This window comes from Roseburia sp. AF12-17LB, from assembly GCF_003479605.1.
Classification (GTDB): Bacteria; Bacillota; Clostridia; order Lachnospirales; family Lachnospiraceae; genus Roseburia_C; species Roseburia_C amylophila.
On the sequence record NZ_QUHR01000006.1, the window covers coordinates 57,672 to 115,342 of the forward strand.

At 41.6% G+C, this 57,671-nt stretch carries 54 protein-coding genes, 1 other RNA gene and 2 pseudogenes (2 of these 57 cut by a window edge); 54 read left to right on the forward strand and 3 right to left on the reverse strand.

Translation table 11 applies throughout. The features are described from left to right. The 39 genes and pseudogenes from DWV68_RS08735 to DWV68_RS15085 all read left to right on the forward strand — a co-directional run. Positions 1-31, forward strand: the final stretch of a protein-coding gene (locus DWV68_RS08735; RefSeq protein WP_118173241.1) for an aldo/keto reductase. The gene continues 1,148 nt to the left of window position 1, outside the view; 31 of the gene's 1,179 nt are visible here — the last part of the coding sequence; its start codon lies off the left edge, out of view; the stop codon is at positions 29-31. 159 nt (positions 32-190) lie between these two features. Next, the gene (locus DWV68_RS08740; RefSeq protein ID WP_022244023.1) at positions 191-1,198 is read left to right on the forward strand and encodes a deoxyguanosinetriphosphate triphosphohydrolase; all 1,008 of its coding nucleotides are present in this window, start codon (positions 191-193) and stop codon (positions 1,196-1,198) included. Positions 1,199-1,201: 3 nt separating this feature from the next. Next, positions 1,202-2,983, forward strand: a complete 1,782-nt coding sequence (dnaG, locus tag DWV68_RS08745) for a DNA primase (protein WP_118665562.1) — start codon at positions 1,202-1,204, stop codon at positions 2,981-2,983. Between the two features lie 136 nt (positions 2,984-3,119). After that, on the forward strand, positions 3,120-4,232 hold the full coding sequence (gene rpoD, locus DWV68_RS08750; RefSeq protein ID WP_117698098.1) for an RNA polymerase sigma factor RpoD: 1,113 nt from the start codon (positions 3,120-3,122) through the stop codon (positions 4,230-4,232). Between the two features lie 3 nt (positions 4,233-4,235). Further along, entirely contained in the window at positions 4,236-5,030 is a 795-nt protein-coding gene (locus tag DWV68_RS08755; protein ID WP_118665564.1) for a tRNA (adenine(22)-N(1))-methyltransferase, read from the forward strand. Beyond that, positions 5,027-5,812: a Nif3-like dinuclear metal center hexameric protein gene (locus DWV68_RS08760; RefSeq protein WP_117841992.1), complete on the forward strand. Its 786-nt coding sequence runs from the start codon at positions 5,027-5,029 to the stop codon at positions 5,810-5,812. Before DWV68_RS08755 ends, DWV68_RS08760 begins: the two co-directional genes overlap by 4 nt. A gap of 28 nt (positions 5,813-5,840) precedes the next feature. Beyond that, the gene (locus tag DWV68_RS08765) at positions 5,841-7,535 is read left to right on the forward strand and encodes a nucleoside kinase (protein ID WP_117947422.1); all 1,695 of its coding nucleotides are present in this window, start codon (positions 5,841-5,843) and stop codon (positions 7,533-7,535) included. A gap of 221 nt (positions 7,536-7,756) precedes the next feature. Further along, positions 7,757-9,451 (forward strand): GspE/PulE family protein, encoded by a 1,695-nt coding sequence (locus DWV68_RS08770; protein ID WP_117841990.1) that lies wholly within the window; start codon positions 7,757-7,759, stop codon positions 9,449-9,451. Positions 9,452-9,471: 20 nt separating this feature from the next. Continuing rightward, positions 9,472-10,530: a type IV pilus twitching motility protein PilT gene (locus DWV68_RS08775; RefSeq protein WP_117841989.1), complete on the forward strand. Its 1,059-nt coding sequence runs from the start codon at positions 9,472-9,474 to the stop codon at positions 10,528-10,530. A gap of 118 nt (positions 10,531-10,648) precedes the next feature. Continuing rightward, complete coding sequence (locus DWV68_RS08780) at positions 10,649-11,863, forward strand: type II secretion system F family protein (protein WP_118639575.1); 1,215 nt, start codon at positions 10,649-10,651, stop codon at positions 11,861-11,863. A gap of 77 nt (positions 11,864-11,940) precedes the next feature. After that, positions 11,941-12,405 (forward strand): type II secretion system protein, encoded by a 465-nt coding sequence (locus DWV68_RS08785; protein WP_117947419.1) that lies wholly within the window; start codon positions 11,941-11,943, stop codon positions 12,403-12,405. A gap of 31 nt (positions 12,406-12,436) precedes the next feature. Beyond that, positions 12,437-13,195: a prepilin peptidase gene (locus DWV68_RS08790; protein ID WP_330414786.1), complete on the forward strand. Its 759-nt coding sequence runs from the start codon at positions 12,437-12,439 to the stop codon at positions 13,193-13,195. 77 nt (positions 13,196-13,272) lie between these two features. Then, complete coding sequence (pilM, locus tag DWV68_RS08795) at positions 13,273-14,976, forward strand: pilus assembly protein PilM (protein ID WP_118057221.1); 1,704 nt, start codon at positions 13,273-13,275, stop codon at positions 14,974-14,976. Beyond that, positions 14,969-15,754 (forward strand): hypothetical protein, encoded by a 786-nt coding sequence (locus tag DWV68_RS08800; RefSeq protein WP_118665566.1) that lies wholly within the window; start codon positions 14,969-14,971, stop codon positions 15,752-15,754. Before pilM ends, DWV68_RS08800 begins: the two co-directional genes overlap by 8 nt. 55 nt (positions 15,755-15,809) lie before the next feature. Then, positions 15,810-16,913: a type II secretion system protein gene (locus DWV68_RS08805; protein WP_118665568.1), complete on the forward strand. Its 1,104-nt coding sequence runs from the start codon at positions 15,810-15,812 to the stop codon at positions 16,911-16,913. A 12-nt stretch (positions 16,914-16,925) separates the two neighbouring features. After that, positions 16,926-19,142, forward strand: coding sequence for a hypothetical protein (locus tag DWV68_RS08810; RefSeq protein ID WP_117947416.1), 2,217 nt, complete (start codon positions 16,926-16,928; stop codon positions 19,140-19,142). Between the two features lie 7 nt (positions 19,143-19,149). Continuing rightward, entirely contained in the window at positions 19,150-19,740 is a 591-nt protein-coding gene (locus tag DWV68_RS08815) for a pilus assembly FimT family protein (protein ID WP_117947415.1), read from the forward strand. Positions 19,741-19,767: 27 nt separating this feature from the next. Next, positions 19,768-21,924, forward strand: a complete 2,157-nt coding sequence (locus DWV68_RS08820) for a type II secretion system protein (protein ID WP_117698084.1) — start codon at positions 19,768-19,770, stop codon at positions 21,922-21,924. A gap of 30 nt (positions 21,925-21,954) precedes the next feature. Then, on the forward strand, positions 21,955-26,697 hold the full coding sequence (locus DWV68_RS08825; protein ID WP_118665570.1) for a DUF5057 domain-containing protein: 4,743 nt from the start codon (positions 21,955-21,957) through the stop codon (positions 26,695-26,697). 126 nt (positions 26,698-26,823) lie between these two features. Beyond that, an RNA gene (rnpB, locus tag DWV68_RS08830) (RNase P RNA component class A) lies at positions 26,824-27,167 on the forward strand. A 199-nt stretch (positions 27,168-27,366) separates the two neighbouring features. After that, complete coding sequence (locus tag DWV68_RS08835) at positions 27,367-27,762, forward strand: hypothetical protein (RefSeq protein ID WP_117698086.1); 396 nt, start codon at positions 27,367-27,369, stop codon at positions 27,760-27,762. A gap of 25 nt (positions 27,763-27,787) precedes the next feature. Next, a complete protein-coding gene (locus DWV68_RS08840) occupies positions 27,788-28,714 on the forward strand; it encodes a DUF5685 family protein (protein ID WP_118665572.1) in 927 nt (308 codons plus the stop codon). A 15-nt stretch (positions 28,715-28,729) separates the two neighbouring features. Next, positions 28,730-29,389, forward strand: a complete 660-nt coding sequence (locus DWV68_RS08845; RefSeq protein WP_118665574.1) for a J domain-containing protein — start codon at positions 28,730-28,732, stop codon at positions 29,387-29,389. A gap of 89 nt (positions 29,390-29,478) precedes the next feature. Further along, entirely contained in the window at positions 29,479-30,018 is a 540-nt protein-coding gene (locus tag DWV68_RS08850; protein ID WP_022244044.1) for a hydrolase, read from the forward strand. A 12-nt stretch (positions 30,019-30,030) separates the two neighbouring features. Next, entirely contained in the window at positions 30,031-30,543 is a 513-nt protein-coding gene (locus DWV68_RS08855) for a YqeG family HAD IIIA-type phosphatase (protein WP_118665576.1), read from the forward strand. Next, complete coding sequence (rpiB, locus tag DWV68_RS08860) at positions 30,540-30,980, forward strand: ribose 5-phosphate isomerase B (protein WP_022244046.1); 441 nt, start codon at positions 30,540-30,542, stop codon at positions 30,978-30,980. The genes DWV68_RS08855 and rpiB overlap by 4 nt, the downstream gene beginning before the upstream one ends. Positions 30,981-31,138: 158 nt before the next feature. Further along, positions 31,139-31,696: an elongation factor P gene (gene efp, locus DWV68_RS08865; RefSeq protein ID WP_022244047.1), complete on the forward strand. Its 558-nt coding sequence runs from the start codon at positions 31,139-31,141 to the stop codon at positions 31,694-31,696. Between the two features lie 83 nt (positions 31,697-31,779). After that, the gene (locus DWV68_RS08870; protein WP_243089507.1) at positions 31,780-33,678 is read left to right on the forward strand and encodes an LTA synthase family protein; all 1,899 of its coding nucleotides are present in this window, start codon (positions 31,780-31,782) and stop codon (positions 33,676-33,678) included. Positions 33,679-33,680: 2 nt separating this feature from the next. Continuing rightward, complete coding sequence (locus DWV68_RS08875) at positions 33,681-36,164, forward strand: YfhO family protein (RefSeq protein ID WP_118665578.1); 2,484 nt, start codon at positions 33,681-33,683, stop codon at positions 36,162-36,164. After that, positions 36,161-36,898 (forward strand): YdcF family protein, encoded by a 738-nt coding sequence (locus DWV68_RS08880; protein WP_118665580.1) that lies wholly within the window; start codon positions 36,161-36,163, stop codon positions 36,896-36,898. Before DWV68_RS08875 ends, DWV68_RS08880 begins: the two co-directional genes overlap by 4 nt. Positions 36,899-37,049: 151 nt before the next feature. Beyond that, positions 37,050-38,090, forward strand: a complete 1,041-nt coding sequence (locus tag DWV68_RS08885; protein ID WP_118173230.1) for a zinc ribbon domain-containing protein — start codon at positions 37,050-37,052, stop codon at positions 38,088-38,090. Between the two features lie 130 nt (positions 38,091-38,220). Beyond that, on the forward strand, positions 38,221-39,084 hold the full coding sequence (locus DWV68_RS08890; RefSeq protein ID WP_243089509.1) for a C39 family peptidase: 864 nt from the start codon (positions 38,221-38,223) through the stop codon (positions 39,082-39,084). 414 nt (positions 39,085-39,498) lie between these two features. Then, positions 39,499-39,672: a hypothetical protein gene (locus tag DWV68_RS08895; RefSeq protein ID WP_022244059.1), complete on the forward strand. Its 174-nt coding sequence runs from the start codon at positions 39,499-39,501 to the stop codon at positions 39,670-39,672. Between the two features lie 86 nt (positions 39,673-39,758). Then, positions 39,759-40,832: an alpha/beta hydrolase family protein gene (locus tag DWV68_RS08900; protein ID WP_197420841.1), complete on the forward strand. Its 1,074-nt coding sequence runs from the start codon at positions 39,759-39,761 to the stop codon at positions 40,830-40,832. A gap of 641 nt (positions 40,833-41,473) precedes the next feature. Next, positions 41,474-41,704, forward strand: a complete 231-nt coding sequence (locus DWV68_RS08905) for a hypothetical protein (RefSeq protein ID WP_147404533.1) — start codon at positions 41,474-41,476, stop codon at positions 41,702-41,704. 223 nt (positions 41,705-41,927) lie between these two features. Then, positions 41,928-43,181, forward strand: coding sequence for an ATP-binding protein (locus tag DWV68_RS08910; protein ID WP_118665586.1), 1,254 nt, complete (start codon positions 41,928-41,930; stop codon positions 43,179-43,181). A gap of 18 nt (positions 43,182-43,199) precedes the next feature. Continuing rightward, the gene (locus DWV68_RS14425) at positions 43,200-43,364 is read left to right on the forward strand and encodes a hypothetical protein (protein ID WP_156454682.1); all 165 of its coding nucleotides are present in this window, start codon (positions 43,200-43,202) and stop codon (positions 43,362-43,364) included. Positions 43,365-43,594: 230 nt separating this feature from the next. Beyond that, positions 43,595-44,962, forward strand: coding sequence for an MATE family efflux transporter (locus tag DWV68_RS08915; protein ID WP_118665588.1), 1,368 nt, complete (start codon positions 43,595-43,597; stop codon positions 44,960-44,962). A gap of 13 nt (positions 44,963-44,975) precedes the next feature. Continuing rightward, positions 44,976-45,068, forward strand: a pseudogene (locus tag DWV68_RS15085) (cytidylate kinase family protein); the annotation flags it as partial. Between the two features lie 585 nt (positions 45,069-45,653). Here DWV68_RS15085 and DWV68_RS15175 read toward each other — a convergent pair. Beyond that, entirely contained in the window at positions 45,654-45,806 is a 153-nt protein-coding gene (locus DWV68_RS15175) for a DUF6774 domain-containing protein (RefSeq protein WP_416390273.1), read from the reverse strand. Position 45,807: 1 nt separating this feature from the next. Here DWV68_RS15175 and DWV68_RS08930 point away from each other — a divergent pair, with 1 nt between their 5' ends. From DWV68_RS08930 to DWV68_RS08950, 5 genes are all read left to right on the forward strand, one after another. After that, a complete protein-coding gene (locus DWV68_RS08930; protein WP_330415590.1) occupies positions 45,808-47,016 on the forward strand; it encodes an ROK family transcriptional regulator in 1,209 nt (402 codons plus the stop codon). A 252-nt stretch (positions 47,017-47,268) separates the two neighbouring features. Continuing rightward, complete coding sequence (locus DWV68_RS08935; RefSeq protein ID WP_117841974.1) at positions 47,269-48,297, forward strand: zinc-dependent alcohol dehydrogenase; 1,029 nt, start codon at positions 47,269-47,271, stop codon at positions 48,295-48,297. Positions 48,298-48,306: 9 nt separating this feature from the next. Continuing rightward, a complete protein-coding gene (locus tag DWV68_RS08940) occupies positions 48,307-48,699 on the forward strand; it encodes a VOC family protein (RefSeq protein WP_117841973.1) in 393 nt (130 codons plus the stop codon). Between the two features lie 18 nt (positions 48,700-48,717). Then, positions 48,718-50,082, forward strand: coding sequence for an MFS transporter (locus DWV68_RS08945; RefSeq protein WP_117841972.1), 1,365 nt, complete (start codon positions 48,718-48,720; stop codon positions 50,080-50,082). Beyond that, positions 50,066-51,028, forward strand: coding sequence for a carbohydrate kinase family protein (locus DWV68_RS08950; protein WP_117841971.1), 963 nt, complete (start codon positions 50,066-50,068; stop codon positions 51,026-51,028). Before DWV68_RS08945 ends, DWV68_RS08950 begins: the two co-directional genes overlap by 17 nt. A gap of 143 nt (positions 51,029-51,171) precedes the next feature. On the opposite strand, the pseudogene DWV68_RS08955 reads toward DWV68_RS08950, so the two are convergent. Further along, positions 51,172-51,297 (reverse strand): annotated as a pseudogene (locus DWV68_RS08955) (DUF6061 family protein); the annotation flags it as partial. Positions 51,298-51,756: 459 nt separating this feature from the next. Here DWV68_RS08955 and DWV68_RS08965 point away from each other — a divergent pair. From DWV68_RS08965 to DWV68_RS14735, 7 genes are all read left to right on the forward strand, one after another. Next, the gene (locus DWV68_RS08965) at positions 51,757-52,194 is read left to right on the forward strand and encodes a radical SAM mobile pair system MarR family transcriptional regulator (protein WP_004853467.1); all 438 of its coding nucleotides are present in this window, start codon (positions 51,757-51,759) and stop codon (positions 52,192-52,194) included. Further along, complete coding sequence (locus tag DWV68_RS08970; RefSeq protein WP_118087559.1) at positions 52,191-52,880, forward strand: radical SAM mobile pair protein A; 690 nt, start codon at positions 52,191-52,193, stop codon at positions 52,878-52,880. The genes DWV68_RS08965 and DWV68_RS08970 overlap by 4 nt, the downstream gene beginning before the upstream one ends. Next, the gene (locus DWV68_RS08975; protein ID WP_118665590.1) at positions 52,868-53,776 is read left to right on the forward strand and encodes a radical SAM mobile pair protein B; all 909 of its coding nucleotides are present in this window, start codon (positions 52,868-52,870) and stop codon (positions 53,774-53,776) included. Before DWV68_RS08970 ends, DWV68_RS08975 begins: the two co-directional genes overlap by 13 nt. 206 nt (positions 53,777-53,982) lie before the next feature. Beyond that, positions 53,983-54,624, forward strand: a complete 642-nt coding sequence (locus DWV68_RS08980) for a nitroreductase family protein (protein WP_117698757.1) — start codon at positions 53,983-53,985, stop codon at positions 54,622-54,624. Then, on the forward strand, positions 54,621-54,749 hold the full coding sequence (locus DWV68_RS14880; protein WP_279222410.1) for a hypothetical protein: 129 nt from the start codon (positions 54,621-54,623) through the stop codon (positions 54,747-54,749). Before DWV68_RS08980 ends, DWV68_RS14880 begins: the two co-directional genes overlap by 4 nt. Beyond that, positions 54,749-54,856, forward strand: a complete 108-nt coding sequence (locus DWV68_RS15180; protein ID WP_442970104.1) for a DUF3303 domain-containing protein — start codon at positions 54,749-54,751, stop codon at positions 54,854-54,856. The genes DWV68_RS14880 and DWV68_RS15180 overlap by 1 nt, the downstream gene beginning before the upstream one ends. A gap of 102 nt (positions 54,857-54,958) precedes the next feature. Then, positions 54,959-55,096, forward strand: coding sequence for a hypothetical protein (locus DWV68_RS14735; protein WP_243089512.1), 138 nt, complete (start codon positions 54,959-54,961; stop codon positions 55,094-55,096). Between the two features lie 262 nt (positions 55,097-55,358). Here the strand turns inward: DWV68_RS14735 and DWV68_RS14325 are convergent, their stop codons facing one another. Beyond that, on the reverse strand, positions 55,359-55,541 hold the full coding sequence (locus tag DWV68_RS14325; RefSeq protein ID WP_117698752.1) for a DUF6774 domain-containing protein: 183 nt from the start codon (positions 55,539-55,541) through the stop codon (positions 55,359-55,361). Between the two features lie 115 nt (positions 55,542-55,656). Here DWV68_RS14325 and DWV68_RS08995 point away from each other — a divergent pair, with 115 nt between their 5' ends. The 3 genes from DWV68_RS08995 to polA all read left to right on the forward strand — a co-directional run. Continuing rightward, positions 55,657-56,160, forward strand: coding sequence for a cysteine hydrolase family protein (locus tag DWV68_RS08995; RefSeq protein WP_118057237.1), 504 nt, complete (start codon positions 55,657-55,659; stop codon positions 56,158-56,160). Positions 56,161-56,250: 90 nt separating this feature from the next. Next, a complete protein-coding gene (locus DWV68_RS09000; RefSeq protein ID WP_117698750.1) occupies positions 56,251-56,718 on the forward strand; it encodes an acyl-CoA thioesterase in 468 nt (155 codons plus the stop codon). Positions 56,719-56,724: 6 nt separating this feature from the next. Continuing rightward, positions 56,725-57,671: the beginning of a DNA polymerase I gene (gene polA, locus DWV68_RS09005; protein ID WP_118665592.1), read on the forward strand. 1,690 nt of this gene lie beyond the right edge of the window; only the first 947 of its 2,637 coding nucleotides appear in the window; it begins with the start codon at positions 56,725-56,727; its stop codon lies beyond the right edge, outside the window.

The following is a 57,671-nucleotide window of genomic DNA, read 5'->3' on the forward strand; positions in this document are numbered from 1 at the left end:
GGCGATTTCGAAGCGCATTGGAAAGTATTAGAAAAAATATTATGAAATTTTGTAAAAAATAAAGGAAATTTGAAGGTGGACACAGAATTATAATAGCAGAGGTCGAATGACGTCCTCATAATGGTAAAGATGATGGCAGTGCATTTACATCATGAAATGGTGATGTGACAGGAAGGGAGAAGATAAGGATATGACAATTCGGGAACGGATGGAGCGCATGGAGCATGAGATGTTAAGCCCTTATGCAGCATTAAGCGAGAATTCCAAAGGACGGGATTATCCGGAGGCACCTTGTGATATACGTCCCGTATACCAGAGAGACAGAGACCGTATTCTCCACTGTAAGGCATTCCGCCGTCTGAAGAATAAGACGCAGGTGTTCTTAACACCGAAGGGTGACCATTATCGTACCCGTATGTCGCATACCTTAGAGGTATCACAGAATGCCAGAACCATTGCAAAGGCACTGCGGCTGAATGAAGATCTGGTGGAAGCCATTGCATTAGGGCATGATTTGGGACATACGCCATTTGGTCATGCCGGAGAGCGGGTGTTAAATGAACTTTGCTCCGGTGGTTTTAAACATAATAAACAGAGCGTACGTATCGTAGAAAAATTGGAAAAAGGCGGACAGGGACTGAATCTGACCTGGGAAGTGCGGGATGGCATTTTAAATCATCAGACCAGTACGATGCCGCATACACTGGAAGGCAAAATCGTCCGTTTCTCCGATAAAATCGCCTATATTCATCATGATATCGATGATGCGGTGCGTGGAAAGATAATGGTGGAAGAAGATATTCCAATTGAGATACGGAAGGTATTGGGAAAGAATTCGGCAGACCGGCTGGATACACTGATTCATGATATTATTACCAACAGCATGGATAAGCCGGATATCATTATGTCCGATGAAATTTTCCAGGCAATGCAGGATTTACGGAAGTTCATGTTTGTAAGCGTATATACCAATTCCATTGCCAAAGGAGAAGAGACAAAGGCAGAAGGATTACTCAGCAAACTGTTTACATATTATATGGAACATCCGATGACGATGCCGGCACAGTATACCGATATGATCGCGGAAGGTGAAGAGGAAGAACGGGTAGTATGTGATTATATCGCAGGAATGACCGATCAGTATGCAATTGCCAAATTCTCAGAATATTTTGTACCGAAGGCTTGGCAGGTGAATTAAGGAATGGCATATTATTCAGATGAATTAATAGAAGAAGTACGTTCCAGAAATGATATTGTAGATGTGATTTCCGGATATGTACGGTTGACAAAAAAAGGCAGCACGTATTTTGGACTGTGCCCCTTCCATAATGAAAAGACAGGTTCTTTTTCCGTATCACCGAATAAGCAGATGTATTACTGCTTTGGATGCGGAGCAGGCGGAAATGTATTTACCTTTCTGATGCAGTATGAGAACTTTTCATTCCCGGAAGCGATGGAGGCATTGGCAGAGCGTGCCGGAATCGAACTGCCGAAGCAGGAAATGAGTGCCCAGGCAAAGAAAGAAGCAGACAAACGCCAGATTCTGTTAGAGATTAACAAGGCAGCCGGCAAATATTATTATATGCTGCTGCGGAGCGAACACGGAAAACAGGCGTATGAATATTTTAAAAAGAGAGAATTATCGGATGCCACCATGCAGAAGTTTGGGCTTGGCTATTCGGATAAATACAGTGATGATTTGTACCGCTATTTAAGAAAGCTTGGATATGATGATGCAATCTTAAAGGAATCCGGTCTTGTGTCCATTGACGAAGTCCGGGGCGGACATGATAAATTCTGGAATCGTGCCATGTTTCCGATTATGGATGTGCATAATAAAGTAATCGGATTTGGTGGACGAGTCATGGGGGATGGCGAACCGAAGTATCTGAATTCGCCGGAGACCAAAATCTTTGATAAGAGCCGGAATCTGTATGCATTGAACTTTGCAAGACAGACCAAGAAACCGCAGATGCTCTTATGTGAAGGCTATATGGATGTAATTGCGCTGCATCAGGCAGGCTTTGACAATGCAGTGGCATCCTTAGGAACCGCGTTTACCAGTGGACATGCCAGTCTGCTGAAACGATATACGAAGGAGGTTTATCTTACCTTCGACAGCGACGGTGCTGGAATTAAGGCGGCACTTCGTGCAATCCCGATTTTAAAAGAAGTAGGGCTGACAGCCAAAGTCATCAACATGAAGCCGTACAAAGACCCGGATGAATTCATCAAGGCACTTGGAGCGGAAGAATATCAGAAGCGGATTGATGCGGCAGAAAACAGCTTTATGTTTGAAATCAGGATTTTAGAGCAGAAATATGATATGAAGGACCCGGAAGGAAAGACCGCATTCCAGACAGAAGTGGCAAAGAAACTGCTTGATTTTACCACGGAACTGGAGCGGAACAATTATATGGAAGCCGTGGCGGATAAATATCATATGAGCTTTGAAGCACTCCGGAATCTGGTAAACCAGCTGGGCACCCAGGGAGGACTTGTAAAAGAGCGGACACCGCTTAAGAGTGGGCTGAATGAGAAGAAGCATAAGAAAGAGGACGGCATGAAGCAGTCCCAGAAATTGCTTTTGACCTGGCTCATAGAATATGATAATCTGTACGATAAAATCAAAGATATCATTACACCGGAGGATTTTACGGAAGACATTTTCCGTAAGGTAGCAGAGCTTCTCTACGAGCAGAAGAAGTCGGGTACTGTCAATCCGGCACAGATTATCAGTTTATTTGCAGAAGAAGAGGAACAGCGGGAAGTAGCAGAGCTCTTCCATGCGAGAATCCATGAAGTAGATTCTGCTGCAGAGCGGGATAAGGCGTTAAAAGAGACGATTCTGCGGGTGAAGGATAACAGCATCTCCTGCCGTTCGGCACACTTAGAACCTACGGATATACAGGGCTTGCAACAGATTGTGGCAGATAAGAGAACCTTGCAGAATATGGAGAAAATGCATATTTCTATAGATTGAGGACAAAATACTATTTAGTCCCGTTTATATGACGAATCATGAGAGGATGAACAAGAAAATGGATGAAAAGATGGAAAAGACTACGAAAAAGACAACAAAAGCTGCAAAAAGTGCTCCGGCAGCAAAAGACGAAAAGATGAGCATTGAGGAGAAAAAAGCAAAATTGCAGGAAAAACTCCAGGAACTCCTTGCACTGGCAAAGAAGAAAAAGAACAGCCTTGAGTATCAGGAAATCAGCGAGTTCTTCAAGGACATGGAACTGGATGCAGATGAGTTTGAGAAAATCTTAGACTTCCTTGAGACCAATAACATTGATGTGCTTCGAATCATGGATGATGACGATATCGATGACGATATCATCTTAGATGACGAAGACGAGGTAGAGGTAGAAAAGATTGATTTATCGGTACCGGACGGCGTATCCATTGAGGACCCGGTTCGTATGTATTTAAAGGAAATCGGTAAAGTGCCTCTTTTAAGTGCAGAGGAAGAAATCGAACTGGCAAAGAGGATGGAATTAGGTGATCAGGAAGCAAAGAAACGTCTGGCAGAAGCCAACCTTCGTCTGGTGGTAAGTATTGCAAAACGTTATGTAGGACGTGGTATGTTATTCTTAGACCTGATTCAGGAAGGTAACTTAGGTCTGATTAAAGCCGTTGAGAAATTCGATTACCGGAAAGGCTATAAGTTCTCTACCTATGCAACATGGTGGATTCGTCAGGCAATCACAAGAGCCATTGCAGACCAGGCAAGAACCATCCGTATCCCGGTTCATATGGTTGAGACCATCAACAAGCTGATCCGCGTTTCAAGACAGTTACTGCAGGAGTTGGGACGTGAACCGACCCCAGAAGAGATTGCAGCAGAAATGAATATGCCGGTAGACCGTGTACGTGAAATCTTAAAGATTTCCCAGGAGCCGGTTTCTTTAGAGACCCCGATTGGTGAAGAGGAAGATTCCCATTTAGGAGACTTCATTCAGGATGATAATGTACCGGTACCTGCTGATGCAGCAGCATTTACCCTGTTAAAAGAGCAGTTGGAGGAAGTGCTTGGAACACTGACCGAGCGGGAGCAGAAGGTATTAACCCTTCGTTTTGGTCTGGAAGATGGACGTGCCCGTACACTGGAAGAAGTTGGAAAAGAATTCAATGTAACCAGGGAGCGTATCCGTCAGATTGAAGCAAAGGCACTCCGTAAACTGCGTCATCCAAGCAGAAGCCGCAAATTAAAGGACTATCTGGAGTAATATATGAATAAACTTTCAAAAAGAATGCAGGCAGTTGCAGCATTGGTTCAGAATACCACCTGCCTTGCAGATGTAGGATGTGACCATGGTTATGTTCCGATTTATCTGATTCAGTCAGAACGTATTGGGCATGCCATTGCAATGGATGTGAACCGGGGTCCGCTTCTTCGGGCAGAGGAGCATATCCGGGAAGTTCATTTAGAAGATTACATAGAAACCAGATTGTCCGATGGACTTACAGCGTTGGCTCCATCCGAAGCCGATGGTGTGGTAATCGCCGGAATGGGTGGAGCGTTGACGAAACGGATTCTTACAGAACATCCGGAAGTCTGGAAGAAGATGAATAATCTTGTGTTACAGCCACAGTCTGAAATAGAAGAGGTACGCCGTTATATTTATGCGGAAGGCTTTCACATTGAAGAAGAAGATATGGTGGAAGAAGAAGGCAAATATTACGTGATGTTAAGATGTGTACCGGGAAAAGCAGCACCGTTGACGGATGTTGCTTTTCGTTATGGTGAATATTTATTACAGACGAAAAACGAAATATTAAAACAATATTTAATAAAACAGAGACAGCAGTTCTCGGAAATCTTAAAGAAACTTGAAATCCAGAAGCTTATGCCGGAGCAAACTGTATTGCAGAAACCAGAATTGCTGCAACAATCTGCAACGCAACAGGATGAATTGCAGCAGAAAGAAGATGGCAGTACAAGACGCTTTGAACGGCAGAAAGAACTGGAAGAGAAACTTGCAATGATAGAAGAAGCAGAGCGTATCATGGGAGAAAATATATGAAGTGTGAACAGATACGGGAAATATTAGAGACACTTGCTCCTGTAGCAATGGCCTGTGAATGGGATAATCCGGGATTTCAGGTCTGCAGATGGGAGAAAGAGATAAACAGTATCTATCTGGCGGTGGATGCAACCGATGAAGTAATTGCGGAAGCAAAAGAACTTAAGGCTGATATGATACTGACGCATCATCCGTTAATCTTTGGTGGAATCAAAAATGTTCTTACCAGTGATTTTATCGGCAGAAGAATTTATGGACTGGCACAGCAGGATATGGTTTACTGTGCGATGCATACGAATTTTGATATCTGCGTCATGGCGGACCTTGCAGCAGATTACCTGGAACTAATGGAGACAGAACCATTGGAAGTAACCGGGGAGTGGCAGGGAAAATCCTGTGGTATCGGCAAAGTGGGAATGCTGCCAGAGGAGATAAGTCTAGGGGATTGCGGCAGGATTGTAAAAAGCCGGTTTCAGACAGAAGCGGTAAAAGTATTTGGTGATACCAGCCGCATGGTACAGCGTGCAGCAATTTGCCCCGGCTCCGGAAAAAGTGAAGTGGATGAAGCGATTGCAAAGGGTGCCCAGGTGTTGATAACGGGAGATATTGACCACCATACGGGAATCGACGCAGCAGCCCGAGGCTTAAGTATCTTAGATGCAGGACATTATGGATTGGAGCATATTTTTGTAACCTATATGGCAGAATATTTCAAGGAAAAATTACCGGAACTGAACATATACAGCCAGAAGTTACAATCTCCGTTTTCCTATATTGTATAAATAGTAATCAAAGAAATGGGGGACTACTATGGGAGAAATTAAATGTAGAATTAATATTCATGGAAATGTAAGGGAGTATGTGCCGGAAACCACATACAAGCAGCTTGCCAAGGAATATCAGAAACAGTTTTCGGATGATATTGTCCTGGTGCTGGTGAACAACCGCCTGCGGGAGCTGCGTGAGAAGGTAGAATCGGGAAATCTTACCTTTATTACAACAGCAGACAAGGATGGAAGGAAAGCATACCGGAGAAGTACGGCGTTACTGATGCAGAAGGCAGTGCATAATCTTTATGGGGAAGAAAAGATTACGGTCCGCATCATGCATTCCATTGCCCAGGGATATTATTGTGAACTGAAGCGGAATGAGGAAAAGAACGGAGCATCAGAGCAGGCAGAATGGGTAGCTGTCGATGAACAGATGTTAAGGAATTTAAAGCAGGAGATGCAGCGTCTGGTAGAAGCCGATTTTCTGATTGAAAAGCACAGTCTGCCGACGGCAGATGCAGTAGAACTCTTCCGGAGACTGGGAATGACCGATAAAGAAAGACTGTTCCGCTACCGGAGAAGCTCAAGAGTCAATATTTATGAGCTGGATCATTACAAAGATTATTTCTATGGATATATGGTACCGTCTACCGGTTATCTGAAATATTTTGACCTGACATTATATAAAGAAGGTTTTATGCTGCTCTTTCCGGGAAAAGATACCAGGACGGTGGATGTTTTTGTCCCATCGGATAAACTGTACCTGACACTGGAAGAAGCGTCAGAGTGGGGACATACCATGGGAGTAGGAACCATAGGAGCTTTGAATGATGCAGTTTCTGCTGGCAGAATACAGGAAATTATTCTGATACAGGAAGCTCTGATGGAACAGAAAATAGGACAGCTGGCAGAGCAGATTAAAGAGGGACATCATAAGAAATTCATTATGATAGCAGGTCCATCCTCTTCTGGAAAGACAACGTTTTCCCACAGGCTGTCCATACAGCTTGCCGCCCATGGCATGAAACCGCATCCGGTTCCGCTGGATGATTTTTATGTAGACCGGGATAAGACACCGAAAGATGCAGATGGAAAACTGGATTTCGAATGCCTGGAGGCATTGGATATTGACCGTTTTAATAATGATATGACAAGTCTTTTAAATGGAGATGCAACGGAACTGCCGGTATTTAATTTTAAAACCGGAAAACGGGAAGCAAAAGGCAGAATGATGCAGCTTGGAGAGGAAGATGTACTTGTTATTGAAGGCATCCATGGACTGAATGACAGGCTTTCCTACTCTCTGCCGCAGGAAAGCAAATTCCGTATTTATATCAGTGCGCTGACCCAGCTGGATATTGATGAACATAACTGCCTGCCGACGACAGATGGCAGACTGATACGGAGAATTGTAAGGGATGCAAGAACCAGGGCTACATCAGCGAGGGAGACCATTGCCATGTGGGATTCGGTAAGGCGGGGAGAAGAAAAGAATATCTTCCCATTTCAGGAAGGTGCCGATGTAATGTTTAATTCAGCTTTAATTTATGAACTTGCTGTGCTGAAACAGTATGCAGAGCCATTGCTGTTTGCAATTGAACGGGACTGCCCGGAATATCTTGAAGCGAAGCGGCTGCTGAAGTTCTTAGATTATTTCCTTCCGGTACCGGCGGATAATATCAATAACAATTCGATTATCCGTGAGTTTATCGGTGGAAGCTGTTTTAATGTCTGATATAGAAGCAATATGAGGGATAGACCGTGTTTCTTGTGCAAAAGAGATAGTTGTCTATCCCTGAATTTTACTTAAAACATAAAAAATAGACAAAATATAACGAAAAAAACGGATAGAAAAAGAAATTTTGTTGAAAAGCATGTAAAGAATGGCTATAATAAAATAATGATGATTTTTGTCACATCATGATATGTGAAGAATGATTTGGAGAGTGGCAGAGAATGGAAAGCAGACAGAAGAAACGTCTGGGGGATATGCTGATTGAGGAACAGATTATTACAGATGAGCAGCTCTCAGATGCATTAGAGAAGAAAAAGGGGACTACAAAGCGGCTGGGTGAGGTTCTGGTAGAGCTGGGTTATACCAATGAGACGGATATTGCCAAGGCACTGTCAAGCCAGCTTGGACTGGAAATAGTCTCGCTTAGTGGAATACAGATAGAAGAAAATGTGCTAAAGCTGGTGGACGTGGCAGTTCTGAGAAAATATGTCATGGTACCAATTGGCTTTTCACCGAATAATATGAATGAAGTCCGTGTGGCAATGGCCGACCCGATGGATATGCGTGGAATTGATGATTTTTCTATTATTACTAATCTGCAGGTCGCACCGGTAATTGCCACAACCCATGATATTATGCTTACCCTTGACCGTTTCTATGGAAGCAGTGAAGCAAGGAAGGTGGCTGAGGCATATGCACTGGAGCGCCGGCAGGAAGAGCAGAGGGAACAGGAGAAGGAGAATGATGAAGATATTGCAAATTCCCCGATTGTCCTTCTGGTAAATGCCATGATTGAGCAGGCAGCAAGACAGCGTGCCAGTGATATACATATAGAAGCATTGGAAAGCCGTGTAAGAATCCGCTACAGGATTGATGGTGTGTTATATGAGAAGGCGAGCTACGACATCCGGCTTCTGAATGCAATTACAGCACGTATCAAGATTATTGGCGGCATGGATATATCAGAAAAAAGAAAACCACAGGATGGACGAATTACCCTTGTGGTAGATCGTGTGGAATATGATATCCGTGTATCAATCCTGCCAACGGTTTATGGAGAGAAGTGTGTACTTCGTCTTGCACAGAAGAAAGCACTGACCAAGGATAAGAGGGAACTTGGATTTACCCCGGGGGAGCTGGAAAGCTTTGATCGTATGTTAAAGCATCCGAATGGAATCCTTTTGGTAACAGGACCAACCGGAAGTGGTAAATCAACGACGCTTTACACAGCACTTTCTGAACTGAATACAGAGGATATTAATATTATCACAGTAGAAGACCCGGTAGAGGCGAATCTGGACGGCGTCAATCAGGTACAGGTAAATGCCAAAGCGGATATGACCTTTGCATCTGCACTGCGTTCAATCCTGCGACAGGATCCGGATATTATCATGATTGGAGAGATCCGGGACGAAGAAACTGCAGAGATTGCGGTACAGGCTTCTATTACTGGACATTTGGTAGTAAGTACCCTGCATACCAACAGTGCGGCAGGAACCATTACCCGAATGTTAAATATGGGCGTAGAGGGATACCTCCTTGCGGATTCCGTAATTGGTGTAATTGCCCAGCGTCTGGTGCGGAGACTCTGTCCGAACTGTAAACAGCCGCATAAGCCGACAGAATACGAACGCAAGCTTCTGAATCTGGATGATTTGGATGAGACGATGATTTTTGAAGCAAAGGGCTGCCCGATGTGTGCCAATACAGGATATAAGGGCAGAATCGGTGTCTATGAGATGATGGAAATCAGCACGGAAATGAAAGACGCTATAGCAAAAGATGCTTCCACTGCCGAAATCAAACATCTGGCAGTAGAAAATGGAATGGAAACTCTTGCAGCGGGAGCCAGACGTAAAGTTTTAGAAGGAATTACTTCTGTGTCAGAGCTGGTGGGAGTATCTGCTGAGGATTAAGGAGAACTGGGGATTTTACAATGAACAGAATAGAAATGTTTTTGCGGGAAGGAAATGAAAAAGGGGCATCCGATATCCATCTTGCACCGGGAAGCCCGGTGATGTTCCGGATTGATGGAGAACTGGTTCCCGCATCAGATGAGAAGATAAAACCATTTGAAATAGAAGAAATGATAGAACCGCTGTTGACGGAAGAGCAGAAGGCAGAGCTGAAGGAAAATGGAGAACTGGATTTTGCGTATTCTATCGCAGGCTTTCACAGGGTGCGTTTTAATGTGTTCCGTCAGAGAGGTACTTATGCGGTAGCACTCCGTATACTCTCGTTTGAGATACCGGAAGCAAAGCGGCTTGGTATTCCACCATCTGTGGTTGACCTGACCAACCGCAAGCGTGGGCTGGTATTGGTAACAGGACCGACCGGAAGTGGTAAATCTACCACACTGGCGTCTTTGATACATATTATTTCTGAAACATATGCTAAGACAATTATTACACTGGAAGACCCGATTGAGTATTTGCATCCTCACAGCAAGTCAATTGTATTGCAGAGGGAAATCGGTTATGACAGTAAGAGTTATGCGTCAGCACTTCGCGCCGCATTGCGTGAAGACCCGGATGTAATTCTGGTGGGGGAGATGCGTGACCTGGAAACAATCAGTATTGCGATTACGGCGGCAGAAACCGGACATCTGGTATTTTCAACCCTGCATACCAACAGTGCAGCAGCAACCATTGACCGTGTCATTGACGTGTTTCCACCGCATCAGCAGCAGCAGACCAGGATACAGCTGTCAGGTGTTATTGAAGGAATTATCGCCCAGCAGCTTCTTCCAAAGGAAGGCGGCGGACGTGTGGCGGCTTACGAGGTCATGCTTGCCACTCCGGCAATCCGTAACCTGATACGTGAAGGAAAGAGCTTCCAGATACAGTCTATGATACAGACCAGCAAGAAGCTTGGCATGCAGGCAATGGATGATGCCATTTATGACCTTTATATGCAGAATAAGATATCCGCAGAAGATGCCGTAAGCTTCGCACAGGAGCCGGCAGTTATGCAGCAGAAGGTAACGCTATTCTAAACTGCGGAGCATCTGCAGGGAACTGTTAACAGCAGCTTCCGTGGATACCGTAGAATGAGAAAAATGGTTAACAAATTTGAAATTTAACCGATAAATATACTGTAAGGGGGATGAGAAGGTGCCCAGTTATTCATATATAGCAGTGGATGCCATGGGAAAAGAGAAGAAGGCAACCATTGATGCAGAAAATCAGGACAAGGCAGCAGCCCGGCTTAAGAAAAACGGACTTACTTTAATATCCATAAAGGAAGTCGGAATGTTGGAAAAGGATATTAAATTAAGCTTTGGGCGGAAAGTAAAACCAAGGGATTTAAGCGTGTTCTGCCGGCAGTTTGTCAGTATGATAGAAGCCGGGGTTACGGTAATTGATGCCCTTGGAATGTTAGAGGAACAGACGGAAAATAAGAGGCTTTCCGCTGCACTTCATGAAGTACGTACCGAAGTGGAAAAAGGACAGACACTATCCGAAGCTATGGGACATCAGGGAGAGATTTTCCCGGAAATGCTAGTGAATATGGTGGCGGCAGGAGAGACCTCCGGTAATATCGAGCTTTCCTTCAGCCGTATGGCAGTGCAGTTTGATAAGACGGCAAAACTGTCCGGCTTAATGAAAAAATCACTGGCTTATCCGGTGGTACTGCTGATTGTGGCAGTATTAATCGTCATTCTGATGGTAGTAAAGGTAATACCGGGATATGCAGCAACCTTTGAGCAGGCAGGCATGCAGCTGCCGGGCATCACCCGGGCAATGATGAGCATGAGCCATGTAATTACAAAATTCTGGTATCTTTTCGTGGGAGGAATCCTGCTGATTGTGCTTGGTATCCGGGAATGGCGCAAGACAGAGAGCGGAAAGCTGTTCTTTGGCAAAATAGCCATGAAGCTTCCAATGTTTGGTAAGTTAAACATAAAGACATATTCTTCACAGTTTGCCCGTACATTAAGTACTTTAATGTATGCAGGAATTCCGTTGATTCATGGAATTGATGCAGTTACCAAACTGATGAAGAATCGTCATTTCCAGCTGCAATTGCAGTCGGCAAGAGAGGAAGTGGCAAAGGGCGTTCCGTTATCAGAACCGCTGCGGAAGGGCGGACTGTTCCCGCCTATGGTAATCCACATGCTTTCTATCGGTGAGGAAACCGGTGATATTGAGGGCATGTTAGACAAGCTGGCAGATTATTATGATGAAGAGGTTGAGATGACTACCCAGACGGTTATGGCGGCAATGGAACCAATGATTATCGTAGTTATGGCAATTATCGTAGTCATTCTGATTGCAGCAATTTATGCACCGATGCTTTCGATGTACAACCAGCTCGGCAACATGTAAAACGAATTAAGATTCCGTAATAGGGGCGGGATTTTAAGATAAAATATTTATATTTATACAAGAAGGAGAATAGCATTATGAACAAGATTAGAAACAGAAAGAACAACAAAGGCTTTTCATTAGTTGAGTTAATCATCGTTATTGCCATCATGGCAATCTTAGCAGGAATCTTAATTCCTCAGTTTGTTAAGTACATCAGCAGCTCCAAAGTATCCGGAGATATCCAGCAGGCAGAGAACATCTACAATGCAGTAGCAGCTCAGTACGCAGATTCTCAGGGAACAGCACCAACAGGTATGACTTATGATGGAAACAAGCATGAAGTAACAGCTGCTGTTGCAGAGGCATTAGAAATGGGAAAAGCAGCACCTACATGTAAAGTAGATTCAAGCTATTTATTTATGTATAGCTGTGACAGCAAGGGTGCGGTTGCTGTATATCTTGCACCAGCAAGCGAGGCAGATAAAGCATATGATGCTACAAAAGATACCAAGATTTCTCCATCCATTGAAGGAGTGGATAAAGATAAGTGGACAAAATAATCCGCTGAGCTAAGAAAGGACACTACATACCATGACACCAATGCTTGCACTCATCACAGTATTTATTTTCATATATGGAATTGTCATCGGAAGCTTCTTAAATGTCTGTATCTACCGGATACCGCAGAAAGAAGATATCGTCCGGGAGAGTTCCCACTGTATGAGCTGCGGGCATCGGTTGAAATGGTATGATTTAGTGCCGCTGTTCAGTTATCTTTTCTTAAAGGGAAAATGCCGTTACTGTGGTTCGAAGCTGTCAAAGCAGTACCCTATCGTCGAAGCACTCAATGGAATCCTTTATGTAGTTGTATTTTACGCAACAGATTTTAGGTGGGACAGTATTTTATACTGTCTTATGACTTCTGCGTTAATCGTACTTAGTGTGATAGATTACCGCACCTATGAGATTCCTTTTGGAATCAATGTGTTCCTGTTTGTACTGGGGGTTATCCGGTGCGTATTTGGAAAAGGGGACAGAGGAACCTTGATGATTGGTTTCTTTGCAGTGAGCTTGTTCTTGCTGTTATTATCACTTCTTACCAGAGGAGCAGCAATTGGTGGTGGAGACATCAAGCTGATGGCGGCTGCCGGGCTGCTTCTCGGATGGAAGTTGATTATTCTTGCATTTGTGATTGGATGTATTGCGGGTTCTGTGGTACATCTGTTCCGGATGAAGGTATGTGGTGCCGGCAGAATGCTGGCGCTGGGTCCATACTTATCGGTCGGGATATTTATTGCTGCCCTGTGGGGAAATGGGATGATAGACTGGTATCTGGGACTTTTTATGTAGAAAAGAGTGATTATAAGTGGAAAGTGTATGAAGCATAGGTATGCTTTCCAGTTATAATCACGAAAGGTGAGTGAAGGATGAAGATATTAAGTATAGAAATAGGTGTTGATGTAACCCATGTATTGGAGATGGATTACCGGGTGAAGAATCCGAAAGTATATCGAAGCTTTAGCTTTCAGACTCCGGTAGGTGTAATTGGAGAAGCTGGTGTGCGTAAGAGTGAGGAATTCCGCACAGCCTTACATAAGCTTCTGGATGCAAATAAGATTAAGACACGGAAAACTTTGTTTGTAGTTAATTCCGGTAAGATAGCAAGCCGTGAAGTGCTGATTCCGATGATAAAAGAAAACCGTATCAAGGATTTCTTAAATACAAATTCAGCAGATTTCTTCCCGGTAGATTTATCCCGGTACCAGCTGGTATACCGGAATGAAGGTGTGGTACAGCAGGACAAGGTAAAGAAGAGAAAATTATATGTATTTGCTGTGCCGGGAGATCTGGTGCAGACTTATGAAGAGCTGGCAGATTTCTGCTCCCTGGAACTTACCGCACTTGACTATGTGGGAAACAGTATTTTCCAGATGATGCATAAAGCGGTAGGAAATAATATCTGCTGTTCTGTAAAATTAGACGATAATGCAACCATGATTACGATTATCAATCAGGGAATGGTTGTATTACAAAGAACAGTATTTTATGGCTTTGAAGAAGTAGAGAAGGTTGTAGTGGATTCCGGTCTTTTCCCGAAGGAACAGTATCCGGCAGCAATGGATATATTACAGCAGACAGACTGTCTGGATGCAAACCAGGCGGCACCGGAAGATGCCATGAATGCCATGCGGGCAGAAGCGGTAGAAGCACTGCGTCCGATGATTGGCAATATCCGGCGGGTATTAGATTATTATCAGTCCAGAAATAATGGGGCAGAAGTAAAAGAGTGTTTCCTGATTGGTAACGGAGCTTATATCAAGGGACTGGACAGACTGATGTCCCAGGAATTGAATCTTCCGGTACATTTGCAGGAAAAAGATGTTTTAAACGGTTTCCGTACATCCGGAGGCAGATTGGATGCCATGTATGAAGCCTGCTATGGAGCAGCAATACAGCCATTAGACTTCGTGTTTGGTTCGGCACAGACTGCAAAGATTATAGAAGAGAAGAAAAAACGCGAATTGCTTGCGGCAAAGCTGATTGGTCTGCTTTGCGTGGCATGTGCTGTGATATTGCTGGCATTATCCGGAGTACAGAGGATTGCATTATCCCACGAACTGAATACTCTGAGTAAGCAGAAGGATGAACTGGAATATATACAGGATATTTATAATGCATATGTGGATACCAAGAGCCAGTATGATGATGTGACAAAAATGAATGGCAAGACAGAGACAGTCAGTGATGCACTGGCAGATGCCATTGAAGAAATGGAAGAAAAATTCCCATCCGGTGTAAAGGTAACAAGCCTTACCAGTAATGGAGAGGGAATTTCCATGGACATTGAAGTATCTACAAAGGAAGAAGCAGCAAAGATTTTGCAGAATCTTGCAACCTTCGATGCTTTCCGCAGTGTAACGACCAACGGAATTACAGAATCCACAGATGAGAACGGTAAAATTACGGTAACATTTTCAGTGATGTGTACCTATGTAAATGGTACAGCAGATGATTCCATTGATACCGAGACCACACCGGAAGAAGATGTCGAGACCTATATGAATGGTGACCAGTATATTTATCCGGATATGGAAGGCAGTACCGAAAGTGGGGAGGCAGACAATGAATAAGGAAAATAAGAAAGTAAACGACAGGGAATTAAAACTGATATTTGTATTAGGCGGCATAGTATTATTTTTCTTAATCTACCAGTTTGGATATCTGAATGTCCAGAAGGCAAATAAAAATTTAAAGAGCCAGGTAGATGAGGTGCGTGGAGAAGTAAAGGTTATGCAGACCATGAAGCAGAACGAAGAGACTTATAAGGCATATACAGATTCCATGACACAGGAAATGCAGGAGGTAATGGATGCAATTCCATCAGAGATCCGTTCGGAGGATAAGATTATGTTTGCCAGAAGTCTTGAAAAAGAGTATGGCTTTCATGTTACCGGCGTAGGTCTCCAGACGGACGAAATGGTTTATGAAATGAATGAAGATGGAAGTAATCCGGCAGATGATGGCAAATTGTTATATCGTACCGTGGTAAGTCTTGACTGTGAATGTGATTATACACAGCTTAAGAACTGTCTGCGTGGATTAAAGAATAATAATTTCAAGATGTCTGTGGATACAGCAAGCTTCGAGCCGGATGAAGAAACCGGGAAACTGAAAGGAAATATGACGGTAAATATGTATTATCTTTACGGAAGTGAGAAACCATATGAACCATTAACCATTGATGGGGTATCCTTAGGAACAGATAATATCTTTGGAACGGGAACGATTACTCCGGCAGCTCCATCGGATGCCACAGGTACGGAAGGTACCACAGGAACAACAGGTACCACAGGAACAACAGGTACCACAGGAACAACAGGTACCACAGGAACGGATACCAGGCGGTAAGAAAAGCCGGACAGTATAGAAGAAAATGTGAAAAGCAGAAAGGAGCAGAGATGGTATGAGCGGTTATAATGGCAGAAAATTAAATCATAAATTAAATTGTAGTTTAAATAACCGGGGATTTTCATTAGTGGAAATTCTGATTGCAGTAGCGATTCTCGTACTGTGTGCAGTTCCTTTACTGAAAGCATTTGTAACATCTGCCCAGACCAATGTCAGGGCAAGACAGAATTTAAATGCGACTACGCTGGCTGAAAATATTATGGAAGAAATAAAAGCAGCAGGTGTTGAAGGCTATGGTGTGAAATCGGGAGACACGGTTACGATAGATGGTGTGGATCTTCCGGTTTATGAGGCTGAGTATAGCAATTACAGCTTTGATGGCAGGGCATATGATGTTAAGGCAGTAATGACACCATCGCAGGAGACCTATCTGGATGGTACGGATGAAAAAGCATATAATGCACAGGGTATCCCGGAGATTTCTGTTATGGATGACAGCCGGGATGCTGTTTATGTAGAGGACAAGAATGCAAGATTTGACATAATAGATGAAAATGCGGATTCGCTGGGCATGAAGGCGGAAGAACTGCTGAATGCATGCAGAACGGAATACCGCTTTGCAGTAAAGGAAAATCACGGCAGATATACCGTTACCCAGACGGTAACATACAGTGATGCTTCCGGAAATACAATCGGAACCCCCCAGACCCTGACCATATTTGATTCGGTGCTGACCGGAGCAGATCTCAGAAGTCTTTATGTGTGCTATATTCCGGCACTTCGAACAGCCGGTGATATGTACAGAACGCAGGAGAAGGTGGTAATCGAAAACAGACAGGATATTCCGGTTGATGTATATCTTATCCGTCAGGGCTCGCAGGATACACCACTTGCAGTCAGTATTATAGAAAGTGCTCCATCAACAGTGGCAGCAACACAGATTCATACAAATCTTTCTGTAGATGATAAGACAGACATCGGCAGTATAGAACGAAATGGAAGCAGTATTACAGCAGCTACAGCTAAAAGCGCCTTTGGTTTTCAGAAGATGGGCGAGGCTGCAAAGGCAGATGCAACCAGACTTTATACAGTAGAAGTAACCGTTAAACCGGTAGATTCGGAAAAATCAATTACCTTAACAGGAACGGCAATGAAGTAAGGCGGGAAAACAATGAACAGATGGAAGAAATCACGGGACAATCGAGGAATGTCACTGGTCATGGTCATTGGAACAGTGGCACTGGTAAGCATACTGGTGGTTATAGTACTGTCTCTTTCTCTGATGAATATACAGATGAAGTCAGTATATAAGAAGTCTGCGGATAATTTCTATGATGCAGAAGCGGCAATGGATGAGATACGTACCGGTCTGCAGCAGGATGTGGCAGATGCAGCAACCACGGCATATCTTTCTGTTATGTCACAATATTCTGCCAGCAGTTATCAGGATGCTGTGCGTCAGAGCACCTTCCGGGAATTGTACCGGAAGGAGTTAAAGAAGAAAATCGGGCAGACCATGGATGATACCCATTATGATATCGGCTATCTTGAGAATTATATCGGTGCGTCCCACCGTTATGAAGCAGCAACCGGTACCGGAGCCAGACTTACAACACAGGATGGCAAAGATGCAGATTTTGTGGTAACACAGTCCGGTCTTGTGATTATGAATCTGGAGCTTTCTTATAAGGATGCAGATGCTTATGAGTCAGTTGTAGATACAGATCTTGTATTAAGCTATCCACAGGTAAACTTTATCCAGTCAACATCAGTACCGGATTTGCTGAATTACTGTGTGGTAGCAGATGAAGGTGTCTGGGTAAACAATGGAAACCGTACACTTACCATGAATGGCAATGTATACGCAGGCAATTATTATACCGGGAGCAGCAGTGACCGGAATGGATTCCACATTGACAACAGTGGAAGTGTAATGCTTGGACTGCGCAAGACGCTGATTACCAGAGGCGGACTTACGGTAGAAAACCAAGGTTCTTTTACAACGGATACCAAAGCTACGATATGGGCAGATAATCTCAATGTTTACAGCAACGCAGCCCTGTCCTTATCTGGCAGTACATATGTATCGGATGATTTGACGATTACCGGAAGCGGTGATGTTACCTTGCGTGGAGAGTATTATGGCTACGGTAATCCGGAGACTGCCAAGGCAGCGGCATCTGTAGTTACAGAAGAAGTCAATGCCAATAAGGCGGCATACAGCAGTGCCATGATTATCAATGGAATTGCAGACAGTGGCAAGGCTAGTATCCGCATGAATGGATTAAAGACATTGATGTTAGCAGGAAATGCCTATATCGGAAGCGGCAATGCCATGATGGGAGAATCCCTGGCTGTAAAGAGCAGCCAGACGGCATATCTTGCACCGGCAGACTGTTTTCTTATAAATACTACCAATCCCACAACGGTAGCGGAAGATTTTATGGCAAAGAGTGATTTTGCAGCAGCTCCGGAAAAATATATTAATTATGAAGTGTTAAAAAATTATCATGCTTTGGATATCACACCATTATATAAAGATGGTCTGGTTTATTATTTCTTAAAATTCGAGAATGCAAAGGAAGCTGCGGCATTTGACCTTGCATACTACAATGATGCAGACCATGCAGCCACAAGGCAGCAGTACCTGTCTCTTTATGTGGATGACGCAGAATTATCTATCCGGGAGAGCAGCTCTGTGGAGAAGATTACCAACGGAAGTATTCTTGTCTGGGATACAAAAGGAATCCGTACCATTGAGCCGACAACCATAAGTAATGGATTAGACGATATTTACGAGGATGGTTATTATGCCGGACTGCAGAGTGGCTGGCAGGATATGTATGCTTCTTATAATATTTCACTGACAAAGGATTATGAGAGGCTTACAGCGGAGCAGAAGGCAGCCACTGTGTTTGAAAATCTGGTGGATGTAGACGGGCTGAAAAAAATTACTGGCACATCCGGAGCAGTTGAATTTGAATTTACCGATGGGGATGGAGTCCGGCAGGTGGCATACGTAACAGATAATGAAGGTGCATCAGCATTGGAGGTGGATGCTTCGTTTCTGGGTGGAAAGAATGTACCGCTTATCATTGCAACCGGAGATGTGAAGGTTACAGCAGATTACTCCGGTACAATTTTAAGTGGTGGCCAGGTGACCTTTGGCATGCCGGGAAGCAGCAGTTCAACAGTGTCATCTGATATGCAGGATGCTGCCAGAGTCATCCAGAATGCCGAATATAAGAAGGGGTCAGATACCTATATTCTGTCACAGGTATTGAAGAACAGCCAGTACTATGTAGGCAGTATTGGAAAGGCATATACCGGAGAGGATGCCGTGGATGTAACGAAGCTTGTAACCTATCAGAACTGGTCAAAGGAGTAAAGATAAGATGCAGAAAGGGAATCGTATAAGCGGAAAAAAGAATAGTGGATTTTCGTTGGTAGAGCTGATTGTTACCGTGGCGATTCTTGCAATTATTTCTGTGGGAGCGTTTCTGCTTACCGGCTCACAGAATGGATGGAAACTGCGTCATGCTGCGGAAAGACTGGATTCAGCACTGGATAAAGCTATGGTTCAGTCTATGAGTAAGAGTGATACTGCAGGTCTTATTGTCTATGAATTGAATGGAGAATATTATGCAGCAATAATAAAGGAATCCTGCCGGGACGGAAATATTTACCGTGTAACTGAGGACAAGGTGCTGGAAAAGTATTCACTTGGAAAAGAACCGTTGACGATTACGCTAAGTTATAAAGGAAAAGACGGGACAGCAGTATCAGATGTTACATTATCCAATCAGGGCAGTGAGAGTAATTTAAGCAGTGCGGCAGAATTTCTCTATGACAGAAGTACGGGGGCGGTTAAGACCGTAAAGGTAAACAGTGTGGAAAGCTATTATACTGGTATATATTTGAAGTTGTCAGACCGTGATATGCAGATAAAAATAAGTGCTGCCACCGGCAGACATGAGATACAGTAAGCAAAAAGCAGGGAGGAGGAAAACAAAGTGGACCACAGGAAAGCTTCAAAGAAGTATTGTGAAATCAGAAAATGCGGGATATATGATAATAAAGGATTTACGCTGGTTGAACTGCTGGTGGGAATTGCGATTGTGGCAATTGTCGGTGGATTAATCGGCACATTTTTGATTTTCTCCACAAGAACATATGGAAAAGTAACCGATGAAGCAGACTTACAGGAGGATGCACAGATTCTCCTATCCCAGATGGATAGTTATATTATCGATACAGACAGTGCACTTCGTTATTATGCAGATGTATCAGAGAGTGGAAGCGGTACGGAAATTTTAAAGGACAGCCTTTATCCGGGTGGAGCAGCAGGACTGACCAGAAAATGGCTGGAGATTTATAAGACCACCGATACCGGATATACAAAAGAGACCGTTTTGTGGACAAAATCCACAGAGAAGCTGACATATAAGCAGGAGACTATTGATGCGGCAGGAACGGTAACTGAAAATATAGAAGAACAGGATCTGGCAACGCATGTAACAGATTTTTCCATTGATCTGACGAAAGTAACTTCACTGCGTCAGGTAACAGTGTCTGTTGCTCTTGCCAGTGGAGAGAAAAGTTATGGAGCGGATACTACAGTGTATCTGCGTAACCAGATTGTAGTAAATGGGGAACCTTATACACCGGATGCAGCACCGGTCATTTCATCCGTACTCAGCGTAAAGGTTCTGCCACAGACGGTTATGATGCGGCCTGGCGGAAGAAAGGCATTTCAGGCAATTGTTTATGGTAATAATTCACCATCCCAGGAGGTAACCTGGAGTCTTTCCGGAAATACGTCTTCCCTTACCACTATTTCAGCGGATGGACTGCTGTGGATCAGCATGGATGAGAAGGCAAAGACCTTAACGGTAACAGCAACATCGGTACAGGATACCACCAAGTCAGGAACGGCGGAAGTAACAGTAGTACATGGCAAGAAGCTGTCTTTAGGCCAGATTCGGAAATACTGGCTGCAAAGAGGAAAATCAATGTATATCTATGCAAGGGTGAATGGAACATTAAGTGGTTCTATTACCTGGGAAAGTAATCCATTGGATTTACTTTCGGTGAATCCCGCAGATTCTGTAACAGTTGCAGGAGGATATCCATCATTGGATTTGATGAATGCGAGATGTGTGAAAACAGAGTATCCGGGGACACCTTTAGGAGAATATACAGTGAAGATTAGCGGTATAGTAGATGGTCAGCCGTATGAAGATATGGTTTATATAGAGGTGGTGGATTCGCCTGAAATAGCTGGAGCAGGTGATGTTGTATATTTTGATAAATCAAATGGTTTGGATTATTGGGTACATCCTGGAGACACCGTGAATTTGTCTACAGCATTAAAGAGGTTCGATATTGGAACAAAACGTAGTTATGAATTTAAAGAAGGCGGGAATATAAATAAGGATTCCTATACTTTTGAGACCTCTGGAACAGATGATGAAAAGATAAAAATAAGTATTGATGAAACAGCTGAGGATGGTGAAATTTATGTTACAGTCAAAGCTGGAAATCAATGGCATACAGGCTATGATTCTGTTACAATTCATGTGGCGGAGGAATTGGATTTCCCATATATTGTGGAAACAACATATTTTCCAGATCAGGAGAACTGGTTCTGGTCAAGTGTACATTGCAGGGGACCGGTAATGATAGCAGATTCAACATTACAATTTACGAATCTTACTTCCGGAATCAATGGGTTGATAGCAAATACCGGCGAGCCGCATAAACTTACACCATCGGAGCAGCATACAGGTGAGAATGAGCGTACGCTGTCTGGCGTAAATGAATTTACACAGGACGGACCGGGAAGGTATGAAAGTTCTAAGATACTTAATTTAGAGGGAATTATTATTATTGATAAAGATGTTGAACTTGATGCACCTTTTATTTGTTGTAATAGTGATACGGTGATTTATATAAAGGGAGAACATAGCTTGAAATTCAAAGGAATTACTACTTTTGACGGGCTGATTTATGCACCGGAAGGAGATGTTTATTTTGAAGGTCAGGCGGGTTATTGCCGGGGTGTTGTAATAGCAAAAAATTTGCATGTAAATAGTCGGGGAGACAGGGAGTTCTCCTTTATGGAAAAAAGCAGTGTAATGGATCTGGTTAATACATTGAAGGCAAACTAGCTTGTTGAGAAGTAAAAGAGGACAGGATATATGAAACGGAAGAATTCTTTGAAAAATTCCAGAAAGAGAATCATTCAGGCAACGGTAGCAGCAGTAGCAGGTATAACAGTTGCGGTTGCTGCATTCCGGCCGGTAGAGACTTCAGCAAACGGAGTACTGCCGGGGGTGGAAAGTATCGTTGCACAGAAGATGGCAACAGAAGATAAGACCTATCGGATTTTAGAGATTATGCCGGATGGAGCAGAAAGTGAAATGGGCTATCTTGCAGCGGGCAGTGAGCCGGTAGCCCTGGCAGATGGAATGCTGGCTTACTTTGCAGAGAATGGTATCGAAAATACGCAGCAGGAGAGAATGAATTATATCAACAGCTTAAAGCAGCGTTTGGAGGACGGGAAGATAGCTTCCGGTGATACATCTAAGACACCACTTTATGCAGAAGCTTATGAGGAGACTTTTTTCCCGACAGAGGAGCAGCAGAAGGACTACAAGAAGCTGGTATTTCCGGAAGAACAGTATGAGACAATTACTGCTGAGGGACATTATGCTTACCGGCAGGATTATGACGGAAACTATAATCCCAATGTAGTTTCCTTCTCTTATAATGCAACTGGGGATTATGCAGTAGAATTTGAACGGAGAACACCACTTAAGGATGAAGCACCATATAACCAGCCATATGAGTACCGGGATAATGGAACAGATGGTTATTATGAAGCAGTTGAAAATCCTATGACAGGTGGTAATTATTACTATATTTCAGACTTTTACTATGTTGGAGCAGATTCCGAACATGGATATTATCTGGCACAGTTAGATGCTGCAAAACCATATTCATATACTGCATCAGGGGATGGAGCATTTGCATTTGTGCAGGGAACAGTGGAAGAGGACAGCGCAAATCAGTCCTGTCAGGTGGAGATGGGCTCTGTCTGGTATACCGGTGGACTTTATAATAATAACCTGTTCCGGGACTATGTATTAGGAGCATTGTCCAAGGATGATTTAAAGGTGGAAGTAACGGCAGTGACAGAGTCTGGACTTGCTTCCGTAGATGTATCCGGTATGGATTTTATTTATATCGGCGGACAGGGTTATGATACCGGAATGAAATATCAGCTTTCTTCTCCGGAGCTTCTTGCACAGGTGGATAAAATATATAAGAAAATTTTAGGAAAAGCGCCGGTTCTTATTGATTCCATTGTCTTAGAAAGTGCACTTACTGATTATAATACTTCTGATATTGCAAAGCTTGTGGTGTGGAGCATCCAGAAGGAGTTAAAGGATGACCCGCAGTCTGTGGATGCGGCAGAATTATGTGATACCGCTTCTTTAAACAGCAATTACACCGGCAATGATACTAATTATGCGGAAAATAATGTTTACTGCATGAAAATGACAGATGCAGACGGGGTACGTCAGCATGTATTTACCGGTCTGCTGGAAGCTTTTCCACAGGAGCTGCAGGAGGCGGAGGGATTTGCACCGGTGCGGGCATTGATTGAACAGGAGAATACCCTCCGTACATCAGCGGATGCGATTGATACCACGCTTTCAAAGAACATGGTCTTACAGTATATTTTAAATTATCCGTATGAGAGAACCTTTAGTGATAAAGAGGAGCTGCGGGTGCTGGATATCGAACCGGCAATGGGCGCACTGTATCTTGATGAAAATACAGCTGATGACAGGATTCTTACCAAAAAGAAGCTGGCAGACTGGACAGGTGTTGCCATTGAAAATATCAGCATTACCCGGATGACTTCAGCGGAGTTTATTGGTAAAATCGAAGACATGAATATGAAATACGACCTGGTTTACTTTGGGCTTGGTTATGCCGGAGAGAATGGAAATTCTGATGCAAAGCTTCAGGGGGATTATATGAACCGTGATGCTGAAGGAAATACGGTTTATAATGATTCGCTGATGAACGGACTGGTCTATGCACATACCGGGGATGCATTCTTAAGAAAGGCTATTCTTGGCGGACTTTTAGATACCGATTATGTAGATAATAATACATCGAATTATCTCTATGGAGGCAATCCGGACAGCTCAAGAGACCCATACGGTGACCGGGATGAGTGGGACAGCGGATTAGGTAAGCTCGTTACCGCAACAAAGACCATCAGTGGTTTCCAGTATGATAATCCAAAGAATAGAAATGACCGTCAGGAAATTACCGTTACAGTAGGAAATGTAGGAGTATACCGTGCCAGCGGAAATGATATAACAGAGAGCAAGAAACGTGATCTGGAAGAATTCCTCGGAGCGAAATATCCGGTTCTTTTTGCACAGAATTTTGTGACCACAGAAGGTGAAATCAATGCAAAGGTGGTAGATAATTCTTCTGTTTTATATCAGTTCGCAAAGGAAAATCTGGCACAGGATAATGTCTTTTACCTGGATACCGAAGGCAAGCCAAATGATGAGAGCAGCTTCCGGTACTATATTAATATGCCAAAGGTTAAACTTGCCATGCTCAATCCGTCTACCGGAGTAGAAGAGAGTGATACGGCATTAAGTACAGGAACAGCACGTACTACGGATAACAATTATGGCAATAAAATAGTAGAAATCCGTACCGATAAGAAGGATTCCGGAGTCTATACGCTGCGTTACCGCTTCCGGATTGACAGTTCCGTAGATGCCAGTGCGGCTACGGTATATCATGCAGGACTTTATTTTGATATGAATGCCGATGGTAAATTTATCGAAAATGATACCTATTCCGAACGGCAGAAGGACTGCATCATTTTTGATGCTTCCGGCAATGAAGTCAACCGGGATGCAGCAGGAGAATATCAGTTAAGCAGCGGACAGGAGTACTATCTTGAGAAAGACATTCCAGGTGACTATCGTGGTATGCTGACCTGGAAACTGGAACTGACCCAGACCACCAATGCCTATATCCGTACGGCTAAGACAGGTTATACGATTGTATCAAGACCAGCTGGTGATGACAGTGTACAGGTTGTTAAGGTACTTCAGATTATGGGAAATAATAATGAATGGGGCGGTTACTTTAATCTTTCTCAAGATAGAGACATGCAGGATTTTATCAGCAATTTTGAAAATACAGAGGGAGTCCGGTTTGAAATTACCGCCATTCCAATGCGCAATTTCGATGGCAAATATACATCCTTTGAACAGCTGAAGGATTATCAGATGTTAATCTTTGGTTTCCAGGACAGTTATTCGGATATGACCAATGCTGACACACTGACAGCAGTAGATGATTATATTGTCAGCGGACGAAGTGTATTGTTTACCCATGATACCTCTTCCTTTGTCAATGTGGCAACCGAGCAGATGTACTGTCAGGATAATCCGGATGGCGATAATGGCTGGAACCCGGGCTGGCTTAGCAACCAGGGTAATGCAGGAGATTTTAACCAGGTGGAACGTCACTGGGGCTATATGGTAAACCAGAAGTTCCGTGGTGTTCTTGGAATGGACCGTTATGGAATTACTTATAATGAGCGGACTTCCAAAGACCCGCAGGCGGCACAGCTTCGTTCCCTTCTATTAAAGGAAGGACAGCTTTTAGACATCAGTACTACTACAGATGCCTCTGGCAATGAGATAACAACCGGAACCATTGATACGGCACATGGTGGTGTAACTACAAGGGAGAATCCGGATGGCAGCGGGGCACTGACTTCTGCAGTATTAGGAAGTGATAAAGATATTGCGTATGTACCGGGAACGAATCAGAAGCAGTCCTATGGACAGACACAGGGTTATACTTATGGTGCAATCAATTTCCATTATTATTATAATGCTCCGTGGCAGTGTACAACGGAAGCAAAGTATGCTTATAACCAGTACATGATGTGGCGTACACTTCCGTTACCAACACAAAGAAATGATGTTTCTCTTGGAAACCTGAAAAACAATGCCAGCATGTATGCAACCCAGGTAAATGATGGACAGATTACCCATTATCCATATGAGATTGGCAGTCAGATTACGATAGCTAATACCCATTACCAGTATTATCAGCTGAATATGGATGAGGATATGGATGGAGATGAAAACAGTGATATTGTAGTGTGGTACTGTCTGGGTGCATCCGGTGATGGTTCGGCGATATATACCAGTTCCCCGAATGATGTGCGGAACAATTATTATATTTACAACATTGGAAATATTACCTATTCCGGTGTGGGACACAGTACAATAAGTAACGTGAATGAGAAGCAGTTATTCTTTAATACCATTGTTGCAGCGTACAAGACAAGAATCAAAGATCCGGTAGTAAAGCTTTTAGATAATGGAAGCCGTACTTCAGCAGAAAAGGAAGCTGTTTATGTACATACTGATAATGCCATCGGAAATAAGGCACTGGAAAATGAAGTAAATTTTTATTATACCGTAACAGATTCGAATCTCGTCACATCAGATAAGGAAATCAGTGTGGATTATTCCATGGTAGATAAAAATGGCAGCAGTATTGCAATTCCGGTACAGGTAGCAGAAAATCAGGTGTATATCACAACAGAAGCAGTAAACGGAGATACGGTTACGACAGATTCTGCCGGAAGATTGAGAGGCTTAAAGAGCGGGGAAGTGTATAAAGTCACAGTTCATAATCTGACGGATACAAAAGTACAGGAGGCAATTACCAATGGTAATATGCGGATTGCAGTTCATGCAGTCAGTACCTTTGACTATTATGGAGATAGCTATGGTCTGGGTGAAAATGCCCAGGGCATTCCACAGAGCAGTGCATCTATGAAAATATTAGGAACAACGCTGTTTGATTTGGATTAGAACAAAAGAAAAAAATTTTATTGGAAAAATGGGAACGAAATCGTATAAGACCGGAAAAGCAATTCGTAAAATCAAAAAAAGGTTGAAAAACTGGTAACGTTACCATATAATAAAACCATGAAGAACCAAGTAGGGTGAATGGTCGCGGCTGCATTGCCGAAAGACATACAGACGAGGAAAGTCCGGGCTTCGCAGGGCAGGATGCCGGATAACGTCCGGTGGAGGCAACTCCAAGGAAAGTGCAACAGAAATGTACCGCCAGGTAACTGGTAAGGGTGGAAAGGCAGTGTAAGAGACTACCGCATCTCTGGTAACAGAGATGGCTCTGTAAACCCCATTCGAAGCAAGACCAGATTTAAGCATTGACGTGGCCCGCCAGCTTAAGGTAGGTTGCTTGAGGCGGTTGGCAACAGCCGTCCTAGATAGATGACCATTTTCAACATAACCCGGCTTACAGCCCTGCTTGGTTTCTTACTATCAAATCTAATGTAATTCTAAAATGTTTCTTAAAAGACAATAACTCTGTTGACACAGAAAAGCAGGGGACTTAAGATGAATATCAGGGTATGGTGATATGTGAACATACATATCACCATATTTTTGCGTAAGCATCCGTAAGGAACTGCCGGTGGCAGGTGCGTAGATATAAAAAGAAGAGAGGTCTTATATTTGAAAGAGAAGTTAGCGAGATTTATGTCAGGAAGATATGGAGTAGATCAGTTATCAAGATTATATCTTGGAATTGCACTGATATTACTGGTAGTTTCAATTTTTAGTCACCTTGGTATATTTTATATAGTTGGAATTGTTCTTCTGGTGTATACTTATTATCGTATGTTTTCGAAGAACATTTCCAAGATGTATGCACAGAATCAGAAGTATTTGAATGCAAAATATCGTGCGGTGGTAAAAAAGGATGCATGGAAGAAACAGTGGCAGCAGCGTAAGATTTACCGGTTTTATCGTTGTCCGGGATGTAAACAGAAGGTTCGTGTTCCAAAGGGAAAAGGTAAAATCTGCATTACCTGTCCAAAATGCAGAATGGAATTCATAAAGAAAAGTTAAGCTGTAGCTATTTGGAGGAAGCAGTATGTTTGGATATGTAAATATCAATCGTAATGAATTATCGGATGAAAATAAAAAGGTTTACCAGGGTTATTACTGCGGACTTTGTCAGAAACTAAAGGATGTTTCCGGCCGTAAAGGCCAGATGCTTTTAAACTATGATATGACATTTCTGGTAGTGCTGCTGACCGGGCTTTATGAGCTGGAGGACAAAAGCACAGATTTTGTATGTGCGCTGCATCCGACGAAAAAACGGACAGCCAGAATCAATGAGGCAACGGAATATGCTGCTGATATGAATATTATTCTTTCCTACCAGAATTTCGAGGATGACTGGAGAGACAACCGTTCTTATTCGAAAAAAGCATTTGCCAGAATGCTGGGAAAAGATTATAATCGCATCATGGCAAAATACCCAAGACAGGTAAAGGCAGTAGAAACTTATATCGAAGAACTGGGTAAGGCAGAGGATGCACAGGAATCCAATATTGATAAAATATCAGGACTGACAGGAACCATGCTGGGCGAAATTTTTGCATGGCGGGAAGATATATGGGCAGAAGAACTCAGATATTTTGGATTCTATTTAGGGAAGTTTATTTATCTGATGGATGCCTATGAGGATTTTGAAACAGATAAGCGTAAGAATGCATACAATGTTTTCCGGGTTCAGCGGAGAGAGAATATGCAGAATCTGGATACCTTTGTGAAGCTGTTGCTGACCAGTATGATGTCAGAGTGTGCCAAGTCCTTTGAACGTCTGCCAATTCTTATGCATGCAGACATTCTGCGGAATGTATTATATTCCGGAGTCTGGACGAAATATGAGTACAACAGACTGAAACGTGAGCGGAAGCAGCAGAAGCTTCTGGAAAAACAGAAAGCCGAAAAGCAGAAGGCAGACAGGAAAAGTAAAGAAAAATCAAGTGAGAAAAGTGAAGTTAAGAATTAAGAAGGAGTAAGTAGTATGGACCCATACAAGGTGCTGGGCATAGCTCCGGGAGCAACAGATGAAGAAATCAAGCGGGCATACCGGAATCTGAGCCGCAAATATCATCCGGATGCCAATGTAAATAATCCTGACCGTGCACAGGCAGAAGAAAAATTTAAAGAAGTACAGATGGCGTATGACCAGATTATGAAACAGAAACAGCAGGGTTACAGCTATGGAAGCGGCTATGGCGGCGGCTCCTACGGTTATGGTGGTTTTGGCTATGGCAGAACCAATGGTGCATATGGAAACAGTGGTTATGGCAGCAGTGCTTCCGGTGAATCGGTAGAGATGCAGGCGGCTGCAAATTACATCCGGAATCATTGTTTTAAAGAAGCATTGCATGTGTTGGATGGCATTTCTGACAGAACGGCACGCTGGTATTATTACAGTGCGGTTGCCAATGCCGGAAGCGGTAATAATGTAACGGCAAAGGAGCATGCCAGTCAGGCTGTCAATATGGAACCGAGTAATATGGAATATCGTCAGCTGCAGCAGCAGTTAGAGTTTGGCGGAACATGGTATCAGAGCAGAGGCGGTGAATATGAACGGCCATATTCCGGCAGCAGCGGCTGGTGCATGAGTATGCTGTTATTGAATCTTTTATGTAACTGCTGTTGTTTCAGACCATATTAGAAAAACATATTTTAGAAGCTCTTTTTTATTTGCAAGAATGAAAACTTCTGCTATACTGTAGAATGAAAAAACAGAAATGGAGATTAGAAATGAGAATTTTAGCTGAAAATACATCATGTATCGTAATTGACTATCAGGAGAAGATTTTGCCGGCAATGTCAGGCAGAGAGGAACTTGTGGCAAATTCTGCTGCATTATTAAAGGGACTTAATTTATTGGAAATACCGATGGTATTGACCACACAGTATGCCAAGGGATTAGGAAATAATATTCCGGAGATTTGTGAAGCAATTGGAAGTGATGTGGCATATGACAAGACCACATTTTCTGCATATGAAACAGAAGCGGTATATGAAGCAATGGATAAAGAGCGTAAAAATGTCCTGATTTGCGGAATTGAAGCACATATCTGTGTACTTCAGACAGCCATTGATTTAAAGGCAGCAGGATATCAGCCGGTTATCGTAGCAGACTGTGTATCTTCAAGAAAAGAACTGGATAAGGAACTTGGTTTAAAGAGAGCAGAACAGGAAGGCATTCTGATTACATCTAAGGAAGCTATTTTATTTGAATTGACACGTAAGGCAGGCGGACCGGTATTTAAACAGATTTCTGCACTGATTAAATAAAGGAGACAGGATATGCTGCAAAGATTTTATCCCGATGAATATCTGGATTCTACCTATGTCATTGACTTTGATAAACTTTATGAAGAGGGATACCGGGGCATTATTTTTGATATTGATAATACACTTGTTCCACACGGAGCACCGGCGGATGAGCGGGCAAAAAAGCTGTTTGCTCATTTAAAAGAGCTGGGTTATCATTGTATGCTGTTATCGAATAACAAGGAACCACGGGTGAAGATGTTCAATGATGCGGTAAATGTTTCCTATATTTACAAGGCAGGAAAACCGTCAACGAAAAATTATCTTAGGGCAATGGAAGAGATGGGAACCACCACGGAGAATACGTTATTTGTGGGAGACCAGATATTTACGGATGTGTATGGGGCAAACCGTGCGGGAATCCGTACAATACTGGTAAAACCGATACATCCGAAAGAAGAAATACAGATTGTTTTAAAGAGATATCTGGAGAAAATTGTGTTATTTTTTTATACAAGGAAGAGAAAGAAGGAAGAAAAATTATGAAAATCGGAATTGGAAATGACCACAGTGCAGTCGAAATGAAATTTGCAATTAAAAAGTATTTAGAGGAAATGGGACATGAAGTTGTAAATTACGGAACAGATTCTACCGAGAGCTGTGACTATCCGGAGTATGGTGAAAAAGTAGGACGTGCAGTTGCAGCCGGAGAAGTAGACTGTGGCGTATTAATCTGTGGTACCGGGGTTGGAATCTCTTTGGCTGCCAATAAGGTAAAAGGTGTCCGTGCAGCAGTATGTTCTGATGTAACAACTGCGCATCTGGTAAAAGAACATAACAATGCCAATATCATCGCATTTGGAGCAAGAATTGTTGGAATCGAGAAGGCAAAAGATATTGTAAAAGCATACCTGAATGCAGAATTTCAGGGTGGCAGACATGAAAAACGTATTGCCATGATTCACGAAATTGAATCAAGATAGGGTAAAGTCACAAAAAAAGGTTGAAAAATGGCTTGTTTTATTATAGAATAGAACGAGTGAGTGACAAGTTTGGAATGAGAATTTTTTCCAATACCCATAAGAACCTGCCGATGGCAGCGTCTTATGGTGCTTAGCAACGAAAATTAGGAGGAATATCGATGATTTCAGCAGGAGATTTCAGAAACGGAATTACAATCGAATTAGAAGGAAATATTTATCAGATTATTGAATTCCAGCACGTTAAACCTGGAAAGGGTGCTGCATTTGTCAGAACCAAATTAAAGAATATCAAGAGTGGCGGTGTAGTTGAGAAAACTTTCCGTCCAACAGAGAAATGCCCACAGGCACGTATCGACCGTAAAGATATGCAGTATTTATATTCTGACGGAGATTTGTATTACTTCATGGATGTTGAAAACTATGAGCAGATTGCTTTAGATAAGACAACCATCGGTGATACCTTAAAATTTGTAAAAGAGAACGAAATGTGTAAAATCTGTTCTCACAATGGCAACGTATTTGCTGTTGAACCACCATTATTTGTTGAACTTCAGATTACAGAGACAGAACCTGGATTCAAGGGTGATACTGCAACAGGTGCAACAAAACCTGCAACTGTTGAGACTGGTGCAACTGTAATGGTTCCATTATTCGTAGAGCAGGATGATGTCATTAAAATCGATACAAGAACTGGTGAGTATTTATCCAGAGTATAATTTCATGCGAAATATGTGGGAGTTTCAAAACAGTTGTTTTGAAACTCCTTTTTCTGTTGCCGGGTATTAGGAAAGAACTGTCAGTGGCAGTACCAGCAGGTTATGGCAATGAGAATGGAAAGTTGAGGAAACAGGCTATGCAGGAAGAAAGCAGAAAAGAGAAAAATTTCATAAAAAGGATTTATCATGCAGAAACACCAAAGTGGTTGAAATATGCGATATTATTCGGATATCCGGTTCTGCTTTTTTATATTACTGCATTTATGACATATAATCCTTTTGTAAGAACCAGGTGGAGAGCACAAATTCTAAATCTCCTTTTATTTGAGGCTTTTGTGTGGCTGCTGCTGGCAATTACCGGAAGTGCAGTGATCGCACTTCGTACGGAAACAATTCTTGGAATTGCATTGAGCATTGCGAATTATTATGTCATTTCCTTCCGTGGTTCTCCGGTGGTGCCGTGGGATTTGCTGTCTCTTGGAACGGCAGCCAGTGTTGCCGGAGGCTATAATTATATGTTGCCGTCCCGTCAGATTGCGTTGATTCTTCTGATGTTCTTTCTGGCATTTACGGAGCGTTATGCAAAGATTCATATTTCACGGAAAAAGATATTGCTCCGCGCAGGTAGTGCTGTGATTTCTGTTGCCTGTATGGCAGGAATTGGCTGGATGGTACAGGATGATGCAATGGTAAGTGAATTACAGCTTTATCCGTTCCTTTTTACGCCTACAGTCATGTATGAACGAAATGGCTTTGCAGTGACGTTTCTTATGGATATGCAGTATCTTAAGGTGGAAAAGCCGGAAGGATATTCTGTTGAAAAGGCAAAGGAATTATTAGAAAATGAGGATGGTCTTGACTGGACGGCATCCGACCAGAGAAATAATGTTGGAAAGGAATTCGCAAATCAAAAAGAAACAACAGACCAGCTTCCGAATGTTATTGTCATCATGGATGAAGCCTTTTCCGATTTGGGGGTTCTGTCCGATGAGGCACTTCCGGTAAATGAAGACTATATGCCGTTTATTCACAGCCTGCAACAGGGGGCAGAAAATACCCAGACCGGATATTTGAATGTATCGGTTAAGGGTGGAAATACAGCAAATACGGAATTTGAATTCTTAACGGGAGATACCATGGCATTTCTTCCGGCAGGTAGTATTCCGTATCAGCAGTATATTACAAAGGACACACCAAGCATGGCATCTTATCTAAAGAGCTTGGGTTATGAGACATATGCCATGCATCCATATTATGCGTCCGGCTGGAACCGGGATAAGATATATCCGCTGCTGGGATTTGACAGCTTTTATTCTTCTGCAGATTTCTATGGTTCCACTTATGTGAGGGGCTATATCGATGATTCATCCTGTGTGGATAAGATTATTGAGACATATGAAAAAAAAGATGCAGGAACGCCGGCATTTATCTTTAATGTAACCATGCAGAATCACAGCCCATATACCGATGGCTATCAGAATCTTCAGGGAAATATTACAGTAGATGGAACGGTATCTGCCCAGTTATCGGAATATCTGACCCTGGTAAAATTATCGGATGCAGCATTGGAAAAGCTGATTGATTATTTTGAGACACAGGACGAACCTACGGTTATCGTATTCTTTGGTGACCACCAGCCGACAGATGCGGTGGTGGAGCCAATCTGGAATTTAGAAGGCAAATCATCCTCTGATTTAACAGAAAAAGAAAATCAGCTTCGTTATAAGGTGCCTTATGTTATCTGGGCAAATTATGATATTGATGAGGCGGTAAATCAGGAGAGCAGTGCCAACTATCTGGGGGCACAGATGATGGAAGCAGCAGGAGTTCCGTTGTCGGATTATCAGAATTATTTACTGGAACAAAAGAAGGAGATGCCATTGATTTCCACGCAGCATACGGAAGCAGAAGGCAGTGATGCATGGCTTAATTATCAGACGCTGCAGTATTATCTTTTATTTGACTGGGATGGAGAAAAATAGAAATGAAGGAAAGATTACTTCGAATCAAAAACAATAAGAAGATGCCGTTAATACTGGCTTTTTGCATTCCGTTTTTTCTTACACTGGGAGTCTGTATCGGCCATGAGATTTATCCTTTTGGCGATCAGTGTTTTCTGCATATTGATATGTATCACCAGTATGCACCGTTTTTTACGGAATTCATGAATAAGTTAAAGAGCGGAAGCGGGTTATTATATACATGGAATCTGGGGCTTGGTACAGATTTTGTATCCCTGATGGCATATTATCTTTCCAGTCCTTTTAACTGGCTGTTATTATTATGTCCGTCTAATCTGGTAATCGAATTTATGACGGTATTGATTCTAATTAAGATTGGACTTAGCGGACTTACTTTTGCATTTTACTTAAACCGGCATTATAAAGATAATGGATATCGCATTGCTTTATTTGCGGTATTCTATGCGTTATCCGGGTTTATGTGTGCTTATAACTGGGATATTATGTGGCTGGATACGGTGGTGTTATTGCCGCTTATTTTGCTGGGTCTGGAAAGATTGGTAGAAGGAAAGAAGATGACGCTTTATGTGGTAACACTGGCGGTTTCGATTCTTTCAAACTACTATATTTCCATTATGGTCTGTATCTATCTGGTGCTTTATTTTGTGATTCTGATATTAGAGCAGAAAAGCGGAATAGGAAAAGCAATTCTTAAATTTGCGACCGGCTCCATCCTGGCAGGCGGTATGGGAGCAATACTGATTCTGCCGGAGATTGTGGCGTTAAGCGGGAGTGGTTCCGGTGGAATCTCTTTTCCGGAAAAAATGGAGTGGTATTTTGGCCTGCTGGATGAAGCAGCAAGGTTCTGCATTGGTGTCGAGCCGTCTTCTACGGTAGGACATATGCCAAATCTTTACTGCGGAGCGGCAATTTTATTATTATTATTCCTTTATCTTTTGAATCGCAGGATCCGAATTGGTGCAAAGATTCCAAGACTCTTACTGGTGGCCTTTTTCTTTGTGAGCTTTGCAAATAATAAACTGGATTTTATCTGGCATGGCTTTCATTTTCCGGATGGACTTCCGGCAAGACAGACCTTTTTATTTGCATTTTTACTGTTGACCTTAGGTTATGAAGCAGTGCGGGAAGAAAGAGGCAATAGCATTTTTAAAATCCTATTTGCATTCCTGTTAGCGGAGCTGGTATTGGTTTTATGTTTCCGGTTTACAGATTTAGAGCAGGTGACACCGGAGCAGATGCTTTTAACAGGACTTTTGATTTTAGGTTATGCACTTCTGCTGTTATTCTATCGGCGGAAGGATAAGACGATGCGGACTATCGTATCGATATTTGCGGTGATTCTGGTATGTGCCGAGGCAGGCGTAAATCTTGACACGACCAGTATTTCTACTACCAGCCGGACGCTGTATACCCAGCATTTAGAGGATTATAAAACACTGGCGGAGACAGCAGGAGCAGAGGATGACGGTTTCTTCCGTATGGATAAGTTTAACCGGATGACGAAGAATGAGTCGGCACTTTCAAACTATGCATCCGCATCTATTTTTTCTTCTCTTATAAATAAAGATGTGGCAGATTTCTATCGGGAGATGGGAATGGAAGGCGGTAAGAATTATTACTGCTATAATGGTGCAACGATGCTTACTTCCTCGCTGCTTTCGGTAAAATATATCCTGACGGACAGTGCAGAAGAGGAAAGTCCGTATCGAAGTCTGATATCAGAACAGAATGGCATATATTTATATGAAAATACTTATACACTGCCACTTGGTTTTATGGTAGATAGTGATTTGACGGAAAAGTGGGATTTTACCCTTGGAACACCGATAATGGCACAGAATGAACTCGCCTATGCCCTTGGTGCAACGGAGAATCTTTTAGAGCCGGTAGATGCAGAATTACATGATGGAAAAACGGTGATTCAGGTAACGGAAAGTGGCTATTATTATGGCTATTATACGATGAAGGATGCCAAAACCATTACCGCAACCACTGGAAACCGCATGCGGACATTTTCTAAATGTGACCATGTCTATTTACTGGATTTGGGCTATTGTGAGGCTGGGGAAGATATTACGCTGACTTCTGCCGATACGGATCAGATACTGGTGCAGGGCTACCGGTTAAATGATGCAGCATTTCAGGCAGCATATCATACATTATCCCAGCAGACCATGGAGTTAAAATCCTACAGTGACAGCAGAATCGAAGGCAGCATCAACGTAAAAAAAGCCGGAACTCTTTTGCTGTCCGTGCCGGATGATGAAGGCTGGCATGTCTTTGTGGATGGGGAAGAAGTGGATTATGAGCATTTCTGCGATGCGTTTATCAGCATTCCATTAAAAGAAGGCAGCCATGATATTATATTAAAATATACAACACCGAATCTGAAACTGGGAGCATTGCTTTCCGGTGGAGCATTGTTCTTATTCCTTTGTATTACCTGGATACCGGTTGTTGTGAGAAAACGAGGAGAGAGGGCATGAAGAAAAAAATAACATTTCTGATATTTACGGTACTGGCGCTACTTTGTGTTGTTTATTCGGGGATGGTACTGGCAACGGGTTCCGGAACATCATTTTTTCTGGTGTGGATTGGGCTGGCGGTACTTTTCTTCCTGTTTGGGTATTCTGTCTGGAAATCTTTCTGGAAGAAAGTTCCCCGGCTGGTTAAGGGAATCTGTATTGTTGTCGTTGCAGCGGGATTTACAGCATTTTTCATCGTAGAAGGCTGCATCATAAGTCAGATGCATGAAAAAGGCGAAGCGGGACTTGACTATATTATTGTGCTGGGGGCACAGGTGAGGGAAAGCGGACCAAGTGCTGCGTTAAAATACCGGCTGGATGAGGCAGTGGAATATTTAGAGGATAATCCAAAGACAATCTGTATCGTATCCGGCGGACAGGGTGCAAATGAACCATATTCCGAAGCCGAAGGAATGGCACAGTATTTAAAAGAACAGGGGATTGATGCGTCCCGGATTCTCTTAGAGGATAAGTCCTTAAATACAGAGCAGAATATGGAGTACAGCAAGGCACTGATAAAAGATGGGGCATCCGTTGGAATTATCACCAATGATTTTCATCTGTTCCGGGCAAAGCAGATTGCACGAAAATACGGACTGGACAATGTCTGTGGAATAGCAGCAAAGTCTACACCGGTTTATCTTCCAAATAATATGCTGCGGGAATTTTTAGCAGAGATAAAATTTTTGCTGTAATTATGCGGATGAATGGAAAAGTCAAAGACTGACCGGAGACTTTAATGTGTGCCAAGGCACATTCTTTGTTCTAAATGGGCTTGTATCGGGTGGAAGAATAGAATAGTATAAAAAGTAACAGGAGTTTTATGGAGAAAGGGTTTATATAGCTATGGAGATTAAATGTGAATACTGTGGCTCCATCATTAAGGAAACAGATGAGAAATGTCCTTACTGTGGAGCCACCAATCAGGCAGTAAAGCGTACTGCAGACCATACGCCAAAGACTATTGAAGAATTGCAGCAGTGGTATCAGGCGCGGAATCTGCCACCGTATGAAGTGACGAGATTCTTTATCGGAATCAATTACACACAGCCCAAAGCCTTTGGTATTTACCGGGAAGGTCAGAATGTCATTGTCTATAAGAACAAGGCAAACGGCGAGCGGGCGATCCGCTATCAGGGAACGGATGAAGCCTATGCGGTAAATGAGCTGTATCTTAAGTTAAAAGAGGAAATCTTAAACCAGAAGGAACATAATCGGGCTGGAAATGTAAGAAGCAGTTATGGAAATAACAGAAAGCCAATGTCAACAGGAAAGGTAATAGGAAGAACCTTTGCCGGGATTGGAGCATTCTTTCTTTTCTTCTTTGGTTCCTTTGTACTCTTTGTGTTAGATACATTATACCGGGGAATTGGAACAGCACTTTTTATTGCACTGATTGCCGCAGCACCTGTGGCAGTGATATTAGACCTTATTGTTTGTGGGTTAAGGGAAAAAAGCACGGTATTTGAAAAGATATATCAGGGATTTGCCGGAAAGAAATTCTTAACCTGTGCCGTTTGTTTCCTGATGTGCTTTTTAATCGTTCTGATTCCGATACATAATTACAAGAAGGCAAGTTATTACCAGTACCAAAATACGGTCTATGTACACAGCCACAATAACTGGTTCGAGTATGATGGTTATGACTATGATAAGATAGACAGTGATGAGGTACCGGATGATATTTTAAATAACCGTTCTGATTATGAAATGACTTATCAGAATGGCTATGACTGGGATAACAGCATTACCAATTTTGAAGACAGCAGATATTATGAAGAGCATTATGGCTCAGACAGCTCGGACAGCAGTTCAGACAGTGGATATGACTGGGATTCCAATGACAGCTGGGATTCTAATTCATCTGACTGGGATAGCGACTGGTAAATATTAATATATCATTTAGAAATTTATTTTTCTGTTAAGAATAATCTAAGAAATGAAATAGAATATCTTTAAGAACACTCCTTTTTCGTGTGCTTTACTAAGAGTAAAGAATGAAAAAGGGGTGTTTTTTATGATGCAGTCAGAACAGGAAGGACAACGAAATTTACAACAATCAGGAGCAGCCGGACAGCGGAATACACAACATGCAACGAACATAAAAAAGCGGAGCATGCGCCGGAAAAAAGCAAGAAGAATGCGAAGAATCAAAAGAATATTTGTGGCAGCAGTAATTCTGCTGGTAGTTTTTGCCGCGGGCAGAACATCATTTGTGCAAGGCTTCTTAAATCACTGGAATGTAAAATCAGAGGCAACACTTACGGCAGAGGGGTATCCGGAAAGCCTGGTACAGCTTTATGAGAAAAACGAAGAAGCAAGACAGTTTGTACTTGATTATAAGAAAAATGGAAACAACGAGCAGCCGATTGATATTTCATCGGATGTAGTAGATGGTAAAATACCGCTTTTTCTTCAGTGGGACGAGCGTTGGGGCTATAGAACCTATGGAGATAATTTCCTTGCAATTACAGGATGTGGTCCGACGGCATTGTCCATGGTCTATGTGGGACTGACCGGAGATACTTCCATGAATCCTTATGCCGTTGCCCAGATGGCACAGGAGGATGGCTTCTATGTCAATGGAAGCGGATCTTCCTGGAGTATGATGACGGAACTTGCCACAAAGCTTGGCTTATCCGCGCAGGAACTGAGCTTAAATGAAGACAGCATCCGGCAGGAATTATCCCAGGGACATCCGATTATCTGTATCATGGGACCGGGAGATTTTACCACATCCGGACATTTTGTTGTTTTAACAGGAGTAGATTCCGATGGAAAAATAACAGTGAATGATTCCAATAGTAAAAAGAACAGTAATAAGGCATGGAAGATAGAAGACCTTATGAGCCAGATCCGGGATTTGTGGGTGTATCAGTAGAAGTGGCATTCTTTACGAAAATCTGCTATAATTCTTGATAAAATGATTTGAAAGGCGAGTGGGAAAGAGACTGGTGGTAATCTTTCGACGGTAGTGTTTGAATATTCACAGCATTTGCCGGATGTGAATGTTGCATAAAAACTGTAAGGGGTACTAAGAATTTTGATTTAAATTTTATTTTTTTTCTGGCAACCGGTGCAAATTCGCATCCATGCTCAGATGCACCTCGCTGGCACATCCCTGTGCCAGCGTTGCCTGATGTCAGACAAAATTCCAAGTGCCCCTAACAGTCTTTATCATGCATCCACATTCCGGTAAATACTGTGGATATTACATCACATTCCGCCGGAAGAAAACCGGCATCACATTTCCCACTCCTTTACAAATATTTTAACAAGAAGGGAGCTATAGAACATGGAAACATGGTATTACGAAGTCGTATCCATCGATGGAGACTATGCAAATTTAAAGAGGACAGACATTGCTTCAGATGATTTGAAACTTGTGGCAAGAGCACTTCTTCCGGCAGAAATTATGGAGGGAAGTAAGTTAAAATACGAACTGATGCAGTATGAGATTATAGAATAGCAGATAAAGGAGTATGAGAAGATGAAAATAAAAGCTGCAAGGGTGGCAAAAATCGAAGCGGCAAGGATGAAAGCGTAGGAGAAATGATGAAAAAGGAAAAGGTTATTGGAATTGGGGTACTGCTTGGAATTGTTATTCTGGCAGTGATTGTAGTTGTAGTGGCAGGAAATCGGGGAAAAAATAAAACGAAGACTGAGACAGAAAATAAAACGGAAACAGAGACGCAGATGGAATCAGAATCAGAATCGGAAACAGAAACTGCACCTGCGGATAAAGAGTCTTTGGACGCAGACGAGCTGGTAGAAGAGAACTTTCGTCAGGCTGGAATTACAGAATATGAAAAAATAGATATGGAAGATTATGAGAGCCAGGCAGGAATCGATTTATCAGAATATGTATCTTATCGGTTTTATTATGATAGCGATGGACTGAAAATTGAAGGATATTTCAGTGCACCAAAAGATTTACTGGATGGACAAAAGACTTCCTGTCTTATTTATAATCATGGTGGAAATCAGGATTACGGAGCATTGGAAAATATAGAAACCTGCTTTTATGCCTATCAGCTTCATACCATTTGCATTGCATCAAACTACAGGGGATGTGGAAGCAGTGAAGGAGAAGATCAGTTTGGCGGAGCAGATGTGGATGATGTTATCCGGCTTTTAGACTTGTGTAAACAATTTTCCTATATTGATAAGGATGCCATAAATATGATGGGTATTTCCAGAGGCGGAATGATGACTTATGAAGTGTTAAGAAGGGATGAGCGGGTGCATAAGGCAGTTGTCGTATCTGGCCTTTCCGATTGCTTTATGTCATATGAGGAAAGAAGTGATATGCAGACCATATTCGATTCTTTGGTAGGCGGTTCCCCGGAAGAGATACCGGAGGAATATGAGAAACGTTCTGCAACCTATTGGGCGGATGAAATTAATACACCGCTGCTTATCATTCATGCCACCGGAGATGAAAAAGTATCCGTTGCACAGGCAGATAAATTAACGGAAGCATTAGAGCAGGCAGGAAAGACCTACGAATATATTACCTTTGATGGAAATTCCCACGGAGAAATCCGGGCAGAAGATGGTGAGAAGATAAAGGCGTTTCTGGAAGGACAGGAGCAGGAAGAAGATAGTGAAAAGAATAATGTAAAATAGTGAAAAAATAGTGTATTATTTCCTTCGCATGGTACTGTTGTATTCAAATAAGGTTTGTGAATTGCCGGAGAGCTCAAACAGCGAAAAATTGGAAGGAAGCCTTTCGTATCTAAAAAGTAGAGAAAAAGAATTGCTCTTGCTGCTCATGAAGAACTACAAAAGAGAGTTCACGCCTATTGAAGTCAACAAAGAACTTAAGGTTACCAATAAGACGGTAACAAACTATGCAAAATGGGATGATTGATTTATATGTGAGAGGTAATAATTCTGTAGCTTATTCAGAGATATATTCATCGTTTGCATCAGAAAAAAATAGTTATATTTCTGATTTGTTGTTGCTGGTTATCAATAATGACAGCTCTAAGGTATGAAAACATGGAGAAACATATGAAGTTGCAGGTGTTCGATTTACAGCAGACCAGATTCCTAAAATAGATACAAATAAGTTATTAGAAATAAAAGCTTGTAACAATATAATTGATTTCGGACAGAATCATTACTTCAAATATGTTTCTTCAGACGGAAAAGAGCATGCATTATTTACAAATGACAAGGGTGTTGGGGTTCCCTACTCGGAACATATGCGGGGAGCAGAGCATGATGCAGTTGCTCAGAGATATGCTCATTTTTGGCGGTATATGATGAACGATGATCCTGTATATGTAGGATTGACTTATTCTAATGATGATATTGATGAATTTATGAAACATGCAGGCATAGAAAATGGCTTCTTTACTGTTAGAATGGGGAATCGGGAAGCAACACAATATTATACCAAAAGCGAAAACCATACTTTGGATATTCCATACGGAGAAGATTTGTGGTGTTTGGAATACCCGTCAAATTATAGATTTTTGGAAAAAATTGATTAATCTCTGAGAGTCTATTTATATGTGTTGTAGTTATCAAGCAAAGGGATACTTATATCGTGTTACAGGACATGGTGTAGGTATCCTTTTTGCATATTATCTATAATCATTACATAAAAAAGTGCAAATGCACAAAAAATAGTAATGGCTATTGAAGTGAAAATAATTTAGTGGTAAAATAACATTACCAAAATTCGTGCAATGCACAAAAATAAGGAGTGACACTATGGAGATTAAGAGAGATTCATACCTTGAACAGTTAAAGATAAGAAAAGATAACGGAATGATTAAGATTATCACAGGAATCAGGAGATGCGGCAAATCATTCCTGTTATTTGTGTTGTTTAAGAAGTATTTACTGGAGAGTGGCATAGATAATGACCACATCATTGAGATTGCTTTAGATGGCATTGAAAATGAGGAACTGAGAGATCCAAAGAAGTGTTATCAGCATATTAAAGAGCGGGTGGAAGATGACCGGAAGTATTATCTGCTCTTGGACGAAGTACAGTTTATGCCACGATTTGAGGAAGTGCTGAACAGTTTGCTTCGTATCAGTAACATTGATGTGTATGTAACCGGCAGTAATTCTAAATTTTTATCTAGTGACATTGTAACTGAATTTAGAGGCAGAGGAGATGAGATAAGAATTTATCCGTTGTCTTTTGCAGAGTTCTATGCGGCTTATGATGGAGATTATGATGATGCTTGGGAAGAATATATGATATACGGTGGTTTACCACAAGTGGCACAATTTTCTGTAGAACGCCAGAAGGCTGAGTATCTTAAAAATATTTTTACTAATGTTTATATCAAGGATGTGGTAGAGCGAAACAAAATTCAAAATGTTGATGAGATTGGAACTTTGGTGGACATTCTTGCTTCTGCCATAGGAGCACTTACCAATCCAACAAAAATATCAAATACTTTCAAAAGTGAGAGAGGTATCAATTACAGCAATAAAACTATATCCAATCATATTGATTATTTGGCAGAGGCATTTTTGATTTCTAAAGCGGACCGGTATGATATTAAGGGGAGAAAATATGTAGGAGCCAATCTGAAATACTATTTTTCGGATATAGGACTTAGAAATGCCAGACTAAACTTCAGACAGCAGGAGCCGACTCATATTATGGAAAACATTGTTTATAATGAGTTGCTTGTGCGTGGCTACAATGTAGATGTTGGTATTGTGGATGTATTTGCAAAGAATAGTGACGGAAAGAGAGTTCATAAGCAGCTAGAGGTTGATTTTGTAGTAAACCAGGGCAGTCAGAGATATTACATTCAGGTGGCTTATGATATGACTTCTGAGGAAAAACAAACACAGGAACTTAATTCACTCCGAAATATTCCGGATTCATTTAAGAAGATTGTTATAGTAAATGGAACAAAAAAGCCTTGGAGAAATGAGGAAGGCTTTGTGATCATGGGCATGAAATATTTTCTGCTCAATGAGGATAGTTTGGAGTTTTAGTATGGAAGGAGATGATAAGTGTTCTTTGGTGATAGCTCCGAAATAAATAATAGTAAGTACTTTGAGATTTTGGATAAGGAAATAATGAGAAAGGTAAGTGGAGGTTACAATTTAGGCATGGCTTACGTTGAAAATTGCATATATGGTGGAACATGGGATGAGTATAAAACGAGAGAAAAATAATTTGACTTTTTCCAAAAAGAAAAATATAATGACTTCTGAACGAGTAGCAAAATTGCGTAAATCCAGTTTTACTGCTCGTTTTTGTAATTTTATAATGCAATGAAAAAGTGTGTAGCTTATCAGCGTAAGTCCAACTTATAAGATAGGTGCGCACTTTTTATATTGCCAAATATCCGCAGGAAGCTGCCAGTGGCAGCTTCTGCAGGTGGAAAAAGGAGGATTAAGTTAAGATGGCAGAAAGTAACAAGATGAAGGAAATGCCGGTAAATAAGCTTATGGTACAGATGGGAATACCGATGATTTTATCTATGGCATTGCAGGCGGTTTATAACATTGTAGACAGTGCCTTTGTAGGAAACATGAAATCAGGAAGTGAGGCTGCACTTAATGCACTTACACTGGTATTTCCGGTTCAGATGCTTATGGTAGCAGTGGGAATCGGAACCGGTGTGGGAACCAATGCACTTCTCGCGAGAACACTGGGAGAGGGAAAAAGTAAAAAAGCTGCAAAAGTTGCAGGAAACAGTTTATTTCTTGGAGTGATTATTTATGCAGTATGTCTGCAGTTTGGAATGTTTGGAGTAAAAGCATACATCTCATCCCAGACCGTAGATTCGGAAGTCATTGCAATGGGAACAAGCTACTTAAGAATATGCTGTGTGATTTCATTTGGAATTATTTTCTTCTCGCTATTTGAGAAAATGTTACAGGCAACCGGGCGTTCCATTTATTCAACAATTGGTCAGGTTGTGGGAGCAGTGGTAAATATTATTCTTGACCCAATTATGATTTATGGCATCGGACCGGTTCCTGAAATGGGAGTAGAGGGCGCAGCCTATGCAACCGTAATCGGACAGGTGGTATCAGCAGCATTGTTATTTATTTTCCATGTAAAATTAAATAAGGAATTTGAGCATGGTGTAAAGTTTATGAAACCAGAGGGCAGAATTATCAGGGAAATCTATGCAATCGGACTTCCGGCAATTATTGGACAGGCGCTTATGTCTATTATGGTTTATGTGATAAATCTGATTTTAAAATTCAGTCCTTCGGCTCAGACCGCATATGGATTGTTCTATAAAGTACAGCAGTTTGTACTCTTCCTTGCCTTTGGACTTAGAGATGCAATCACGCCGATTATTGCATTTGCCTATGGAATGCATAGCAAGAAGAGGATTCAGGATGGAATCAGATATGGCTTAATCTATACGATTGTGCTTATGATTGTGGGTGTGGCGATTACAGAAATTTTCCCTGGGGCTTTTGCAACTTTATTTAATGCAGGACAGTCAAGGGAATATTTTATCGGAGCCATGAGAATTATTTCTATCAGCTTTATTTTCGCCGGAATCAATGTAGCATATCAGGGAATTTATCAGGCATTGGACGGCGGTTTGGAGTCGCTTGTGATTTCACTGCTCAGACAGCTTGTCATCATATTACCGCTGGCAGGTGTTTTCTCCAGTTTAGTCAGAAATGGACAGATGGACGTTTCCTTAATCTGGTGGGCATTCCCGATAACAGAGATTGCTGCATGCCTTGTGGGATATGTATTTTTAAAGAGAATCCGGAAGAATAAAGTGGAAAGTTTAAGTTAAGGAGGAGTCAGCTATGGCAAAAAGAATCATTACAATCAGCAGAGAGTTTGGAAGCGGCGGACGGTTTATGGGGAAAGAAGTGGCAAAAAAACTTGGTACTGTATTTTTGCAGTACCTTTTCTTTTTCTGGAAAGTGAAGTATGATACAGAGGAAGAATAGCTGCTTGACGACAGAAGAATTGGGTAACATAAGAAAAATGTGGAGGTAAATAAAAGGCATGCTGAATGTGAAAAATGCTGAAATAGCAGATTTAGAGCAAATTATTAAAATTTACAGATATGCACAGGATTATATGATAAAGTCCGGAAATCCGACTCAATGGGGACATTTTTACCCGGATGCAGATCTGATAAAATCTGATATTGATAAAAATGCATGTAAGGTAATATATGACAAGAATGGAATCCACGGGGTATTTGCATTGTTTGATGGTACAGAACCTACTTATAAGCATATTGAGGGCGGTAACTGGCTGAATGAAGAACCATATCTGACGATTCACAGGCTTGCCGGAGATGGTCAGGTACATGGCTTGTTTCCGTGTGCTTTAAACTATTGTAAAAAGATTTCTTTAAATATCAGGGTAGATACTCATGCGGATAATAAAACTATGCAAAGGCTGATTGAAAAGAATGGTTTTATAAAATGCGGTACGATATATGTAAAAAATGGAACAGCAAGAATAGCATATCAAAGGACTGATTTTCGGGCAGCAAGATTTGCAAGCATATCACTTAATACCACTAGGTCTGCGGCAAGAAGCGTAAGCTCATCGGTCGACAGGCATTCGGACAACTGGCAGGAAATTGTGGAGAGGTAAAAAAGATTTGTACAGTTTGACATAGTGGTTGTCCATAAGATATTTAGCGTTAACGGATCGTCCCTTTACAAACAGAATAAAAAAGCATATAATTCTTTTATAAAATATTTAATAAAAGAGGACAAAAAAACGGAAAATAAAGATAAAAGAAATATAGCAAGAAAAAAAATCATCAATTATGTGCTGAATCATCCGGTTATGTCCAAAGCGGAGCTCGCGAAAGAATTAAATCTGAGTATGCCGACTGTGTTAGCAAACGTAAATGACCTGTTGGAGAAAAGACTGTTAGAAGAAGTGGGCGAGTATGCGTCGACAGGCGGACGAAAGGCAAAAAGTATAGGAATTAATAAGTCATATTGTCATGCAATGGGGCTTTTGATCACTGCGAATCATATCGAAATGGTACTGGTAAATCTTGGAGATGAGATCGTAAAAAAAGACCGCATCCGTTTAAAATTTACGGCAGAATTATCCTACTGTACAGAGGTGGCACAAAAGGTTGAAACTTTTCTGGCAGACGAGCCTGCGAAGGAGACACTGCTTGGAATTGGTATTGCGATCCCGGGAATTATCGATCAGAAAGAACGGATTGTTTTAAAATCCCACGCGTTAGGGATAGAGAACTATAGTCTCCGCTTTTTAGAGCAGGCTGTGGGAATGCCGGTGTATTTTGAAAATGATGCCAATGCAGCCATGCTTGCAGAAAAAAAGCAGAAGTATCCCAATGCGATATATCTGTCTTTGAATCATACATTAGGCGGTGCTTTCTGCATAGATGGAAAGTTGTATCGCGGACAAAACCAGAAAGCAGGAGAGTTTGGTCATATGATACTTGTTCCCGGTGGAAAAAAATGTTATTGTGGTAAATCAGGATGCGCGGATGCATATTGTGCTGCAAGTGTACTGACGGAAGATAACAGGCAGTCGCTGGATGCATTTATGGAAAATCTTGAAAGTGGAGATAAAAAGGTTTTACAGATATGGAATGAGTATCTGGATCATCTTGCTGTTTTGATATCAAATCTACGGATGGCATATGATATGGATATCATACTGGGGGGCGATGTCGGAGGTGTACTCTCAGATTATATGATACCTTTGGGAGAAAAAGTGATGGCATATAATGGTTTTGAACATGATGTTTCATACCTGAAGAACTGTTCGTACAGGAAAGAAGCGTCGGCTGTTGGAGCTGCGAAATATTTTTTTGCGGAACATATGATGGAAATATAAATTATTATAGTGTGAAAACAGAGTGAAGTGTGAGCAAAAAAACGGAAAGGAAACGATAAGTGAGGTTTTCTTTCCGTTTTTTTGTGCGTTGATTAGAAAATATATACAAAAAGCATATCTGCAAATTGTGCAATGCGTAAAATTGAGAGAAATATATTGACAAAATATGTTTAAAGGATGATAATGTAATTACTTTAATAAAACATTTAATAAAACATAAAATAAAACAATATAAAAAAGGAGGAAGCAATTATGTTACAGCAGGTAATGACAAATCCAGGAGAAATTATTTTCAGAGAGGTTCCGGTTCCGGAGGTAAAGGAAAATCAGGTTTTGGTAAAGATTATGAATATTGGTGTCTGTGGATCAGATATTCATGTTTATCATGGAAAACATCCGTTTACAAAATATCCGGTAACACAGGGACATGAGGTTTCCGGTGAGATCACAGAACTTGGAAAAAATGTCACAGAGTTTCATGTGGGACAGAAGGTGACGATAGAGCCACAGGTATATTGTGGACACTGCTATCCATGCCGTCATGGAAAGTATAATCTCTGTGAGGAATTAAAAGTAATGGGATTTCAAACGACAGGAACAGCATCTGAGTATTTTGCAGTGGATGCATCTAAAGTAACACCTATTCCAGAAGATATGTCCTATGAAGAAGGAGCTATGATCGAACCTCTTGCTGTGGCAGTTCATGGTGTAAAACAGATGGGTGATGTGGCTGGCATGAATATTGCAGTCCTTGGAGCGGGACCGATCGGAAATCTTGTAGCACAGGCAGCAAAAGGAATGGGGGCAGCGAAAGTGATGATCACAGATATCAGTGATCTTAGACTGGCAAAGGCAAAAGAATGTGGAATTGATGTGTGTGTGAATACCAAAGATAAAGACTTTGGTGAGGCAATGATCGAAGCATTTGGACCGGATAAGGCGGATGTAATCTACGACTGTGCCGGAAACAATATCACAATGGGACAGGCAATTAAATATGCAAGAAAAGGAAGCACGATTGTACTGGTGGCTGTTTTTGCAGGAATGGCAGAAGTAGATCTTGCAGTGGCAAATGACCACGAACTTGACATTAAGAGCACGATGATGTACCGCCATGATGATTATATAGATGGAATCAGACTGGTAAATGAGGGCAAAGTTCATTTGAAACCGCTTATCTCAAAGACATTTGCTTTTAAAGATTATCTGAAGGCATACCAGTATATTGATGATAACCGCGAGACAACGATGAAAGTAATTATCAACGTCAGTGAAAAGTAAGGAGTTCGTATGGAAAATAAATATGGAATTGTCGGAGTTGCCCATGTCGGGCTTCCGACAAACGATTTACAGAAAACAGTTGAGTTTTATAGGGGTCTTGGATTTGAAGTAATTATGCAGACTTATAATGAAAAAGCAGGGGAAAAAGTGGCATTTTTACAGATAAAAAATTACTGTATAGAGACTTTTGAAAATGGGCAGGCGGCAATGTCAGACGGTGCATACCAGCATGTTGCTCTTGATGTGGAAGACATTGAGAGTATATATCAGAAAATCTGCAATGAAAAATACACAGTTATCACAGACGGAATCGAAGAACTGCCATTTTGGGAAAATGGTGTGAAGTTTTTTATGATTAAGGGACCAAATGAGGAAAGAATAGAGTTCTGTCAGAAACTCTGATAAAAACAGGAGGGACATATGGGAAGCGAAAACAAAAATGGAAAAGTACCGCTGATCAGTAAGATTGCATATGGGTTTGGTGATGTTGGATGTAATTTCAGCTGGATGTTTGTCAGTAATTTTCTGATGATATTTTATACAGACGTGTTCGGAATCAGTATGGCGGCTGTGTCAGCACTTATGCTTTTTTCAAGATTCTGGGATGCAATCAATGATCCAATCGTCGGGGGACTTACAGATAAAACAAAATCGAGATGGGGACGGTACCGTCCATGGTTGTTAGTAGCGGCACCAATCACAGCGATTCTTCTTGTTATGACATTCTGGGCAAGACCCGACTGGCCGCAGAATGGAAAGATTATTTATATGGTAATTACATATTGTCTGCTGGTTTTGGGGTATACCTGTGTGAATATTCCATATGGAACCTTGTGTGGTGCTATGACACAGGATATTGATGAACGTGCAAAAATAAATACATCCCGTTCGGTTGCAGCGATGATTGCAATTGGTGTGTTAAATATTATCACAGTTCCACTGCTCAGCAAATTCGGCAGTCATAGTGCAAAGACAGGATATCTGACGGTTGCGGTCATATATGGATGTATTTTTACAGCCTGTCATTTCTTCTGCTTTGCGAAGACGAAAGAGGCAGTGATTACTCCGGAAAAAGAAAAAATTTCTGTAAAGGTTCAGTTGAAAGCGGTTATGCAGAACAGACCATATCTTCTTGCATTGGCAGGACAGATATTATTTGGATTTACACTGTACGGTAGAAACGCAGATATTCTGTATTACTTTACATATGTGGAAGGGAATGCCTCCTACTACACAACTTATTCGATGTGCATCATTATTCCTTCTATCATCGGGGCAGCCTGTTTTCAACCATTATTCCGCAAGTTGAATAACAAAGGAAGAACAGCATCTCTCTTTGCTTTATTTACAGGAATTTCCATGTTGTCTATGTTTTTCTTTAATGCCAAAGAATCACCGGCTATTTTTTATGCTTTATCTGGTCTGACACAGTTTTTCTTCTCTGGATTTAATACTGCAATCTATGCAATTATTCCAGACTGTGTGGAATATGGGGAGTGGAAAACCGGACTTAGAAATGATGGTTTTCAGTATGCATTTATTTCACTTGGAAATAAAATCGGAATGGCAGTTGGAACAGCACTTTTAGCAGGATTACTTGGAAAATGTGGCTATATTGCAAATCAGACACAGAATGCGGCTGTACTTTCAATTATGAAACATGCATTTACGACGATTCCGGGTGCACTGTGGATTGTGACTGCGGTTGTATTATTTTTCTACCGGTTAAATAAAAAACGTTATAACGAGATTGTGGAGGAACTGAAAAATGGAAGAAAAAGTTGATATCGTGGCATTGGGAGAATTGCTGATTGATTTTACGGAAGCAGGACACAGTCAGGATGGGAGAAAATTGTTCGAACAGAATCCCGGCGGTGCTCCGGCAAATCTTCTAACCGTTGCAAGCCACTTTGGGTATCGCACATCTTTTATTGGAAAAGTTGGAAACGATATGCATGGTAAATTTTTAAAGAAGACATTGCAAAAGGAAGGAATCAATACAGATGCTATTGTTGAAGACCCGGGTTATTTTACAACGTTGGCATTTGTGGAAATCGGTGAAAGTGGAGAACGGAATTTTTCTTTTGCAAGAAAACCAGGTGCAGATACACAGTTAAAAAAAGAAGAACTGGATCAGACATTAATTTCAGGTTGTAGAATTTTTCATTTTGGATCATTATCGCTGACAGATGAACCGGCAGAAAGTACAACGATTGAAGCGGTAAAAATGGCAAAAGCAGCGGGTGCACTTATTTCCTATGATCCGAATTATCGACCGTCTCTTTGGAAGAGCAAAGAGGATGCAGTGAAAAAAATGAGATCTGTCATAGAATTGGTAGATGTCATGAAGGTATCGGATGAAGAGAGTATTTTGTTGACAGAGGCCGAAAGTTATGAGCAGGCCGCAGACCAACTCCTTGCTATGGGACCAAAGCTGGTAGCCATTACATTGGGAGAACAGGGTGTTCTTATGGCAACAAAAAGCAGAAAAGAAATCATCAAAGCATTTCAGATACATGCGGTCGACACGACTGGGGCAGGTGATTCATTCTGGGGAGGCGTATTATGCAGTATCCTTTCCATGAATAAGAATGTTGAAAAAATGAAATGGGAAGAAATCAAAAAGTGTGCTGTTTTGGGAAATGCAGTTGCTGGATTGTGTGTGCAAAAGAGAGGTGGCATCCCTGCGATTCCGACAAAAGAAGCAGTGTTTGAATTTATGCAGAAATAATGAATGTATATGACAAAATTGGGGCTATAAAAACGCCCCTATTTTTAACAAAAATATAAGCAGGACAACTTTCGATATTTGCTCCTGCTTGTATTTTATGTAAATTACGATAAGTTTTATTCCCTGTGTTCTTCGCCCCATGTACAGTCTGATTCTGGTGTAGTCTTTAAATGCTTTTCTGATTCCCAACAATCAATGCGGAGCATATAGCCAGCAGATATATAAACATCAATACTATTAAGCTGTGGATTGTATTCTGCAAATATTATTCTCGTCGTATTTTATCTCCTTATCATTCAATCAATCATTTGTTACAAAAATCAGAAGCATTTCAATCAGTTCACCATGTCACTTTCATTTTGTGTTATAATGTGTTATCAGATTTCTTGGTCTCCGCTGCCGCTTCGGTCGGCACAGAGCAGAGGTCCACTGGACCTCTTGTGCCCTTGTATTTGCCCTTATCAGAGTTCGTAAACACTGGTGCGATGATATAATACAAGGGAAACAATAAGGGAAAGCTCACCTGCGATAAATTCAGTATTTTCAAGGGTTTGCGGAGAATTTAATAACAAAATATAACAGTTATTAAATCTCTTAAAACAGGTGAAATCTCAATTCCAGTTTGGAGAATTGAAAAAACGGAATTTACTTATTAAGACATATAAACTGTTGACAATAAAGCTCCTATATAGTATATTTTTAATAAACTACTATATAGGAGCTTTTGTATGGAAATGAATGGAGGATTTCTTGTTACCAAAATAAAACAGCTTGGAGACCGGATTTTCGAGAAGATTCTCAGTGAAAAGAATATTGATGCGTTTAATGGAGCTCAGGGACGTATTCTTTATGTGCTGTGGCAGGAGGATGGTATCTCAATCAGGTCACTCTCGACTAAATGCGGATTAGCGATAACATCTCTTACTACGATGCTGGAAAGAATGGAAAATCAAGGGCTGATAAGCCGTGTTCAGTCTGAAACGGACAAAAGGAAAACACTCCTGTTTCTGACTGAGAAAGCACATGCCTTAAAGGGCGAGTACGATTCTGTATCTGATGAGATGGGCAGTATTTACTACAAAGGTTTTTCAGAGGAAGAAATTACCCGGTTTGAGGAATGCCTCGACCGCATCAGAAAGAATCTTGAGGAGTGGCAGAAGTCATGAGTATTTGTATCAAAGATCTGATTCAGAACATGAATATCGTCATTGGCTGCACAGTGGGGTGTACATATTGCTATGCCCACAATAACGTGAAACGCTGGCATATGATTGATGACTTCGCTGACCCTGAATTCTTTCCGGGTAAGCTTAAGATGATGGAAAAGAAACGTCCGCAGAACTTTCTTCTTACCGGCATGAGCGATCTCTCCGGATGGAAGCCGGAATGGAGAGACGAGGTATTTGTAAAGATCCGTGAAAATCCGCAGCATCAGTTCCTGTTCCTTACCAAGCGACCTGATTTGCTGGATTTTGATACCGATCTGGAAAACGCATGGTTTGGCGTTACGGTGACGAGGAAAGCAGAACTGTGGCGTATCGATGCTCTTCGGAAAAACGTCAGAGCAAAACATTACCATGTTACCTTTGAGCCGTTATTCGACGATCCCGGCACAGTTGACCTTTCCGGAATCAATTGGATCGTTGTCGGCACCATGACCGGAGCTCAGAGCAGGAAGATTCATACGGAACCGGAATGGGCATGGTCTCTGACGGACCAAGCACATAAGCTCGGCATTCCGGTGTTTATGAAGGAAGACCTTGTCCCTATCATAGGGGATGAAAATATGATTCAGGAAATGCCGGAAGAATTTAATAAAGTGTTAGAGGTACAGAAATCATGGAAGAAGTAATGAATGGAATCCTCATTCGTGAGGTGGAAACAAAGAACATCATGACTAAGTCTAATCTGCCGGTAGGCGGTTACTCGGTCAATCCCTATGTGGGCTGTACACATGCCTGCAAGTATTGCTATGCTTCTTTTATGAAGCGCTTTACCGGGCACAAGGAGGAATGGGGCACTTTCCTTGATGTGAAGCATTGGCCGGAAATTAAAAATCCGAAGAAATATGCCGGACAGCGGGTGGTCATCGGTTCTGTGACAGATGGCTACAATCCACAGGAGGAGCAATTCGGGAATACCAGAAAACTTCTGGAGCAGCTGATCGGCAGTGACGCAGATATTCTGATCTGCACAAAGTCGGATCTTGTGGTATGGGATATTGATCTGTTGAAGAAGCTTGGACGTGTAACCGTTTCATGGTCGATCAACACACTAGATGAAAATTTCAAGAACGATATGGATTCTGCTTCGAGCATTGAGCACCGTATCGCTGCTATGAAGCAGGTATATGAGGCAGGTATCCGTACAGTCTGTTTCGTATCCCCGGTATTCCCCGGTATCACGGATTTTGAAGCAATCTTTGAGCGGGTAAAGAATCAGTGCGATCTGTTCTGGCTCGAAAATCTCAATCTTCGAGGCGGTTTCAAAAAGACAATTATGGATTATATCGCCGGAAAATATCCTGATCTTGTACCACTTTACGACGAGATCTATAACAAGCATAATCGCAGCTACTTTGAAGCACTTGAAGTAAAAGCTGAGAAAATGGCTAAGAAGTATGATTGTGCCTTTGTGGATAATGAAATGCCTTATGGCAGAGTCCCGCAGGGGCATCCGGTGATCGTAGATTATTTCTATCATGAGGAAATCCGTGGGACAGAGAATACCGGAAAAAGAAATCGCTAAATTCAAGTTTATGGAATTGGAAAACCGGAAGTTGTATGTTTTATCAATTACAGGTTCTAAAACTGAATAAATCAGAAATTAAGAGTAGATAACCTGAAATATGGTTATCTATTTTTAATCGTCTTGATTTTCTTTACCATTGAATTTTTTATGGGAAGATATGATATACTTGATTTAATTAGATGAACGAAAGCGAGGATATTGTAATGGATATATTAGAAATTATGAAAGAAAGACACAGCGTAAGACAGTATAAAAATCAGACTATCGAACCATCGAAAAGAGAAGAAATCAACTCTTTGATAAATGACGTCAATGCTGAGAGTAAATTATCAATTCAGGCTTTTTATGACGAACCGAAGTGCTTTAATTCCTTTATGGCTCATTATGGGAAGTTTGAAAATGTGAAGAATTATATTGCCATTGTTGGAAATAAGAATGATCAGGAAAAGGCGGGATATTATGGTGAGAAGATTGTTTTGAAATGTCAGGAACTTGGTCTTAATACCTGCTGGGTAGCAATGACGCATGGTAAATCAAAAGCAGAAATAGAAAGAGGACAGAAACTGTTAATCATTATTTCACTGGGATATGGAAAAACACAGGGAGTTCCACATAAAAGTAAGAGTATAGTGGAACTTGGAAAGGCAGACCAGAGTACAGAATGGTTTGACAGAGGTATGGAAGCAGTAAGTCTTGCACCTACTGCCGTAAACCAGCAGAAGTTTCAGTTGGAACTGAAAAATGGAAAAGTTACAGCAAAAAATCTTGGAGGATTTTATTCTAAGATAGATCTTGGAATTGTCAAATATCACTTTGAAGCAGTAACTGGACATGAGGTAAAATGATGCATACAAAGAAAAATATAGATAAGCTGGCGGCAGATTTTGAACAATGCCAGAAAATTCTGCTTGCACTGGGAGATGAAAATAGACAGCATATGATTTTGGAAATGATGAAAAAGGGCGGATGATGCCAACAGGTGAAACCTATGTCAACAGTCGGGTTGCAGAAGACGGTAATACCTGTTATCAAATCAATGAAGCTGAAAGTTTGGAAGTGTTGCAGGAGTGGGCTTAGAATTGGAATGATGTTACTGATTTTACATTTATACCGGTAATAAGTAGCCATGAAATGAGCGAAAAAATGAAGAAGTAGACAATTCAGGTTTGGAGGAACAATGTGGTACGAAAAGCAGAAAAACAGGATTTAGAAATACTGGCAAATTTAGCAGTACAAATGTGGGACAGCCATTCGGTCAGTGAACTGATTGCTGAATTTTCAGAAATTATGGAAAAAGGAAACTCTCAATTTTTTTGAAATATGAAAATGATATTCCAATTGGCTTTGCACAATGCCAGTTGCGGTATGATTATGTAGAAGGAACAAAAACCAGTCCGGTTGGATACTATAGATAGTGTTCTATTTCATAAAGCAATGAATTTTACAGAAGCAAACAGAATTATTTGCTTTACCAAGACATTATAAAAGAATGCAGAGAAGTAGTTTATAGAGATACTTCTCTGCATTTTTGCTGTCGGGCATCCGAAAGAGGCTGCCGGTGGCAAGTCCGGTAGGTAAGTTATGGTACATCTTCCGCAGAAGCAGCAGGCTCACAGATTGATTTCCGGGTGGCAAGATTTGCAAGCATATCACTTAATACCACCAGGTCTGCAGCAAGGAGCGTAAGTTCATCGGTCGACAGGCATTCGGACAACTGGCAGGAAATTGTGGAGAGGTAAAAAAGATTTGTACAGTTTGACATAGCAGTTGACCATAAGATATTTATGATATGGTATGCAACTGTCAGAGAAAATGTGTATAATAAAAGAAATAACTTCCGATAGATAATTGGTAAAAGGGAATGAAAGGAATCAAATATGAAAACACTGATTGTAGTAGATATGCAGAATGACTTTATCGATGGTTCACTTGGAACCAGAGAGGCACAAGAAATTGTACCGAAGGTAAAAGAGAAAATCAAAGAGTATCAGGAGCGTGGGGACGAGATCATTTTTACCAGGGATACCCATCAGTCAGATTATCTTAGTACACCGGAGGGAAAGAAGCTTCCGGTGGAGCATTGCATTGAAGGAACAAAGGGCTGGGAGATTGCAGAAGGCTTGGAGGTGCCGGGATGCAGCTGTATTAATAAACCGACCTTTGGATGGACACACTGGTCGGAGAGAAACTTTGAAGAAATAGAATTATGCGGTCTTTGTACGGATATCTGTGTGGTATCCAATGCCTTGATTTTGAAAGCAGAATTTCCGGATGTAGAGATTACGGTAGATGCTACATGTTGTGCCGGAGTGACGCCGGAATCCCATGAGGCAGCGCTTACCACTATGAAAATGTGTCAGATTCATGTAATTGGAGAATAGAAAAGGCGTAATAATTCCAAAAGAATCCCTCCGACGCTTGAACGTCGTTCGTTTTTTGAGTATAATCGTTTCGTAAGGAAGGTGACAGATATGAAGGATACAAGAGTTGATATTTATCATGGAGTAACACCAATTAAGGTAAAACCGTATGAGCACAATGTAAAATATTATGAGACAGACCAGATGGGGATTGTGCATCATTCCAATTATATCCGTTGGATGGAAGAGGCACGAATGGACTTGATGGATCAGATGGGCTTCAGCTATAAACAGATGGAAGACCAGGAAATTATCAGTCCGGTGCTGTCGGTACAGTGTGAATATAAGAGCATGGTGCGATTTGGGGATACCGTTGTCATTGAAACAGCCATTGCAGGTTACAATGGAATCAAACTCAGTGTCCGCTATCGTATGACAGATAAAGCGACCGGAGAGCTTCGTACCATTGCAGCCAGTGAGCACTGCTTCTTAGATCGTAATGGTAAGCCGATTTCCTTGAAACGGTCATACCCTGAAATAGATACAAAATTCTTCCAGATGATGGATGAGGAAAGTTAGGATAAGATGAGCGAAAAATTAGTTCTGATCGATGGACACAGTATATTAAACCGGGCATTTTTTGGATTACCGGATTTGACCAATGCAGAGGGACTTCATACCAATGCAGTATATGGTTTCTTAAACATTTTATTTAAAATATTAGAGGAAGAGCAGCCGGAGTATCTTACGGTTGCTTTTGATGTGCATGCACCAACATTCCGTCATAAGATGTTTGATGCATACAAGGGAACGAGAAAACCGATGGCAGAAGAATTACGGCAGCAGGTACCGCTGATGAAAGAAATGCTGCGTGCCATGGGAGTTACGGTAATTGAAAAAGAAGGCTTGGAAGCAGACGACCTATTGGGAACCATAGCAAAGCGCAGTGAAGCAGCAGGCTATGAAGTGTCTGTAGTGTCCGGAGACCGGGACTTATTGCAGCTTGCCAGTGACCATATTAAGATCCGGATTCCAAAGACTAAGCGGACCGGAACGGAAATCGAAGATTATAATACCAAAGAGGTATTGGAAAAATATCAGGTTACACCATTGCAGTTTATTGATGTAAAGGCGCTGATGGGCGATACCGCAGATAATATTCCGGGTGTACCGGGAATCGGCGAAAAGACAGCCACGAACCTGATTGTGGCATATGGCAGCATTGAAAATGCATATGCCCATGTAGAAGAGATTAAGCCAAACCGTGCGAAAGAGATGTTAAAAGAGCATTATGATATGGCACAGTTGAGTAAGACACTGGCGACCATTAAGATAGATGCAGACATCCCATATGATATCAGGGAAGCAAGAATTGGCAATTTATATACACCGGAAGCTTATATGATGTGTAAGCGTCTGGAATTTAAGAATCTTTTGAAACGGTTTGAAGTGGACACACCGGTAAATACCGGAGAGGAAAACTTTAAACGAATCGAGGATTTTGCTGGGGTAGAAGATTTTTTTGAAAAGGC

Bases quoted from the DNA above. Each gene is read 5' to 3' on its own strand.
- DWV68_RS08740 (WP_022244023.1), top strand. From the start codon at position 191: ATGACAATTCGGGAACGGATGGAGCGCATGGAGCATGAGATGTTAAGC.
- dnaG (WP_118665562.1), top strand. From the start codon at position 1,202: ATGGCATATTATTCAGATGAATTAATAGAAGAAGTACGTTCCAGAAAT.
- rpoD (WP_117698098.1), top strand. From the start codon at position 3,120: ATGAGCATTGAGGAGAAAAAAGCAAAATTGCAGGAAAAACTCCAGGAA.
- DWV68_RS08755 (WP_118665564.1), top strand. From the start codon at position 4,236: ATGAATAAACTTTCAAAAAGAATGCAGGCAGTTGCAGCATTGGTTCAG.
- DWV68_RS08760 (WP_117841992.1), top strand. From the start codon at position 5,027: ATGAAGTGTGAACAGATACGGGAAATATTAGAGACACTTGCTCCTGTA.
- DWV68_RS08765 (WP_117947422.1), top strand. From the start codon at position 5,841: ATGGGAGAAATTAAATGTAGAATTAATATTCATGGAAATGTAAGGGAG.
- DWV68_RS08770 (WP_117841990.1), top strand. From the start codon at position 7,757: ATGGAAAGCAGACAGAAGAAACGTCTGGGGGATATGCTGATTGAGGAA.
- DWV68_RS08775 (WP_117841989.1), top strand. From the start codon at position 9,472: ATGAACAGAATAGAAATGTTTTTGCGGGAAGGAAATGAAAAAGGGGCA.
- DWV68_RS08785 (WP_117947419.1), top strand. From the start codon at position 11,941: ATGAACAAGATTAGAAACAGAAAGAACAACAAAGGCTTTTCATTAGTT.
- DWV68_RS08790 (WP_330414786.1), top strand. From the start codon at position 12,437: ATGACACCAATGCTTGCACTCATCACAGTATTTATTTTCATATATGGA.
- pilM (WP_118057221.1), top strand. From the start codon at position 13,273: ATGAAGATATTAAGTATAGAAATAGGTGTTGATGTAACCCATGTATTG.
- DWV68_RS08800 (WP_118665566.1), top strand. From the start codon at position 14,969: ATGAATAAGGAAAATAAGAAAGTAAACGACAGGGAATTAAAACTGATA.
- DWV68_RS08805 (WP_118665568.1), top strand. From the start codon at position 15,810: ATGAGCGGTTATAATGGCAGAAAATTAAATCATAAATTAAATTGTAGT.
- DWV68_RS08810 (WP_117947416.1), top strand. From the start codon at position 16,926: ATGAACAGATGGAAGAAATCACGGGACAATCGAGGAATGTCACTGGTC.
- DWV68_RS08815 (WP_117947415.1), top strand. From the start codon at position 19,150: ATGCAGAAAGGGAATCGTATAAGCGGAAAAAAGAATAGTGGATTTTCG.
- DWV68_RS08825 (WP_118665570.1), top strand. From the start codon at position 21,955: ATGAAACGGAAGAATTCTTTGAAAAATTCCAGAAAGAGAATCATTCAG.
- DWV68_RS08840 (WP_118665572.1), top strand. From the start codon at position 27,788: ATGTTTGGATATGTAAATATCAATCGTAATGAATTATCGGATGAAAAT.
- DWV68_RS08845 (WP_118665574.1), top strand. From the start codon at position 28,730: ATGGACCCATACAAGGTGCTGGGCATAGCTCCGGGAGCAACAGATGAA.
- DWV68_RS08850 (WP_022244044.1), top strand. From the start codon at position 29,479: ATGAGAATTTTAGCTGAAAATACATCATGTATCGTAATTGACTATCAG.
- DWV68_RS08855 (WP_118665576.1), top strand. From the start codon at position 30,031: ATGCTGCAAAGATTTTATCCCGATGAATATCTGGATTCTACCTATGTC.
- rpiB (WP_022244046.1), top strand. From the start codon at position 30,540: ATGAAAATCGGAATTGGAAATGACCACAGTGCAGTCGAAATGAAATTT.
- efp (WP_022244047.1), top strand. From the start codon at position 31,139: ATGATTTCAGCAGGAGATTTCAGAAACGGAATTACAATCGAATTAGAA.
- DWV68_RS08875 (WP_118665578.1), top strand. From the start codon at position 33,681: ATGAAGGAAAGATTACTTCGAATCAAAAACAATAAGAAGATGCCGTTA.
- DWV68_RS08880 (WP_118665580.1), top strand. From the start codon at position 36,161: ATGAAGAAAAAAATAACATTTCTGATATTTACGGTACTGGCGCTACTT.
- DWV68_RS08885 (WP_118173230.1), top strand. From the start codon at position 37,050: ATGGAGATTAAATGTGAATACTGTGGCTCCATCATTAAGGAAACAGAT.
- DWV68_RS08890 (WP_243089509.1), top strand. From the start codon at position 38,221: ATGATGCAGTCAGAACAGGAAGGACAACGAAATTTACAACAATCAGGA.
- DWV68_RS08895 (WP_022244059.1), top strand. From the start codon at position 39,499: ATGGAAACATGGTATTACGAAGTCGTATCCATCGATGGAGACTATGCA.
- DWV68_RS08900 (WP_197420841.1), top strand. From the start codon at position 39,759: ATGAAAAAGGAAAAGGTTATTGGAATTGGGGTACTGCTTGGAATTGTT.
- DWV68_RS08905 (WP_147404533.1), top strand. From the start codon at position 41,474: ATGAACGATGATCCTGTATATGTAGGATTGACTTATTCTAATGATGAT.
- DWV68_RS08910 (WP_118665586.1), top strand. From the start codon at position 41,928: ATGGAGATTAAGAGAGATTCATACCTTGAACAGTTAAAGATAAGAAAA.
- DWV68_RS08915 (WP_118665588.1), top strand. From the start codon at position 43,595: ATGGCAGAAAGTAACAAGATGAAGGAAATGCCGGTAAATAAGCTTATG.
- DWV68_RS15175 (WP_416390273.1), bottom strand. From the start codon at position 45,806: ATGTCAAACTGTACAAATCTTTTTTACCTCTCCACAATTTCCTGCCAG.
- DWV68_RS08935 (WP_117841974.1), top strand. From the start codon at position 47,269: ATGTTACAGCAGGTAATGACAAATCCAGGAGAAATTATTTTCAGAGAG.
- DWV68_RS08940 (WP_117841973.1), top strand. From the start codon at position 48,307: ATGGAAAATAAATATGGAATTGTCGGAGTTGCCCATGTCGGGCTTCCG.
- DWV68_RS08945 (WP_117841972.1), top strand. From the start codon at position 48,718: ATGGGAAGCGAAAACAAAAATGGAAAAGTACCGCTGATCAGTAAGATT.
- DWV68_RS08950 (WP_117841971.1), top strand. From the start codon at position 50,066: ATGGAAGAAAAAGTTGATATCGTGGCATTGGGAGAATTGCTGATTGAT.
- DWV68_RS08965 (WP_004853467.1), top strand. From the start codon at position 51,757: ATGGAAATGAATGGAGGATTTCTTGTTACCAAAATAAAACAGCTTGGA.
- DWV68_RS08970 (WP_118087559.1), top strand. From the start codon at position 52,191: ATGAGTATTTGTATCAAAGATCTGATTCAGAACATGAATATCGTCATT.
- DWV68_RS08975 (WP_118665590.1), top strand. From the start codon at position 52,868: ATGGAAGAAGTAATGAATGGAATCCTCATTCGTGAGGTGGAAACAAAG.
- DWV68_RS08980 (WP_117698757.1), top strand. From the start codon at position 53,983: ATGGATATATTAGAAATTATGAAAGAAAGACACAGCGTAAGACAGTAT.
- DWV68_RS14880 (WP_279222410.1), top strand. From the start codon at position 54,621: ATGATGCATACAAAGAAAAATATAGATAAGCTGGCGGCAGATTTTGAA.
- DWV68_RS15180 (WP_442970104.1), top strand. From the start codon at position 54,749: ATGCCAACAGGTGAAACCTATGTCAACAGTCGGGTTGCAGAAGACGGT.
- DWV68_RS14325 (WP_117698752.1), bottom strand. From the start codon at position 55,541: ATGTCAAACTGTACAAATCTTTTTTACCTCTCCACAATTTCCTGCCAG.
- DWV68_RS08995 (WP_118057237.1), top strand. From the start codon at position 55,657: ATGAAAACACTGATTGTAGTAGATATGCAGAATGACTTTATCGATGGT.
- DWV68_RS09000 (WP_117698750.1), top strand. From the start codon at position 56,251: ATGAAGGATACAAGAGTTGATATTTATCATGGAGTAACACCAATTAAG.